This is a genomic window from Corallococcus sicarius (assembly GCF_003611735.1).
In the GTDB taxonomy this organism is placed as follows: Bacteria; Myxococcota; Myxococcia; order Myxococcales; family Myxococcaceae; genus Corallococcus; species Corallococcus sicarius.
Genome location: NZ_RAWG01000054.1, coordinates 1 through 42,214 on the forward strand (window position 1 = coordinate 1; position 42,214 = coordinate 42,214).

General features: G+C 72.1%; 16 protein-coding genes and 1 pseudogene. 9 read left to right on the plus strand and 8 right to left on the minus strand.

The window, feature by feature from the left end:
• Positions 1-112: 112 nt before the first annotated feature.
• On the plus strand, positions 113-1,186 hold the full coding sequence (locus D7X12_RS11170) for a helix-turn-helix transcriptional regulator (protein ID WP_120625256.1): 1,074 nt from the start codon (positions 113-115) through the stop codon (positions 1,184-1,186).
• Here the strand turns inward: D7X12_RS11170 and D7X12_RS11175 are convergent.
• Together D7X12_RS11175 and D7X12_RS11180 are read right to left on the minus strand one after the other, a co-directional pair.
• The gene (locus D7X12_RS11175) at positions 1,181-2,062 is read right to left on the minus strand and encodes an alpha/beta hydrolase (RefSeq protein WP_120625257.1); all 882 of its coding nucleotides are present in this window, start codon (positions 2,060-2,062) and stop codon (positions 1,181-1,183) included. The genes D7X12_RS11170 and D7X12_RS11175 overlap by 6 nt on opposite strands.
• Before the next feature lie 3 nt (positions 2,063-2,065).
• Complete coding sequence (locus tag D7X12_RS11180) at positions 2,066-3,025, minus strand: epimerase (RefSeq protein ID WP_120625258.1); 960 nt, start codon at positions 3,023-3,025, stop codon at positions 2,066-2,068.
• 196 nt (positions 3,026-3,221) lie between these two features.
• Between D7X12_RS11180 and D7X12_RS11185 the strand changes: the two genes are divergently transcribed.
• Both D7X12_RS11185 and D7X12_RS11190 read left to right on the plus strand, forming a co-directional pair.
• Complete coding sequence (locus D7X12_RS11185) at positions 3,222-3,983, plus strand: endonuclease I family protein (RefSeq protein ID WP_120625259.1); 762 nt, start codon at positions 3,222-3,224, stop codon at positions 3,981-3,983.
• A gap of 9 nt (positions 3,984-3,992) precedes the next feature.
• On the plus strand, positions 3,993-4,643 hold the full coding sequence (locus D7X12_RS11190; RefSeq protein ID WP_120625260.1) for a hypothetical protein: 651 nt from the start codon (positions 3,993-3,995) through the stop codon (positions 4,641-4,643).
• A 1-nt stretch (position 4,644) separates the two neighbouring features.
• Here the strand turns inward: D7X12_RS11190 and D7X12_RS11195 are convergent, their stop codons facing one another.
• Positions 4,645-5,448, minus strand: a complete 804-nt coding sequence (locus D7X12_RS11195; RefSeq protein WP_244224488.1) for a YqjF family protein — start codon at positions 5,446-5,448, stop codon at positions 4,645-4,647.
• Between the two features lie 23 nt (positions 5,449-5,471).
• On the opposite strand from D7X12_RS11195, the gene D7X12_RS44975 reads away from it, so the two are divergent.
• From D7X12_RS44975 to D7X12_RS11210, 3 genes are read left to right on the plus strand one after another with little or no spacing between them, the layout of a single operon-like run.
• Positions 5,472-6,281, plus strand: coding sequence for a hypothetical protein (locus D7X12_RS44975; RefSeq protein WP_120625261.1), 810 nt, complete (start codon positions 5,472-5,474; stop codon positions 6,279-6,281).
• Complete coding sequence (locus tag D7X12_RS44980) at positions 6,241-7,047, plus strand: hypothetical protein (protein WP_120625262.1); 807 nt, start codon at positions 6,241-6,243, stop codon at positions 7,045-7,047. Before D7X12_RS44975 ends, D7X12_RS44980 begins: the two co-directional genes overlap by 41 nt.
• Positions 7,044-7,421: a DUF2019 domain-containing protein gene (locus D7X12_RS11210; protein WP_120625263.1), complete on the plus strand. Its 378-nt coding sequence runs from the start codon at positions 7,044-7,046 to the stop codon at positions 7,419-7,421. The genes D7X12_RS44980 and D7X12_RS11210 overlap by 4 nt, the downstream gene beginning before the upstream one ends.
• Here the strand turns inward: D7X12_RS11210 and D7X12_RS11215 are convergent.
• The 4 genes from D7X12_RS11215 to D7X12_RS11230 all read right to left on the minus strand — a co-directional run bounded on the left by D7X12_RS11215 (position 7,408) and on the right by D7X12_RS11230 (position 39,026).
• Positions 7,408-8,547 (minus strand): acyltransferase family protein, encoded by a 1,140-nt coding sequence (locus D7X12_RS11215; RefSeq protein WP_341868215.1) that lies wholly within the window; start codon positions 8,545-8,547, stop codon positions 7,408-7,410. The genes D7X12_RS11210 and D7X12_RS11215 overlap by 14 nt on opposite strands.
• Positions 8,548-8,559: 12 nt before the next feature.
• Positions 8,560-9,366 carry a Gabija anti-defense Gad2 family protein gene (locus D7X12_RS43690; RefSeq protein ID WP_208718951.1) on the minus strand — a complete coding sequence of 269 codons (807 nt, stop codon included), beginning with the start codon at positions 9,364-9,366 and terminating at the stop codon, positions 8,560-8,562.
• Positions 9,367-9,371: 5 nt separating this feature from the next.
• Complete coding sequence (locus tag D7X12_RS11225; RefSeq protein WP_120625265.1) at positions 9,372-38,306, minus strand: non-ribosomal peptide synthase/polyketide synthase; 28,935 nt, start codon at positions 38,304-38,306, stop codon at positions 9,372-9,374.
• A gap of 102 nt (positions 38,307-38,408) precedes the next feature.
• Entirely contained in the window at positions 38,409-39,026 is a 618-nt protein-coding gene (locus tag D7X12_RS11230; protein ID WP_120625266.1) for an outer membrane beta-barrel protein, read from the minus strand.
• Between the two features lie 245 nt (positions 39,027-39,271).
• Here D7X12_RS11230 and D7X12_RS11235 point away from each other — a divergent pair, with 245 nt between their 5' ends.
• Entirely contained in the window at positions 39,272-40,621 is a 1,350-nt protein-coding gene (locus tag D7X12_RS11235; RefSeq protein ID WP_120625267.1) for an amidohydrolase, read from the plus strand.
• Positions 40,622-40,741: 120 nt separating this feature from the next.
• On the plus strand, positions 40,742-41,284 hold the full coding sequence (locus tag D7X12_RS11240) for a hypothetical protein (RefSeq protein ID WP_147443610.1): 543 nt from the start codon (positions 40,742-40,744) through the stop codon (positions 41,282-41,284).
• Positions 41,285-41,293: 9 nt separating this feature from the next.
• Here D7X12_RS11240 and D7X12_RS11245 read toward each other — a convergent pair whose 3' ends face one another.
• The gene (locus D7X12_RS11245) at positions 41,294-41,752 is read right to left on the minus strand and encodes a YaiI/YqxD family protein (protein ID WP_120625270.1); all 459 of its coding nucleotides are present in this window, start codon (positions 41,750-41,752) and stop codon (positions 41,294-41,296) included.
• Between the two features lie 187 nt (positions 41,753-41,939).
• Here D7X12_RS11245 and D7X12_RS11250 point away from each other — a divergent pair.
• A pseudogene (locus tag D7X12_RS11250) lies at positions 41,940-42,214 on the plus strand (UTP--glucose-1-phosphate uridylyltransferase); the annotation flags it as partial.

The following is a 42,214-nucleotide window of genomic DNA, read 5'->3' on the forward strand; positions in this document are numbered from 1 at the left end:
GCCGGTGGGCGGGCGAGGGTGTCATCGCGGACATACCTTTTCGGAGGGATGGGCATCGCTCCCAGGGCTGCCATCCTTGAGAGGTATCGAAACACCGGGGGAGGTACCCACCATGGGCAGGGCACTCAAGTTCGCGTCACGTGAGCAGGGATTGATCAGTGAGATGCGCAGCGGCCTCATTGACGTCCAGAGCTACGAAGACATCCACACGGTCATCGCGGACGTGCTGGTCCAGCTCTGTGGCGCGGACCACGTCGCGCTGGGCTTCGCCAACCTGGATGGCTCCGCCGGGCTGGAGTGGATGACGCGCACGGCGATGCCCCTGCTCAAGGACTATCCGGAGTGGGCGCTGCGCTGCTTCGTGTTCCAGGCCACCATGGCCCAGCCGAACATCGTGCTCAGCGGGCCGCAGATGCTGCGAGGCCAGGCGCTGGAAGACACGGAGACCTATCAGCGCAGTCGCGCGGTGGACCTGAACCTGCGGCACGTGCTGGCGGCGTTGCTCATGCAGGGACAGCAGGGGCTCAAGGGGGGCATCGCGGTGTACCGCGAAACCCAGCGGCCGTTTCCGCTCCAGGCCCAGCGGCTCCTCCAGGAGCTGACGCCGGACATCAAGGGCGCGGTGAGCAGCGTCCAGCGCTTCCATTCGGTGCGGATGGAGAACGACCTGCTCAAGGCCGTGTCCGTCGAACCGGGTGCCACGCTGTTCCTGTTGCCCCACCGGCGGGACATCGTGCGCACGCACACGGCCACGGCCCTGCTGGAGAAGTGGTTCGCGCCCCATGAGCTCCACCACGGCGTCCCCAGCGAGTGGATGGCCCTGGTGAATCACCTGTCGACCCAGGAGCGCACCCCGGACTCCGAGAAGGCCTCCCTGGTGAAGAGCCAGGATGGCAGGAAGTTGCAGGCGACGTTCACCCGGTCCCCGGTGCGGTGGGCCGGCCGGCTGTTGTGGGAGGTGCGCATCGTCGAGCAGTCCCACTGGATGAAGGACGAATGGCTCCAGGTGCTCACCGACAAGGAGATCGAGTTGGCGGACTGCCTGAACCAGGGCGCGGCCAACAAGGACATCGCCAAGACGCTCCACAACTCCGTGGAGACGGTGAAGGTGCACCTGAAATCGATGTACAGGAAGGTCGGGGTCCACTCCCGCACGGAGTTCCTCGCCAAGGTCCGCCGCTCATAGCGCGCGGTCGAAGAAGTCGCGCAGGTGGCGTGCGTAGCCTTCGGGGGCCTTCTGGGCGTACTCGCCGTGGGCCGCCTCCGGCACCTCCCACAGCTGCTTGGGCTCGCACGCCGCGCGGTAGAGACGGCCCCCCAGCTTCTGGGGCCCGTCCGGGTCGCTGCCCCCGTTGATGAGCAGCAGCGGCCGGCCCTCCAGCCGGCACATCCCGTCCAGCGGTCGCACGGCCTCCACGTCGATGCCCGCCCGGCGCAGCCCCCACAGCACGGCCCAGGTGCTCGCGCCGTAGTGCGAGCCCATGTCCCCCGCGAGGTCCGGGAACGCGCCCGCCACCGCCACCGCCTTCACGCGCGGGTCGTCCTGCGCCACCAGCAGGGCCGTCGTGCCCCCCAGGGAGAAGCCGAAGAGGCCCACCCGCCCCGGAGTCACGTCGGGCCGCGCCCGGACGAAGGCCAGGGCCGCGCGCACGTCCTCGCGCTCGGTGTCGCCCCAGCCAATCGCGTCGCCGTCGCTCTCCCCCTGGCCGTGCAGGTCGAACAGCAGCACCCCGTGGCCCGAGCGCGTGAGGACACCCGCCTCGAAGAGCAGCTGCGTGCGGTTGGCCGCGAAGCCGTGCACCAGCACCACCGCCGTGCCGTCGCGCGACGGCACGTACCAGCCGCGCAGGACGTGCCCGGCCGCCGGGAAGGACACCTCCTCCAGACCCGCCAGCGCGTCCGGCCCGGAGGGACGCGTCACCGGGATGCGCGCCGGGTGCACCAGGGCGCTCGCCGTGCGCAGGCCCCGCACCGCAGTGAACACGCCGAAGCCCACCGCACCCAGGGCCAGCACCGCCGCGAGGACCCGGAACCACCGCACGCGAACCTGCTTCGAGGACACGCGTCAGCTCCGCACGGACGCGGCGTCGCGCCAGCGCTCGACGAGGTCTCGTGCGGCGACTCCCCATTCGGGGTACTCGAAGGTGAAGCCCGCGTCCAACAGGCGCCCGGGCACCACGCGGCGGCTCTTGAGCAGCAGCTCCGTGTCCGTGCGCATGAAGAACGCGCCCACCTCCAGCATCCACTTCGTCGCGGGCAGCCCCACGCGCACGTTCGCCGCCTCGCGCAGCTTCGCCATGAACTCCCGATGGGGCAGGGGATGGGGGGCCGCGAGGTTCACCGGCCCGTCCAGGTCCTCGCGCTCCAGCAGCAACTGCACCGCGCGCACGAAGTCCTGGTCGTGGATCCACGACACGAACTGCTCCCCGCTGCCCGCGGTGCCACCCAGGCCCCGGCGCGTCAGGCCCAGGAGCACGTCGAAGATGCCCTCGCGGTCCGGAGCCATCACCATCGCGGCGCGCAGCGCCACCTTGCGCGTGCGCGGCGTGTTCGCCTCCGCGAGCGTGCGCTCCCACGCCCGGGCGATGTCGATGCTGCGCTTCCAGTACGCGGGCACCCCTGGCTCGTCCCCGCCAATGCGCCCCGTGGCCTCGTCGTTGGGCGCGTCCAGCCGGTGCGCGTACACCGTTGCGGTGCTCATCTGCAGCCACACGCGCGGCGGCCGCGCGGCCTGCTCGATGGCCTGTCCCACCGCGCGCGTGGAGTCCACCCGCGAGTCCATCATCTGGCGCAGGTTCTCCTCCGTGTAGCGGCAGTTCACGCTGCGGCCCGCCAGGTTGATGACCGCGTCGGCGCCGTCCACCTCTCGCGCCCAATCCCCCACGGTGCGTCCGTCCCAGTTCACCGTGCGTGCCACGCCCCCGCCACCCCGGCTCACGAGGACCACGTCGTCACCCCGCGCGAGGAACGCCCGCGCCAGCAGTGCGCCCACCTGCCCCGTGCCACCCGGCATCACGATCTTCACGGTCGACCCCCTTCGCGTGCCCTGCGATCCCAGGAATAACGTGCCGGGCCCGGCTCCTGCCCGTCCATTTCCCGGGATGTCGCGGGTTGGGCGGGAAAAAACCAACTGGAGCGGAGGGAAAATGCAGGGGGTGACGCAACCGGGCGGGGCCTGGGGCGAGAATGGCTCATCCCCCACCTCGAAGCCGAGGACCGTCATGCTCATCTCGTCCCGCCCGCTCTCCGCGCCCCGCACCTCGACGGTGTCCACGTCGGCTTCCAGCTTCGAGGCCCGCGCGCCGAAGAAGACCCCCGCCAAGCCCACGGCGCCGGTGGATGACTTCACGCCGGCCGGTCCGGATCCCCGCTACGACGGGATGAAGGACCAGGTCCTCATCAAGGCCCTGCGCGACGCGGTCTCCCAGCACAAGGACCTGGGCTACAACGGCGCGCGGAAGATCATCTTCACGACCCTGGACAACCACGACGGCATCGTCACGTGCGTCTACACGGGCAAGGAACTGAAGACGAACAAGATTCCCAGCAGCAACGTGATGAACACCGAGCACACCTGGCCCCAGTCCAAGGGCGCCACGGGCGCGGCGAAGTCGGACCTGCACCACCTGTTCCCCACCGACAGCAAGGCCAACTCCATCCGGGGCAACTACCCGTTCGGCACGGTGAAGACGGTGAAGTGGACGGAGAACGGCGCCAAGTTCGGCACGGACGACAAGGGCCGGATGGTCTTCGAGCCGCCCGAGGCCCACAAGGGCAACGTGGCGCGCGCGCTGTTCTACTTCTCCACCGTGTACAACAAGCGCATCCCGCCCGAGGAGGAGACGGTCCTCAAGCAGTGGAACACGCTGGACAAGGTCGACGCCGCCGAGGTCAAGCGCAACGACGCCATCCAGACCCACCAGCAGAACCGCAACCCCTTCGTGGACGACCCGACGTTGTCGGAGCGCATCGCGGACTTCTAGAGTCCCCGCATGTCCCGTCCTCTCGCGCCCTTGTGGGCGCTCGTTCCCAGCCGTACCGGCGTGCCCCTTCTGAAGGTGGGAGGCACGCCCGAAGCGCCCGGTCCCCTGGACTGGCCCGCCTGCGAGATGTGCAGCGGGCCGCTGCGCTTCCTCTTCCAGCTCCCGCACGTGGAGGGAAAGCTGGACCTGGCGCCGTACGCGTCGGTCCACGTCTTCCAGTGCGAGAACCCCGACTCCGTCTGCTTCCGGTGGGACCCCGAGGAGGGCGCCAACGCCGTGGTGGCGGTGAAGGCCGGCGCGCCTGCCGTCAGCGAGCCGCCGGGCCCGGTGAAGCCGTACGCGGAGTGGACGCTCGGCTTCGAGCCCGCCACCGAGGACACCGAGGCCCTGTCGGTGGACGTCAACGAGGCCACGGACGAGCAGCTGGCCGCGTTGGACCGCGCGCAGGAGACGGCGCCGGAGAGCAAGGTGGGCGGCGTGCCCGGCTGGCTCAACGGCGAGGCGACGCCGGAGTGCTGTGACGCGCCCATGCGCTTCGTCGCGCAGCTCTCCGCGATGCCGTACGGCCTGGAGTTCGGCGACAACGGCCGGGGCTACCTCTTCCGGTGCACGCGGGACGACTGCCCGCGGCCCTTCCGCTTCCTCACGCAGGGCGCCTGAGCTACGGCCCCGGCGGGGGGAGTCCACTGCCCGGCAAGACGGACACCTCCGAGCCGGTGGCGACGAAGGCGGAGTAGGGCGTGCCCTGGAGGGCTTCGGAGAAGGCGGGGCCATAGAAGCGGGGCACGTCGCAGTCGAAGGCCGTGTCCCGGGCGCGCCAGACGCTCCAGCGCGGGTGTTCCACGCGGTACTCGGCGCAGCCGCCGTCGCGTTGGGCGGTGTAGCCCCAGTAGTGCTCGGTGATGAATTCCTCCTGGGAGCCGGGGGTGCTCTCCGCCGGAGCGCCGGACGTCCGGGCGGACAGCTGGTGCCAGCGGCCGTGGGACTTCCACGCGTATTCGACGTGTCCGGGCGAGCCCGTGTCGGCGCCGTCCATGTTCACGGTGTGGCGCATGGGGAGCGCGACATAGGGCTCGTTGTAGAGGACGCGCGCCACGGTGGCGATGGCGAGCCGGGGGACGATCTCCCGCACGAACACCACGCCGCGCCGCCAGCCTTCAGGACCCTGGCGGCGCACGTAGAAGCGCAGGTTCACTTCATCGAAGTCCCGGTGGAACGGCACCGCGATGCCTCGCACGCGTGTGTCGAGGAAGCGGAAGCCGACCATGCTCGCGAAGGTGTGGCCCTGCCACGCGTCGAGTTCCGTGCCCTGGGGCACGAGGGGCCGCAGCACCGCCGGATCCACCTCGTAGTTGAGCATCAGGAGGTACCGCCACGTCGCCGTCAGGAAGGGGCGCATGGTGAGGGTGTAGCGCGCGCGGGGCGCGTGAGACCAGGGCAGTGGGTCGTTCGCAGAAGTCGTCATGTCGGATGGGAACGGAAGGATTCATGGCGCCCTCCTTGATGGGTGGGGCCTCCAGCCCGAGGTGGATGATGCGCGCGAACGTCGTGGTGTTGTGCGTGGCCCTTCTCCTCACGGGCTGCACCGGAGTGGAGACGTCCTCGCGGAGGGGTGGCTCGCGAGTCCTCCGGCAACGAGCGGCCTCCGTGTCGGACGGCTTCGGTGAGACGCGGTCAGGCACCGATGCGGAGGACGAAGACCCCGAGGAGGTGGAAGGCGGACAGCGGCTGCACCGCCGCCCTCCGGAGCGGATGCCGAGGGGGACGGTCATCATTCCACCGGGCCCTGGGAAGCTGTCACGGCAGGCCGTGGAGATGGGCCTGCTGGACGTGGACGCCTTCGAGAAGCTGCTGGTGCGTGCCGGACTGGAGGAATTGGACGAGCTGCCCATTCGCCACAATCCCTTCACGCCGGAGGACGCTGTCGAGGTGCTGGGACGGCTGATGCAGAAGCCGGTGACGTTGGGCACCTTCCCGACGCGCATGGCGGCGGGCTTCCTGCTGCGCGAGGTGCTGGAGCGAGGGGACGTCTCCCGCGAGGAGTTGGTGCGCCGGGTGAGGCGCTTCGCCCGCGAGCAGGTGGCGGTGCTGCGGCCGGACGGCTACCTCGCGTGGGCCCTCGACGGAAGCACGCAGCAGAAGGTGGCACCGGTGGAGTGGAAGGGGGGGGGCGTTTCGCGCGGGGCACTTCGAATTGGGGCGCTTCTACAGCGGGCGAGGCGGTGTCTTCCGCACGGTGGATGCGCGGCTGCGAAGCGTGGAGGGGCCGCCACTGGCCGAGGTGTACGACGACGCTGACGTCATCAACCGCTCGCTGGACGGCGCCGAGGATGCCTTCGTGGAGCTGTACCACGCGCTGGGGCAACTGCTCTCGCACCCCGCGGACAGCATCGCGGGACTGGGACATCTGCCTTCCGCCGTGGTGGCCCTCATCGGCTCGTCCCCCGCGTACTGGGAGCGCTTCCAGTCCATGACGGAGGGGGAGCAGATTCGCGAGGTGGCCCGGCTGACGACGGGGCTCCTCGTCACCTGCGGTGCGGCCTCTGCCACGACGCGAACGCTGACGGGGATGATGGCGGGCGCGGAGGCCTCCGTGCCGGTGCTCTCGTTGTCCGTCGAAGGCGCGCTGGCGGTGGAGCGCATCGCGGTGCCGGTGGGACGCGCGGCGGCGGTGTTGAGCGGTGGGCCGGGCGCGGCCATCATCCTGCAGCGGGTCGATGACGCTGCGGGCTCGGGAGGTGAGAGCGGTGGCGGGCCGAAGGCATATGCATCCTTCAAGTCCTTCAAGCGGGCCATGGGGCCCGCAGGGGAGGGCAAGGAGTGGCACCACATCGTGGAGCAGACGGACGGGAACGTGGCTCGCTTCGGGCCACAGGCGATTCACAACGTGGAGAACGTGATCCCGGTCGACGAGGCAGTCCACCGGCAGATCAGCGGGCTCTACTCCTCGATTCGGTCATATTCTCAAGGCAAGACCGTGCGTACCTGGCTGAGCACTCAATCCCTGGAGGCGCAGCGGGCGTTCGGGCTGAAGGTCCTTCGTGATGTTGGGGTCACTCCGTGAAGCGTGAGTCGTTGAAGCAAGCTTCTGTTCCTGAACTGGCGGCCGCCTATGCGCAGGCGGCGGCACTGCACGGGCAGGCCTCCATTGAGGGTGCGCACCGCGTTGCCAACGCCCAGTACAAGAAGCTCATGGCTGCATGGAGAGCGCTGCGGAACGGGGGGGCGGACGGACGTGCTGCCTTGACCGTGCTCCTGCAAGACAGCAACCCTCATGTCCGGCTGTGGGCTGCATCCCATGTCCTGGAGTTCGCCCCCGGGGTTGCTGAAGCCGAGCTGGAGCAACTGGCCCACGGTCCTCCCAGCGTGGTGAGGCTCGACGCCGAAATGACCCTCCGTGAGTGGAGAGCCGGGAACCTGAAGTTCACCGAAGATTGAGCGGCGCCTTCTTGAAGTAAGCCCGTCGCTCCAGCCGCTCGCGCCACCGCAGCGCGGGTCGCTCCACCCCGTGGTGCAGGAGCAGCGAGGCAATCAACACCGCCACGGCGCCACCCACCAGCGTGAGGACGTGGAACGTGCCCAGGCCGTGGGGCTCCAGGGCGACTCGCACCGCGTGCTGCACGGCCTTGTGCGTGAGGTAGACGGTGAAGCTCAGCGCCGCGAAGGTCCGCACCCCCGGGATGCGGGCACAGAGGCTTGAGACCGCAGGGCCCGCCATCGACAGCAGCAGCGCCGCGTAGCCGATGGAGATCAGGGGGAACGCCAGCACTGCGTAGGGCAGCTCCCGGTCGTATTGCTGATTCACGAAGAACGCACCTCCGATACCCAGCAGCGCCACTGCCGGCAGGAGCAGGCCCGGCCTGTGCGTCCAGCGCTCCCACGCCGCGGGCCGGAAGACGCGCACCAGCGCGAGCATCACGCCGCACAGCAGTCCGTCGAGCCGCGCATACGTCGGGTAGTAGAGGACCGTGTCATAGGTGCGCCACGCCTCGTCGTCCGGGCCCAGGCCCCCGAAGAGGTGCAGCCACAGGCCGCCGCGCAGGAGCATTCCGGCCACCATCACGGCCACCGCGCCCGCGACGACATGGAGCGCCCGCACCCGCCCGCGCAGCGCGAGCACCGTGAGCGGGAGCACCAGGTAGAAGTGCTCCTCCACGCACAGCGACCACGCGTGGGAGAAACCGCTGATCCGCAGGCCGAAGTTCTGCGTGAAGGTGAGGAAGCGCCACGCGGGCACGGTGAACGGGCGCTCGGTCCAGGCCGGGACGAACACGTACAGCCCCAGCACGACGAGGAACGACGGCAGGATGCGCAGCGCGCGCCGCAGGTAGAAGCGTGGCAGCGACGGTGTCTCGCCCTTCGCCACCGGCTCCAGGAACTGCGAGCCGATGAGGAACCCGCTCAGCACGAAGAACAGCTCCACGCCCGTCCAACCGAAGTGGGCGAGCATCCGGTAGGTCTCGTGACCCTCGGGACGTGGGTGGTGGTAGAGGACGACGAGGACGATGGCCAGGCCCCGGAGCAGGTCCAGGCCGGCGAAGTGACGCGGTTCGGTGGCGTTCAGCGGAAGCGGCTTTCAGCGGGGGGGAGGGCGCGATGCTAACAGGGCCTGCGTCACCGTCCGCAACGTCGCTGTTTCAGGCCAGAAGCCCCGGCCGGCGTACTTCACCAGCCGCTCGGCGGTGATGCGCGGGCGGACCATCTGCACCACCCGGACCCTGCGTCGGAAGAGGTCCGCCCAGGCGTGTGGGCCCGCGTGGAGCCTCCGGCCGTCCAGCAGGAACTGGCAGATGCTCAGGTCCGTGAAGGCCAGCTGGTTTCGCACCGGTTCGCCTCCCCCCGTGAAGAGGGCCGGGATGTGGACGAGCTGGAGCAGGTGGCCCTCCGGTGAATGCAGCTCCAGCGCGTACATCTCCCGGCCGTCCGGGAACCGCCGCAGGCGCAGCCGCTCCTGGAGCGCGCCGTCCCCTTCGAACACCGCCCCGGCGCAGGGCGCGTGGTCGCTGCGGCCCAGGGCCCGGTCCCTCAACCACGGACCCCAGCGCGTGGCCCCCTTCCTCCGGCAGGGCGTGTAGCCCGTGGCCAGCATCCGCCGCGCGGTCCGCTCCAGCGCCTCGAGCGAACCGCAGAACAGGTCGTAGTCACCCGTGTCCCCACCGTCGCGCATCTCGCCGGTGAGCCAGCGCAGGAGGCGGCCTCCCAAGAGCCACGTGTCGTCGCCCAGCAGGTGCCGGTGCGGCAGCTCCGGCAGGCCGAGGATGCGCTGGACCTCCTGGAAGGACACCGGCGGCCGGTCCTCCAGCGCCGCCGGGTCCTTGCTGCCGTCCGCGCCCAGGAGCGCTCGCAGCTGCGCGGCCTCGGCCTGTGTGAAGCGTCGGGGCATGGCGGCTACCCGTCCCTTCCGGCGGACGTGGGCGCCGCGAGCAGGGTCCTCAGACGCTCGGCCAGCGCGTCCACGTGGGGCGGACGGATGAGGGTGAAGTGATCACCCGGCACCGCGTGCACCGTCACCCCGCCCTGAACGTGCTGCCTCCAGCCCAGGTCTTCCGCTGCCTCCGGACCCGCTTCGGCCCGCAGCAGCACCAGCGCTCTGTCGTACGGCCCGGGGACGTAGGCCCGCGAGGCCGCCTGGTTCGCGCCGAAGTGATGCCACAACTCCCGCAACTCCTCGCACGCGTCCTCCTCCAGGCCCATGGCCACACCCACGTCGGGCGGCCCTTCCAGGACCCGGCGCAGCTCCACCGGATCCACCAGCCCCAGCACCTCCACCGCGCGCGGATGCACGTCCGCCAGCCGTGAGAGGTGATCCGCGAACTCCAGCACCCGCTGGCCCATCGCCTCATCCGGCGTGAGCGTCTGCGCGGAGGCCGGCTCCTCGCCCATCGCGTCGATGACGACGAGCAGCTCCACCGCTTCGCCCTGGAGGCGGAGCTGACGCGCCATCTCGTACGCCACGCGTCCTCCCATGGACCAGCCACCCAGGCGGTACGGCCCTGTCGGCTGCACCCCTCGCACGGCATCCAGGTAGCGCGTGGCCATGGCCTCCACCGTCGGGCCCGCGCCGTCCTTCGGCACCTGGAGGCCGTAGAAGGGCTGCTCCGGATCCATCCGCCGCGCCAGCTCCAGGTAGCCCAGCACACTGCCTCCCACCGGGTGTACGCAGAAGAAGGGCGTCCGTGCGCCTCCCTTGCGCAGCATCACCAGTGGCGAGTCCGAGGACGTGCCCGCGTCGATGCGCGCCGCCAGCCCTTCCAACGTGGGCGCCTCGAAGAGGTCGATGACCGCGAGCCTCGCGCCGAACAGCGTCCCCGCCCGCGCCACCACCTGCGTGGCCAGCAGCGAGTGGCCGCCCAGGTCGAAGAAGCTGTCGTGTACACCCACGCGCGGCACCCCCAGCAGCTCCTGCCACAGCGCGGCCAGCCGCTGCTCGGTGGGCGTGCCCGGCGCGACGTGCCCCGTGTCTTCGGAGGACCGCGACGGTTCCGGCAGGGCCTTGCGGTCCACCTTGCCGTTGGACGTGCGCGGCAGGGCGCCCAGCACCACGAACGTCGTGGGCACCATGTAGTCCGGCAGCCGCGCCGTCAGGTGGGACCGCAACGCGGACTCTTCCAGGGCCTGCTCGAAGCGGCCCACCGCGTAGGCGATGAGCTGACGGCCCTGCGAGGCGTCGTCGCGGGCCACCACCACGCACTCGCTCACGCCGGGATGGCGCGCGAGCACGGCCTCTACTTCACCCAGCTCCACGCGGTAGCCACGGATCTTGAGCTGGTGGTCCACGCGGCCCAGGAACTCGATGCGGCCGTCGCGCAGCCACCGCACCCGGTCGCCCGTCCGGTACATCCGGGCTCCTGGCTCCGTCGCGAAGCCGTCCGGCACGAAGCGCTCGGCCGTCAAGTCCGACCGGCCCAGGTAGCCCCGGCCCACGCTCGCACCGCCGATGAACAGCTCGCCCGGCACTCCCGTGGGCACCGGCTGCCCGTACGCATCCAGCACGTACACGCGCACGTTGCCCAGCGGCCGTCCCAGCGGCACCGACCGCGTCCCGGCCACGCGCACGCCGCGCTCCACCCGCTGCGCGAGCACGCCCACCGTCGTCTCCGTGGGGCCGTAGTGATTGAACACCTCGCAGTCAGGTGACAGCGCGTGGACCTTCTCCACCAGCGTCCACGACACCGTGTCCCCGCCCAGCACCAACCGACGGCGCGGCAGCAGCCGCTTCGCGTCGTCTCCCGCGAGCAGCGCCTCCAGGTGCGTGGGGACGATCTTCAGGCCGTGCACGTCGTGCGCGCGGCCGTACGTCACGAGCTTCCCCGCATCCGACGCCGTGTCCCGGTCCACCAGGTGCACCGCGCCTCCCGCGCACAGCGTGGGGAACACGGCCGTGTGGCCCAGGTCCGCGGCCAGCGTGGACACCGTCGCGAAGGACATGCCCTGGGGCAGCTCCAGCCGCTCGCTGACGCCCGCCACGTAGCAGGCGAGCTGCCGGTGCTCGATGACCACGCCCTTGGGCTGGCCGGTACTTCCCGACGTGTAGATGACGTAGGCCGCGTTGCCCGGCAGGACGCCCGTGTCGGGGGCTTCCTTCGGTTGCGCGTCCAGCAGCCCGTCCTCCGCGTCCAGCGCCACCAGCAGCTCGCCCTGAGAGGGCAGCTCGTCCGCCAGCGCCTCCTCGGTGACGATGATCTGCACGCCCGCGCCCATCAGCACGTGGCGCATGCGCTCTGGGGCGCTCGCCGCGCCTGGATCCAACGGCACGTAGGCCCCGCCCGCCTTGAGGATGCCCAGCAGGCCCACGAGCGCGTGCGCCCGTCGCTCCACGAACAGGCCCACGCGCGTCTCCGGCGCGACGCCGTATTGTTGGAGCAGGTGCGCCAGCTGGTTCGCCCGCCGCTCCAGCGCCGCGTACGTGAGCGTCCCGTCCGGAGCCACCACCGCCAGCGCGTCCGGTGTCCGTGCCGCCTGTTCGGAGATGAGGGTGTGGATGCAGCGCTCCGCGTACGGCAGCGCCGTGTCGTTGAACGTCGCGAGCAGCCGCTGACGCTCCGGCTCCGGCAGCAGCGGGAAGTCCGACAGGCGCAGCGCTCCCCCCTGCGCGACGATGCTCTGGAGCAGCGCCTGGAAGCGCTCGGCCATGTGTTCAATCGTGGCCTCGTCGAAGAGGTCGCGGTCGTAGCTCCAGGCGCAGAACAAGCCCTCGGGCGTGGGGCTCATGGACACGGTCAGGTCCAGCTTCGCGGCGGCAGTGTGGCTCGCCCCGTCCACGCTCAGCGTCAGGCCGGGCAGCTCCAGTGCCGTGTGCGGCGTGTTCTGGAGGATGAGCTTCACCTGGAACAGCGGCGCGTGCGCGCGGCTGCGCTCCGGGTTCACCGCGCGCACGACCTCCTCGAAGGGCAGGTCCTGGTGCGCGAAGGCCCCCAGCGACACGCGCCGCGTCTGCTCCAACAGCTCCAGGAAGGTGGGGTTGCCGCCCATGCGCAGCCGCACCACGAGCTGGTTGATGAAGAAGCCGATGAGCGACTCGGTCTCCGCGGTGTCGCGGTTGGCCACGTCTGTGCCCACCACCACGTCCGTCTGCCCGCTGTAGCGGTGCAGCAGGCCCTGGAAGGCCGCCATCAGCGCCATGAAGAGGGTCGCGCGACCACGCTGGGCCAGCGCCTCCAGGGCCGTGGTGATGGCCGGCTCCGTCATCCGCATCACCGTGCCGCCCCGGTGGGCTCGCACCGCGGGACGCGGACGGTCCAACGGCAGCTCCAGCACGGCGGGGGCACCCGCGAGCTGATTGCGCCAGTAATCCAGTTGCTTCTCCAGCAGGTCGCCGCGCAGCCACTGGCGCTGCCACACGGCGTAGTCCGCGTACTGGATGGTCAGCGGAGGCAGCGGCGAAGGCCGGCCCTGCTGATGGGCGACGTACAGCGCGCCGACCTCCCGCACCAACACGTCCATGGACCAGCCGTCCGACGCGATGTGGTGCATGGTCAGGAGCACCCGGTACGCGTCCTCCCGCAGCCGCAGGAGCCGGGCCCGCAGCAACGGGCCTCGCGCGAGGTCGAAGGGCTTCAGCGCCTCTTCCACCTCCAGCCGGTGCGCCTCCGCGTCGCGCGCGTCCTGGGGCCAATCGCGCAGGTCCACCTGTTCGAGCGGCAGCGCGAGCGCGGGCAGGACGACCTGGGACGGGCCCTCGGGGCCTTCCTGGAAGACGGTGCGCAGGGACTCGTGCCGGCGCATCACTTCCTGGAAGCAGTGCTCCAGCGCGCGCACGTCCAGGGCTCCCTCCACTCGCAGGGCGATGGGGATGTTGAACGTGGACGTGCCCGGTTCGAGCTGATCCAGGAACCACAGCCGCTGCTGCGCGAACGACAGCGGCATGCGTGCCTCGCGGGGCACGGGCCGCAGCGGCGGCGCCTGGAGCGCAATCCCTCCCTGGAGTTGCTCCTCCACGCGCTGCGCTTGTTCCTCCAGCGTGCGCGCCTCGAAGAGGACCTGGAGCGGCAGCTCCACCTGGAAGGCCGTGCGGATGCGCGACAACAACTGCGTCGCGAGCAGCGAGTGTCCGCCGCGCGCGAAGAAGTCGTCCGTCGCGCCCACCGCCTCCTGCTTGAGCACTTCACGCCAGAGCATGGCGAGGCGGGTCTCGGTGTCCGTGCGCGGGGCGATGAAGGCCTCGCGGGCGCGCTCGGCTTCGGGGGCGGGGAGGGCGCGGCGGTCCACCTTGCCGCTGGCGGTGCGTGGCAGGGCTTCCACGGACACGAAGGTCGAAGGCACCAGGGCCTCCGGCAGCGTGCGCCGCAGGAAGGTGCGCAGCGCTTCGGTTTCCACGGGACGCGCGGAGCGGGAGGCGACGTAGGCCACCAGCGCGACGCCCTGGGCTCCGTCGTCACGCGCCACCACCGCGGCTTCGCGCACGTCGGGGTGCTGCGTGAGCGCGGCTTCGACCTCACCGGGCTCCACGCGCAGGCCGCGCAGCTTCACCTGGTAGTCGAGCCGCCCGAGGAACAGGAGGCGACCATCGGGCAGCCAGCGGGCCCGGTCTCCGGAGCGATACAGCCGCGCGCCGGGCTCGGTGGTGAAGGGGTGGGGGATGAAGCGCTCGGCGGTGAGGGCGGAGCGGCCCAGGTAGCCCTGCGCCAGGGGCACGCCGCCCAGGTGCAGCTCTCCCGGCACGCCGATGGGCACCGGGCGCAGCGCGGCGTCCAGCACGTAGGCCTCGCCGTTGGTCACCGGCCGGCCGATGGGCAGCGGGGTGCGGGCCTCGTCGTCCGTGATGGGCGCCCAGGTGGCGTCGATGGTCGTCTCGGTGGGGCCGTAGGCGTTGACGAGTCGCACCGTGGGCAGCACCGCGCGCAGCCGCGTGGCCAGGTCCGGCGTCAGGGCCTCGCCGCCGCAGAAGAGCCAGCGCAGGTGCGTGGCCTTCGCGAAGGCGGGCTCCGTCGCCAGGAAGCGCAGCACGGTGGGCACGGCCTGGAGGACGGTGATGCGCTGCTTCGACAGCGTGTCCGCGAGGAGCGAGGCGTCACGCTGGGCCTCGGGCGGCGCGAGCACGAGCGTGGCGCCGGACAGCAGGGTGGAGAAGACCTCCGCGACGGAGACGTCGAACCCGAGGGCCGCGAGCTGGAGCTGACGGTCGCCCGCGCCCAACCCGAACGTGGTTCCCATCCACGTCGCGTGGTTCGCGAGCGAGCGGTGCGAGATGAGCGCGCCCTTGGACTTCCCGGTGCTGCCGGACGTGTAGAGGACGTAGGCAGGCAGCTCCACGGGCACGTCAGGGAGCAGGGATGCGGCGGTGGGCGGCTCGAAGGGCACATCCACTTCGACGATGCGGCCCTGGAAGGCGGGCAGCGCGGGACGCAGCCGCTGCTCGGTGAGGAGCACCGTGACGGCCGCATCCTCCAGTTGGAAGGCGAGCCGCTCCGGCGGTGAGCTGACATCGAGCGGCACGTAGGTCGCGCCTGCCTTGAGCGTGCCCAGCAGCGCCACGGGCAGGGCATGCGAGCGTTCCAGGTACAGCGCCACCCGTGCTCCGGTGGTGACACCCTGCGTGCGCAGGTGCCGGGCGAGCGCATCGGCGCGGGCGTCCAGCTCCTGGTAGGTGACGGGCCTTGCGTCGTGCTCCACGGCCACGGCGTCGGGGGTGGCGCGGGCCTGGGCTTCGAACAGCGCGTGGACCGGCGTGTCGTTCGGGAAGTCGGCGCGCGAACGGGTCCACTCGCCCAGCACCTGCTGCCGCTCCGCGTCCGTGAGGAGGGCCAGGTCCGCCAGCCGGCGCTCAGGGTGGGCGGCGGCGTCCTCCAGGAGCACGCGCAGGTGCTCGATGAGGCGCTCGACCGTGCTCCGGTCGTAGAGGTCGGTGCGGTACTCCACGCCGCCCTCGAGCCCTTCAGGCTTCTCGTTGAGCGTGAGGGAGAGGTCGAACATGGCGGTGCCCGCGTCCACCGGCTGGGGCTCGATGCGCATGCCGGGCAGCGACAGCTCCGCGCTCGGCGTGTTGAGCATCACCAGCGACACCTGGAAGAACGGCGTGCGTTCGGCCTGACGCTTCGGCTGGAGGACCTCCACCAGCTTCTCGAACGGCACGTCCTGGTGGTCGTAGGCATCCAGCGTGACGCGCTTCACCCGGCCCAGCAGCTCGCGGAAGGTCGGGTTGCCGTCCAACCGCGTGCGCATCACCAGCGTGTTGACGAAGAAGCCGATGAGGCCTTCGGTCTCCTCGCGCGTGCGGCCCGCGATGGGGGTGCCCACGCTGACGTCGTCCTGATCCGCCCAGCGGGAGAGCACGGCCTGGAAGCCCGCGAGCAGGCCCATGAACAGCGTGGCCCCTTCGTGCTGGCACAGCGCCGTCAGGTCCTGCGTCAGCTTCCGGGGCAGCATCAGGTGGAAGCTCGCGCCCGGCTGACGCGAATCCGCGGTGCGCGGCCGGTCCGTGGGCAGCTCCAACGCGGAAGCGGCTCCGGCAAGCTGGTGACGCCAGTAATCGAGCTGCGCCTTCAGCACGTCGCCCTGGAGCCAGTCGCGCTGCCAGACGGCGTAGTCCGCGTACTGCACGGGCAGCGGTGGCAGCGCCAGGGGCTGTCCCGTCATGAAGGCGGCGTAACGCGCGACCATCTCCCGGATGAGGATGGCGATGGACCAGCCGTCGGAGACGATGTGGTGCATCGTCACGAGCAGCAGGTGCTCGCGCTCCGACAGCCAGAGCAGGCGTGCCCGCAGCAGCGGGCCCCGGGCGAGGTCGAAGGGCTGACGGGCCTCTTCCTGAGCGAGGTGCTCCGCGGCCTCCTCGCGCACCTCCACGGCCAGCGCCCGCAGGTCCTCCACGGACAGGGGGAAGGGCGCCTTGGGGGCAATCACCTGCACGGGCGTGCCCGCGTGGGTGGCGAACGTGGTGCGCAGGGATTCGTGACGGCGCACCAGCTCCGTGAAGGCGCGCTCCAGGGCCGCCACGTCCAGCGCGCCGTGCAGCCGCAGCGCGACCGGCATGTTGTAGATGGGCAGGCCCGGCTGGAACTGATCCAGGAACCACAGGCGCTGCTGCGCGAACGACAGCGGCAGGTCTCCCTGACGCGGCACGGGGCGCAGCGGCGGCGCCTGGAGCCGCACGGCGCGAGCGAGGGTGGCATCCAGCAGCGCCGCCTGGGCCTCCAGCGTGCGCGCTTCGAAGAGGTCCTGCAGCCGGGGCTCCACCGCGAACGTGGCGCGGATCCGCGACAGCAGCTGCGTCGCGAGCAGGGAGTGGCCGCCACGGTCGAAGAAGTCGTCGTGCGCGCCCGTGCCCTTCGTGCCCAGTAGCTCGTTCCACAGCGTGGCGAGCCGGGCCTCCGTGTCCGTGCGCGGCTGGAGGCTCGTGTCGTTCGCGCCCACGGCTTCCGGTGCGGGCAGCGCACGGCGGTCCACCTTGCCGTTGCGCGTGACGGGCAGTGAGCCCCGCATGACGATGGCGGAGGGCACCAGGTACTCCGGCAGCCGCTCGCGCAGCCAGGTCTTCAGGGCCTGGACGTCCAGCAGCGGCGCTGTCGAAGCGGCTCCGGCGCGGGGCACCACGTAGGCCACCAGGGCACGTCCCCCCGGCATGTCGTCGCGCGCCAGCACCACCGCCTCGCGCACGGAGGCGTGTCCGAGGAGCACGGCCTCGATTTCACCCGGCTCCACGCGGAAGCCGCGCAGCTTCACCTGGGTGTCGCGGCGGCCGAGGAACTGGAGCGTGCCGTCCGCCTTCCAGCGGACCTGATCTCCGGAGCGGTACATCCGCGCTCCCGGCACGGTGCTGAAGGGGTCCGCCAGGAACCGCTCCGCGGTGAGCGCGGGCTGCTGGAGGTAGCCCCCGGCGAGCCCGTCTCCGGACAGGTACAGCTCTCCGGGCACGCCAGCCGGCACGGGCCGCAGGGATGCGTCGAGCACGTACACGCGCGTGTTGGCGAGGGGCCGGCCGATGGACACCGGTGACTCCACCGCGCTCGCGTCGGTCATGACGTGGCAGGTGGTGAAGGTGGTGCCCTCGGTGGGGCCGTACCCGTTCACCAGCCGGCCCGCGCGGGCCACGTGCTCGCGCACCCGTGTCGGTGACAGCACGTCGCCCCCGGCGAGCACCTGACGCACCCGCGCCAGGGCTTCCGGCTGCGTGGCCACCATCTGTTCGAACAGCGCGGACGTCAGCCACAGCGTGGTGACGTGGTGCGCGTCCAACGCGCGGCCCAGCGCCTCCAGCGACATCGCACCGGGCTCCGCCAGCACCAGCCGGCCGCCGTGCAGCAGGCAGCCCCACAGCTCGAACGTCGAAGCGTCGAAGGCGAGCGGGGCCAGTTGCAGGAAGACCTCGTCCGGACCGAGCCGCGCGAAGTCCGTCCCCATCACCAGCCGGACGATGCCCCGGTGCGGGACGCAGACGCCCTTGGGCCGGCCCGTGGTGCCGGAAGTGTAGAGGACATAGGCCAGCGCATCGCCTCCCAGCGTCGGCTCCGGCGCCGTGTCCGGCTCCGCGTCCAGGCGTGCGGCCTCCGTGTCGAGCACCAGCGGCCAGGGCGCGGTGGGGGGCAGGTGCTGCTGCATCGCCGTCGAGGTGAGGACCCGCACCGCGCCGGTGTCCTGGAGGAGGAAGGACTGCCGCTCCAGGGGCGCCTCGGGGTCGAGCGGGACGTAGGCCGCTCCCGCCTTGAGGATGCCGAGCACGGCCACCACCAGCTCCAGCGAGCGCTCCAGGCACAGGGCCACCCGCGCGCCCGGCTTCACGCCGGTCTTGCGCAGGTGCCACGCGAGTTGGTTCGCCCGGTGGTCCAGCGCCGCATACGTCAGCGTCCGTCCCTGGAACTCCAGCGCCACCGCGTCCGGCGTGCGCGCGGCCTGGGCTTCGAACAGCGCGTGCACGGCCGTGTCGCGCGGGTACGGCACGGCGGTCGCGTTCCACTCCACCAACACGCGGTGCCGTTCGGCGTCGGAGAGCAGCGACAGCTTGGACAGGCGCCGCGTGGGCTGCGCCACCGCTGATTCCAGCAGCAGGCGCAGGTGCTCCATCAGTCGGGAGACGGTCTCCGCGTCGTAGAGGTCCGTCCGGTACTCCAATGCGCCGTGCAGGCCCGTGGGTGCTTCGGACAACGTGAGCGACAGGTCGAAGCGGGACGTGCCGGTGTCCGTCTCCATGGGTTGGAAGGTGACGCCGGGCAGCGCCAGCGCGGCGGTGGGCGCGTTCTGGAGCGTGAGCGCCACCTGGAAGAACGGCGGCACGCCACGCAGCCGGGGCGGCTGGAGGACCTCCACCAGCTTCTCGAACGGCACGTCCTGGTGCGCGAAGGCGCCCAGCGTGACGTCCTTCACCCGGCCGAGCAGCTCGCGGAAGGTGGGGTCGCCTTCCAGCCGCGTGCGCATCACCAGTGTGTTGATGAAGAAGCCGATGATGCCTTCGGTCTCCGCCTGGGTGCGGCCCGCGATGGGGGCTCCCACGCAGACGTCGTCCTGGCCCGCGTGACGCGCGAGCACGGCCTGGAGGCCCGCGAGCAGGCCCATGTACAGCGTGGCCCCTTCGCGCTGGCACAGGGCCAGCAGGTCCTTCGTCAGCTTCGGGGACAGCACCACCGGCAGCGAGGCTCCAGGCTGGTTCGTGTCCGCGCTCCTCGGCCGATCCGTGGGCAGCTCCGAGAGGGGCGGTGCGTCTTCCAACTGGCCGCGCCAGTACGCGAGCTGTTCCTCCAGGACCTCGCCCTGGAGTCCATCGCGCTGCCACGTCGCATAGTCCGCGTACTGGAGCGGCAGCTCCGGCAGGGGGGACGGGCGACCGGCGACGAGGGCCTCGTAGAGCGCGCCCATCTCCCGGATGAGCACGGCCATGGACCAGCCGTCGGACACGATGTGATGCATCGTCACGAGCAGCAGGTGCTCACGCTCGCCGAGGCGCAGGATGCCGGCGCGCAGGAGCGGCCCCTGGGCCAGGTTGAACGGGGCGCGGGCCTCCTCCTGGATTCTCCGCCGGGTCTCCTCCTCGCGGAGGTTCGCGTCCAGCGAGCGCAGGTCCTCCACGGCAAGCGGGAACGCCGTGGCGGGACCGATGATCTGCACGGGCCGACCGTCGCGAGCGCGGAAGGTGGTGCGCAGCGACTGGTGCCGGCGCACCAGCTCCGTGAAGGCCTGCTGGAGCGCGGACGCGTTCAGCTGCCCCTCCACGCGCAGCGCGGCGGGCATGTTGTAGAGCGGGAGGTTCGGCTGGAGCTGATCCAGGAACCACAGCCGCTGCTGCGCGAAGGACACCGGCGCTTCGATGGCGCGCGGCGCGATGGTCGTGGCCGCGCCCCGGCGCGTCGTCGCGGACAGGCGGCCCTGGAGCCGCAGTGCCAGCCCCTCCACGGTGGGGGATTCGAACAGCTCGCGCAGCGGCACCTCCAGCCGCAGGGCGGTGCGCAGGCGCGACGTCACCTGCGTGGCCAACAGCGAGTGGCCCCCCAGCGCGAAGAAGTTGTCCGTCACGCCCAGACGCGGCACGCCGAGCACCTGCGCGAACACGTCCGCCAGCGTCTGCTCCAGCGGCGTGCGGGGCGCGATGAAGGGCGCGTCACCCCGCAGGCTGTCCGCGTCCGGCGCGGGCAACATGCGGCGGGCGAGCTTGCCGCTGGGCGTGAGCGGCAGGGCCTCCAGGCGCAGCAGCGCGGAGGGCACCAGGTACTCTGGCAGGCGGCTCGCGAGCACATGTCGCAGGGCCTGCGGATCCCACGCCGCGTCGGCGGGGAGGACCACGTAGCCCACGAGGCGCTTGTCGCCCGCCACGTCCTCGCGCACCACGGCGGCCGCGTCGCGCACGCCGGGCAGACTGCGCAGGACGGCCTCCACCTCTCCGGGCTCCACGCGGAAGCCGCGCACCTTGGCCTGGTGGTCGACGCGGCCCAGGAAGTCGAGCGTGCCGTCCACGCGCCAGCGCGCGCGGTCGCCCGTGCGGTACAGCCTCGCGCCCGGGACGGAGGAGAACGGATCCGGCATCAGCTTGTCGGCCGTCAGCTCCGGACGCCCGTGGTAGCCGGGCGTCACCTGGAGGCCACCGATGAGCAGCTCTCCCTGCACGCCCACCGGGCAGGGCTGGCCGCTTGAGTCCACGACGTACAGCTGCGTGTCCGGCAGCGGGGCTCCGATGGACGGCAGCCGCTCCCATGAGGACGGCGCCCCGGGCAGGCGGTGCGCGCTGACGGCGTGCGTCTCCGTGGGGCCGTACTGGTTCTCCAGCACGCAGCCCGGCAGGCGCTCGAAGAAGGACACCAGCGCGGGCGTCACCTGCAACTGCTCACCGGCCGTCACCACCTCGCGCAGGCGCTCCGGCAGCGGGGCGCCGTGCTCCACGGCATCCGCGAGGGACTGGAGCGCGACGAACGGAAGGAACAGCCGCTCCACGCCCTCGGTCGCCATGAGGCGCAGGAGCGCGGGCATGTCCCGGCGCACCGCGGCTGTGGGCACCACCAGCGTGCCGCCCGCGCTCCAGGTGGACAGCATCTCCTGGAAGGAGACGTCGAAGCTCAGCGACGCGAACTGCAACGTCGTGGCGTCAGCCTTCACCGAGCGCTGGCACTGCCACGCCAGCAGGTGCGACAGCGCGTGGTGCGACATCGCCACGCCCTTGGGCCTGCCCGTGCTGCCCGACGTGTAGATGAGGTAGCAGGGCGACTCCCACGGCACGTCCACGTCGGGGGCGTGCGTCGGCAGGAGCGACAGCGCGGAGGCCTCCGCGTCCAGCAGCACCACGGCGACGCCGGGTTCCTTCGGCAGCGTGGCGTCCAGGCTCGCCTGCGTCAGCACCGCGCGGATGCCGGCGTCCTCGCGCATCAGGGCCAGCCGCTCGGCGGGGTAGGTGGGGTCGAGCGGCACGTAGGCCGCGCCCGCCTTGAGGATGGCGAGCACGCCCACCGTCATCTCCAGCGAGCGCTCCACGCAGAGGCCCACGCGGTCTCCGGTGCGCACGCCCAGTCCCCGCAGCCGGTGGGCGAGCTGGTTGGCCCGCTGCTCCAGCTGCGCATACGTGAGGCGCTGGCCTTCGAACGTCACCGCCACGGCGTCCGGTGTGCGCGCGGCCTGCGCCTCGGCGCGACCGTGGACCGTCGTGGACACGGGGAGGCCGGGGCGGGTGTTCCAGTCCACCAGGACCTGGTGCCGCTCCGCTCGCGACAGGAGCGACAGCGTGGACAGGCGCTGCTCGGGATGCGCGACCGCGTCCTTCAGGAGCGTGTGCAGGTGGGCGACGAGCCGTTCCGCGGTGGCCGCTTCGTACAGGTCGGTGCGGTACTCCAGCGCGCCTCGGATGCCCTGCGGCACCTCGCTCAGCGTGAAGGTGAAGTCGAACTTCGCGGTGCCGCTGTCCAGCTCCAGGAGCTTCAGCTGGAGGCCCGGCACGGTCAGCTCCGCCGAGGGCGTGTTGAGCATCACCAGCGCCACCTGGAAGAACGGCGTGCGCTCCGGCATGCGCGGAGGCTGGAGGGCCTCCACCAGCTTCTCGAACGGCACGTCCTGGTGCGCGAAGGCGCCCAGCGTGACGTCCTTCACCCGGCCGAGCAGCTCGCGGAAGGTGGGGTCCCCCTCCAGCCGCGTGCGCATCACCAGGGTGTTGACGAAGAAGCCGACCAGCCCCTCCATCTCCGCCTGGGTGCGGCCCGCGACGGGCGCTCCCACGCAGATGTCATCCTGACCGGAGTAGCGCGCGAGCAGCGCCTGGAGGCCCGCGAGCAGGCCCATGAACAACGTGGCGCCCTCGCGCTGGCAGAGCGTGCGCAGGGACTGCACCAGCTCCAGCGGCAGCTCCACCTCCAGCCAGGTGCCGGGGCTCTGGGTGTCCGCCGTGCGCGGGTGGTCCGTGGGGAAGTCCAGCGCGGGCGGGGCGTCCTCCAACTGCTTGCGCCAGTAATCGACCTGAGCGTCCAGCACGTCGCCGCGCAGCCACTCGCGCTGCCAGGCCGAGTAGTCCGCGTACTGGATGGGCAGCTCCGGCAGCGGCGAGGGCCGGCCCGCGAGCCGCGCCTCGTACAGCGCGACCATCTCGTGGATGAGCACGGCGATGGACCAGCCGTCGGAGATGATGTGGTGCATCGTCACGAGCAGCAGGTGCTCGCGCTCCGACAGCCGCAGCAGGCGCGTGCGCAGCAGCGGCCCCCGGGACAGGTCGAAGGGCTGACGCGCTTCCTCACGCGCGCGCTGTCCCGCCTCGTCCTCTCGTTCAGCGAGCGGCAGGTGCTCCAGGGATTCGACCGGCAGCGGCCAGGGCGCGGGGGGCGCGAAGACCTGGGCGGCGGTGCCGTCGACGACCTGGAACGTGGTGCGCAACACCTGGTGCCGGCGCACCAGCTCCGTGAAGGCATCGGTGAGCGAGGCGACGTCCAGCATGCCCTCCAGGCTCAGCGCGGCGGGCATGTTGTAGAGCGCGCTGCCCGGTTGGTACTGATCCAGGAACCACAGCCGCTGCTGCGCGAAGGACAGCTCCGCGGACGTGACGCCGGGCCGCGCGGTGATGGCGGGAGGCCGGGGCGCGCGGTCCGCTTCGGGCACGCGGCCCTCGATGCGGCGGGCGAGCGCCTCCACCGTGGGGGCGTCGAACACCTCGCGCAGCCGCACCTCCACGCCCAGGCCGGTGCGCAGGCGCGACGTCACCTGCGTGGCCAGCAGCGAGTGGCCGCCCAGGTCGAAGAAGCTGTCGGTGACGCCGACGTGCGGCAGTCCCAGCACCTGCGCGAACACCTCCGCCAGCGTCTCTTCCAGCTTCGTGCGCGGGGTGATGAGGGGCGCCGCGCCGCGCAGGCTGTCCACGTCCGGCGCGGGCAGCAGGCGCCGCACCAGCTTGCCCGTGGGCATCACCGGCAGCGCGTCCAGCCGCATCAGCGCCGTGGGCAGCATGTACTCCGGCAGGCGCCGGCCCAGCGCCTGACGCAGGGCCTCCGGCTCCCACGCGGTGTCCGGCTGGAGCACCACGTAGCCCACGAGCCGCTTGTCGCCCGGGACGTCCTCGCGCACGAGCGCCGCGGCGGCGCGCACGCCCGGGATGTCGCGCAGCGCCGCTTCCACCTCTCCCAGCTCGATGCGGAAGCCGCGCACCTTCACCTGGCCGTCGAGCCGTCCGAAGAACTCGATGGCGCCGTCCGCGCGCCAGCGGGCGCGGTCTCCGGTGCGGTACACGCGGGCGCCGGACTCGCCGGACAGCGCGTCGGGGACGAACTTCTCCGCCGTGAGCTCCGGACGCGCGTGGTAGCCGAGCGCCACCTGGCCGCCGCCGACGAGCACCTCGCCGGGCACCCCGATGGGGCAGGGGCGGCCCCGCGGATCCACGATGAACAGCCGCGTGCCGGGCACGGGCATGCCCACCGGGGGCAGGCGCTCCCAGGTGTGCGGCGGGCCGCTCAGTCGGTAGGCGCTGACGACGTGTGCCTCGGAGGGGCCGTACTGGTTCTCCAGCGTGCTCGCGGGCAGCCGCTCGAAGAGGGCCACGAGCGCGGGCGTCACCTGGAGCTGCTCACCGGCCGTCACCACCTCCACCAGCCGTTCTGGCACGGTCGCGCCGTGGGCCACGGCGTCCGCCATCGTCTGGAGCGCGATGAAGGGGAGGAACAGCCGCTCCACGCCATGGCGGGCCATGAACTGGAGGAGCGCGGGCATGTCCTGGCGCACCTCGGACGTGGGCACCGCGACGGAGGAGCCCACGGACCAGGACGTGAACATCTCCTGGTACGAGATGTCGAAGTTCAGCGACGCGAACTGCAGCGTGATGGCGTCCACCTTGGGTGAGCGCTGGCGCGTCCACGCCACGACCCAGGACAGCGTGCGGTGCGCCACCGCGATGCCCTTGGGGCGGCCCGTGCTGCCGGACGTGTAGATGATGTAGCAGAGCGAGTCTGGCCACACCGCGCGCGGCGGCGCGTGAGCCGGCAGGGCCGCGAAGGTCGCCTCCTCCGTGTCCACGCACACCACGCGCGCGTCCGTCGGCGGCAGCAGCGGGACGAGCCGGGCCTGCGTGAGCACGACGTTCGCTCCCGCGTCCTCCAACATGAAGGCCAGGCGTTCGGCGGGGTAGGCCGGATCCATGGGGACGAAGGCCGCGCCCGACTTGAGGACGCCCAGCACGCTCACCACCATCTCCAGCGAGCGCTCCAGGCAGAGCGCGAGCCGGTCTCCGGGGCGCACGCCGCTGTTGAGCAGGTGCCACGCGAGCTGGTTCGAGCGGCGCTCCAGCTCCGCGTAGCTGAGCGTCTGTCCCTCGAAGAGGGCTGCCACTGCGTCGGGTGTGCGACGGGCCTGGGCCTCGAAGGACTCGTGGACCAGCGGTTCGATGGGGCCTTCGAACGGGGTGGTGCTCCAGTCCACGAGGACGCGCTGGCGTTCGGCGTCGGTGAGGAGTTCGAGTCGGGACAGGCGGCGGTCGGGGTGCGCGACCGCGTCCTCCAGGAGCACGCGCAGGTGCTCCATCATCCGCGTGGCGGTGGAGGCTTCGAAGAGGTCGCTGCGGTACTCGAAGGCGGCCTGGAGCCCGCGCGGCGTCTCGGTGAAGACGAGGGTGAAGTCGAACTTGGATGTGCCGCTGTCCACGTCCACGGGGCGGAAGGTGAGGCCCGGGCCCGTGAGCTCCGCCGAGGGCGTGTTGAGCAGCACCAGCGTCACCTGGAAGAAGGGGGTGTGGCCCGCCTGCCGGGGTGGTTGCAGCGCTTCCACCAGCTTCTCGAAGGGCACGTCCTGGTGTGCGTAGGCGCCCAGCGTGACGTCCTTCACGCGGCGCAGCAGCTCCAGGAAGGTGGGGTCGCCGTCGAGTTGCGTGCGCAGCACCATCGTGTTGACGAAGAAGCCGATGAGGCCTTCGGTCTGCGGCTGGTTGCGGCCGGCGATGGGCGCGCCGACGCAGAGGTCGTCCTGGCCGGTGTAGCGGGACAGCAGCGCCTGGAGGCCCGCGAGCAGACCCATGAAGAGGGTGCCCTTCTCGCGGCGGCACAGCGCGCGCAGACCCTGCATCAGGGCGTGCGGGAACATCACCCGGTGCGTGGCGCCGGGGTTGCTGGTGTCCGCGGTGCGCGGATGGTCGGTGAGCAGCTCCAGCGCGGGCGGGGCGCCGTCCAGTTGCTTGCGCCAGTACGCGAGCTGCTTGTCGAGCAGCGCGCCCTGGAGCCAGTCGCGCTGCCACACGGCGTAGTCGGCGTACTGGATGGGCAGCTCCGGCAGCGGCGAGGGCCGGCCGGAGGTGAAGGCTTCATAGAGGGTGACGGCTTCGCGGATGAGCACGCCGATGGACCAGCCGTCGGACACGATGTGGTGCATCGTGACGAGCAGCAGGTGTTCGCGTTCGGCGAGGCGCAGGAGGCGCGTGCGCAGGAGCGGTCCGCGCGACAGGTCGAACGGGGCGCGGGCTTCCTCGCGGGCGCGGAGGAGGGCTTCGGCTTCGCTCTCCCCGTTGGGCCAGTCGCGCAGGTCCTCGACTTCGAGCGTGGAGTTGGCGGCGGGGGCGATGACCTGGATGGGTTCGCCGTCGCGGACCTCGAAGGCGGTGTGCAGGGCTTCGTGGCGGTGCATCACCTCCGCGAAGGCGCGGCCCAGCGCGGACACGTCCAGCGTGCCCACCAGCCGCATCGCGGACGGGATGTTGTAGAGCGCGCTGCCGGGTTCGTACTGGTCCAGGAACCACAGCCGCTGCTGCGCGAACGACAGCGGCAGGAGCCCCGTGCGCGGCACGCGCTGGATGGCCTGGGTGCCGGAGGAGGCTGGCGCGGTGCGGGCAGCCGTGCCGGGCAGTGGTGTCGAGGCTCCCGGTGGTGTCGCAGCGCGCGTCGCGGCACCCGGCAGCGTTGACGTGCGTGCAAGCGCACCGGGCAGCGTTGCGGAAGTCGTTGCGTCGGATTCCAGCGGCGTTGCCGGTCGAGCCATCGCGCCCGGCAGCGATGCCGAGGACCGGTGCGGTGCACGCCGGGCGGGCGTGATCAGCTCCACGTCTCCGTCCGCGCGATAGCGGGCCTGCGTGCCGGTACCGTACAGCCGTGCACCCGTCCCTTCCGGCGAAGCGGGCAGACGCGCGTGGGTCAGCTCCGGCGCATTCCAGAAGCCGAGCGGTACGGCATCCCCACCCAGGAACAACTCACCCACCACGCCCACGGGTGCGCGGCGGCCGGAGGCGTCCAGCACGAAGCGGGCCCCCGGGGCCGTGGCTTCTCCTGCGCCGGGCAGCAGCGACACGGGCGACACGACCCGCGCGGAGGTGGCGCGCTGGAGCGCACGCGCAAGCTCCGACGACAGGCCCTCCGCATCATCCAGCACCAGCGTGCGCACCGGGCCCAGTACAGTCACCGCATCCGGAAGCTCCGCGAGCGTCCGCGCGAGCGCGAAGGAACCCCGCAAGTGGACCGGCGGGCTCGTGCGCAGCAGCCGCGCGAGCATCCCGGCGCTGTCGAACTCGACAGGCATGGAGTCCACATGGGGCGTGGTGTGCTCCTGGCTCTGGCGCCGCAGCACGTCCAGGTGCCGCAGTCCTTCCAGGGTGATGTCTGGGGCGATGCCGAAGTCGATGAGGCACGCCACTTCGTCCACGTCGGCCTGGCGCAGTTGCTCCACGCGGGCCGCCAGCGACTCCGGCGTGCCGAACAGGCCCCCCGACTCCAGGTAGCGCGACACGCCCTGCTCCAGGAGGACGTCCAGGTCCTGGGGCGTGAGCGAGCGAACGTCGAAGCCCGGGCCCTGGCTGGCGACGAGGCCGTTCACCAGCTCCACGGAGCTTCGGAAGTAGCGCAGCAGTGGCTCGCGCGCCTGTCGCTTCACGTCCTCGCGGCTGGAGGACACGAAGGTGTGGAGCATGAGCACGACATGGCCGCGCCCGGGGTGCCCCGCCTTGCGCCGGGCCTCGCGGTAGAGGGCGACCTTGCGCTCCAGCTCCACGAAGTCCTGACCCAGGCCCAGCACGTTGGTGAGCAGGCCCGCGCCCAGTTCGCCCGCGAGCCGGAAGGTCTCCGGGTTGAACGCGGCGGTGATCCACAGGGGCAGCTCCGCCTGCACGGGGCGAGGGCGGATGGAGACGTCCACCTCCACGCCCGCGCCGTTGGTGCGGCGCACCGTGCCGCCCCTCCACAGCGTGCGCACCTCCTCCACTCCGCGCCGCACGGCTTCCGGACGCTGGTGGAAGTTCCCCGGAGCGAAGACGAAGTCGTTCGCGTTCCAGCCCGTGGCGAATGACACGCCCGCGCGGCCGTTGGAGAGGTTGTCGATGACGGACCACTCCTCCGCGACGCGCAGCGGATCATGGAGCGGCAGCACCACGCTGCCCGCGCGGATGGACACCCGTTCGGTGACCATGGCCAGCGCGGCGCTGGTGGCGGTGGGGCTGGGATAGGGGCCACCGAAGTCGTGGAAGTGGCGCTCGGGCGTCCAGATGGCACTGAAGCCGTGGGCGTCCGCGAACTTCGCGCCGTCGATGAGCAGTTGGTACTTCTTCCGCCCGGAGCCCTCCGCGTCGGTGGCGAAGTAGAAGAGGCTGAAGTCCAGGGGCCGCTTCGCGACAGTGCCTGCCCGGCGCGGTTCCTCACGGAGGGCCGCACGCGTCGGCAGCACCACCGCAAGTCCCCGAGCCAGAGCCCAGAGCGTCTCAAGGTCCGCCGGGTCGGAGGCCGCGTCCGACGTGCTCAGCCACAGCTCCCCCGCCCGAGCCTCCACGCGAGCATCCAGCGCGGCAAGGCGGTGCACGAGGTTGCGGTGGCTCAACATCACGCGGGGACGGGACGCGTCGGTCCCTTCCCGCACAAGGCATGCGAGGCCGTCCACGTCCACGGTCGGAACCGGAGCACGCCCGGAGGCTTCGAGCCGCGCGTCCCCAGCCGCGAAGGCGCCCGTGCCATCAAGCCGGAGCACGGGCGACGACACACCGGGCGGAAGACGAAGCGCTTCGGTGGTGATGAGCAGCGGCGGGGTGCCATCGCGGCCGAGCGACGACAACTCCCCGAGCCCCTCACGCGACACCAACGCATACGCACCCCCGGCAGCGAGCACACCCCACAGCGCGATGGCGCGCTCGGCGGAAGGCTCCAGGCACACGGCGACGGGCACGCCGGGTCCCACGCCGCGCGCACGCAGGTGGGCCGCGAGCGATTGCGCCTTCTCCCGCAGCGTCCGCCACGTCAGGGTTTCATCGTCCTGGCGCAGGGCCACCGCCTCCGGCGTCTGCTCCGCGCGAGCCATCATCAGGGCGGGCAGTGACGCGGCTTCGGCGGACCGGGGCTCGGGGCTTCGTGCGCGCGCGGGCGCCATGTCCAACGACAGCCGCGACAGCGACTTCTGGGGCGAGGCGACGGCGTCCGCGAGCAGCGCCTCCAACTGGGACAGCAGCCGCGCGATGGTGGCCGCGTCGAACAGGTCGACGGCGTACTCAAGCGTCCCGGAGAAGCCCCGGTCGTCCTCGCGCATCAGCAGCGTGAGGTCCGCGAGCGACGTGCCGTACTGCGCGGGCAGGTCGGTGACGTCGTAGTAGCCCAGCCGCAGGCCGGGGAACTCCACGATGGGCGCGGACACCCCCTGCGCATGCAGGAGGAAGATGGCGTCGAACAGGCGGCCCAGCCGGGCCTCCTCCCCGGGCTCCAACTCTCCCAGGAGCTGCTCGTAGGGCACGTCCGGATTCGCGAACGCGGTGAGCGTCGTGTCACGCACGCGCAGGGCGAGCGTGCGGAAGTCCGGGTCGCCCTCCACGTTCGTGCGCAGGGCCAGCGCGTGGGCCACGTAGCCGATCTGCGCTTCCAACTCCGGCCGCGTCCGGTTGCCGATGGACGTGCCCACGACGATGTCCTCCTGTCCCGAGCACCGGGCCAGGAGCGCCGTGAAGCCGGCGAGCAGCGTCATGTACGCGGTGAGTCCTTCCCGCTGACTGAACGCGTTCAACGCGACGCCCAGCTCCGACGAGAAGGCGAACGAGTGCCGCGCCCCGCGCCGACGGGCACCGGGGACACGAGGCCTGTCCAGGGGCAGGGGCAGCGCACCCGGACGCGCGGCGAGCTGCTGCCGCCAATACGCCTGCTGTGCCGCGAGCGTGCCGTCGGCGAGCGCCTGCCGCTGCCAGAGCGCGAAGTCGAGGTACTGGATGGACAGCTCCGGCAGGGGCACGGGCACGCCGTGCACGAAGCCGGTGTAGAGGGCCATCGCCTCGCGGATGAGGTTCACCAGGGACAGCGTGTCCGCGACGATGTGGTGGATGGTCACGAGCAGCACGTGCTCGGTGTCCGCGAGCCGCAGCAGGCGCACGCGCACGAGTGGGCCCCGGTCGAGCGCGAACGGCTCCGCGGGCTCCAGGCGCGCGAGCCGGAGGGCCTCCGCGTCGCGGTCCCCGGCGAAGGCGCGCAGGTCCACCACGGGCAGCGACACGCGCACCTCGGGCAACAGGCGCGGCACGCCCTGGCCGTCCACCTGGACGAAGACGGTGCGCAGCGATTCGTGGCGACGGATGACCTCGTTGACGCCGCGCTCCAGCAGGTCCGGGCGCAGCGCACCGGAGATGCGGACCGCGAGCGGCTCGTTGAACAGCGAGCTGCCGGGCTCCCGCGCCTCCATCTCCCAGACGCGCTCCTGCACGTACGACAGCGGCAGCACGCCGGTGCGGGGCCACGGCTGGATGGACGCCTCGGGGGCCTCGCCTCCACCCGTGAGGCCCTCAGCCTGGAGCCGGGCCTCGATGCGCTCGGCGAGCCCCGCGATGGTGGGGGCCTCGAACAGGTCGCTCAGCGGCACCTGCGTGCGGAACGTCTCGCGCAGCCGCGTGAGGAGCTGCGCCGCCATGAGCGAGTTGCCGCCCAGGTCGAGGAAGTTGTCGTCGGGTCCGATGTCCGCGATGCCCAGCCGTTCGCGCCACAGCTCCGTCAGCCGTTGTTCGATGTCGCTCAGGCCCGAAGGCTCTGGTGCGGGCGAGGGCGCGGCGGCCACGGGCGCCACGCGCTCCACCGGCGCGGACTGCGCGGCCACGGAGGTGACTACCGGCAGCGGTAGCGCGGGCTGGACGTCCAACGTGATGCGCGTGGTCTCGAACGGGTAGCCGGGCAGCGAGATGCGACGGCGGGAACCGTGGGCGTGCAGGGCCTCCCAGTCCACGCTCGCGCCCAGGCGCCACAGCGTGCCCACGGACTCCAGCAGCGTCTGGAGGTCGGAGGTGGACGTGCCCGCGCGGCGCAGCGAGGCCACGGCCACGGTGTCCGGCGTCGTGCGCAGCCGCAGCCGGGCCAGCGCGGTGAGGCCCTGATCCGGCCCCGCCTCGATGAGCAGGCCGTGGCCTGATTGGAGCAGGGTGTCCAGGCCGGCGGCGAAGCGCACCGGCTCGCGCATCTGGCGTGCCCAGTAGCGCGGCGAGGTGGCCTCCTCCGGACGGATCCACGTGCCGGTGAGGCTGGACACGTAGGGCAGGGCCGGGGCCTTCAGCGGGATGCCCGCGACGGCCCGCTCCAGCTCGGGCATCAGCAGCTCCACGGCACGCGAATGGAACGCATGCGAGGCAGCGAGGCGCACCACGCCCACGCGCCGCCCCACGAGCGTGCGCTCCAGCGCGGCCAGCGGCTCCAACGGTCCGGACACCGTGCAGCGGTCCGCGCCGTTGAGGGCGGCCACCTCCAGCGTGTCGGGAAGCAGCGGGCCCACGTCGTCCGCGGAGAGCCCCACCGCGAGCATTCCGCCCGGCGGTAGCCGCGACATCAGCTCACCGCGCACCACGGCCAGCCGCAGCGCGTCCTCCCGCGACAGCACTCCGGCGAGGCACGCCGCCGCGTACTCACCGAAGCTGTGACCCAGCAATGCGGTGGGCTTGAACCCCAGCCCCATCCACCACCGCGCGAGTGACAGCTCCACGGACAGCAGCGCGGGCAGCGCGAACCGGGGCTCGGCGAGGGCCGCCTCCGCGGAGGCCTCCGCTCCGGACGCGGGGAACAGCACGGGGCGCAGGTCCTGCGTCATCCCCACGGACGGCAGCAGGGCGAGGCACGACTCCAGCTCCTGCCGGAAGCGGGGCTCGGCGTCGAACAGCTCGCGGGCCATGCCCACGGCCTGGGCTCCCTGGCCCGGGAAGAGGAAGGCCACCCGGTGCGCGGGCGGAGCGTCCAGGTCGCGCACGGTGGACGTCGGGCCCGGCTTGCGCAGCGCCTCCACGAGTCCGGTGACGTCCTCCGCCACCACGGTGCGACGCACCTCGAAGGCCTTGCGGCCCGCGTTGCGCGTGAAGGCCACCTCCGCGAGGTCCACGTCCGCGCGGGCCTCCACCGCGTCGGCCAGCTCGCGCGCCACCGTCTCCAGCGCGGCGGGCGTGCGAGCGGACAGCGTGACGAGCTGCCGCGTGCGACGGCCTCCCGTCACGGGCTCGCGCGACGGTGCCTCCTCCAGCACGACGTGCGCGTTGGTGCCACCGATGCCGAACGAGCTGACGCCAGCGCGGCGCGGGCCTCCGGTGCGCTCCCACGGGCGCAGGGTGGTGTTCACGAAGAAGGGGCTGCGCGCGAAGTCGATCTCCGGGTTGGGCTGCTCGAAGTGGAGGCTGGGCGGCACCTCTGCGTGGTGCAGCGCGAGCGCGGCCTTGATGAGGCCGGCGATGCCCGCCGCGGTGTCCAGGTGTCCGATGTTCGTCTTCACCGAACCCAGCGCGCAGAAGCCCGTGCGCTGCGTCTGCGCGCGGTACGCCCGGGTGAGTGCGGCGACTTCGATGGGGTCGCCCAGCGAGGTGCCGGTGCCGTGCGCCTCCACGTACTCCACGCTGTCCGCGTCCACGCCCGCCGCGGCGAGCGCACGGGCAATCACTTCACTCTGCCCGTGGATGCTGGGCGCGGTGTAGCTGACCTTGGCCGCCGCGTCGTTGTTGAGCGCGGAGCCCTTGATGACCGCGTACACGCGGTCCCCGTCACGCACGGCGTCCGCCAGCCGCTTGAGCACCACCACGCCCAGGCCGCTGCCCAGCACGGTGCCCCGGGCCTTCGCGTCGAACGCGCGGCAGTGGCCGTCCGGCGAGAGGATCATCCCCTCCTGGAACAGGTAGCCCGTGCGCTGGGGCAGGGACACCTTCACCGCGCCCGCCAGCGCCAGGTCGGACTGCCCGGTGCGCAGGCTCTGACAGGCCAGGTGCACGGTGACGAGGCCGGTGGAGCAGGCGGTGTAGACGTTGAGGCTCTCGCCGCCGAGCTTCAGCTTGTAGGCCGTCTTGGTGGCGACGTTCTCGCCCGTGGTCGTTCCCAGCGCCTCGAACAGCGAAGCCGGGTCCTTGCGCGTCTGCCCCAGGATCGACAGCAGGTGCACGCCGGAGCTGCCCGCGCCCGCGTACAGCGAGACAGGCGCCGCGATGCGCTCCGCGTCGTAGCCGGCGTCCTCCAGGGCGTTCCACGCGCACTGGAGGAACAGGCGCTGCTGCGGATCCATCCACTGCGCTTCGCGCGGGGACAGGCCGAAGAAGGCTGCATCGAAGCCGTCCGCCTCCTCCAGCACGCCGCCGGCCGGCACGAAGTCAGGGTGGTCGCGCAGCGCGTCCGGGAACAGCGGTGACGGCTCCAGCTCGTCCTTCGCGAAGCGGGTGATGGACTCCACGCCCTCGCGCAGGTTGCGCCAGAAGGCGTGCACGTCCGGAGCACCGGGGAAGCGTCCGGCCATGCCGATGATGGCGATGTCGCCAGAGGCATTCCCGGCCGTTACACGCGGCGCTTCGGGACGGGGCGCGGGGACTTCGCGCTCCAGCCTCGCGGCGAGCCGGGCGACCGTCGGGTGTTCGAAGAGGTGGGTGACGGGGACGTCCTGGCCCAGGGCCTCGCGCAGCTGCGTGCTGGCCTTCACCACCAGGAGCGAGCCTCCGCCCAGGTCCTCGAAGAAGTGCGCGTGCAGCCCCACGCGCGGCACGTCGAGCACGCGCGCCCAGACCTCGGCGATGCGCTGCTCCAGCGCGGTGACGGGCGCGGCGAACGGCGCGTCGGACGCGGGCTGCTGGGACTCGGGCGCGGGCAGGGCGGCGCGGTCGAGCTTGCCGCCCGGAGTGAGAGGCAGCGCGTCCAGCCGCACGAAGGTGGCTGGGATGAAGGCGTCGGGCAGGCGCTCCTTGAGGAAGCGCCGCACGGCGGGGACCTCCAGGGCTTCGTCGGCCACGAGCCACGCCGCGAGCCGCGTCTCGCCCGCGACCTCGCGTGGGAGCACCACCGCCTGACGCACGCCGGGGACCTGCGCGAGCGCGGCTTCCACCTCACCCAATTCGACGCGGATGCCGTGCACCTTCACCTGGGCATCGCGGCGGCCCAGGAACTCCAGCCGTCCGTCGGACAGCGTGCGCACGCGGTCGCCCGTGCGGTACAGGCGCGCGCCGGGTTCGGGCGAGAACGGGTCGGGCACGAAGCGCTCGGCGGTGAGCGAGGGTCGCTCCAGGTAGCCGCGCGCCACGCCCACGCCGCCCACGTACAGCTCGCCGGGCACGCCGACGGGCACGGGCTCACCCCGTGCATCGAGCACCGCCACGCGAGCGCCCGGGATGGCGCGGCCGATGGACGGACGCGCGGGGTCGACGTCCAGGTCCATCGTCGCGCAGACGGTGGTCTCGGTGGGGCCGTAGGCATTGAGGAAGCGGCGGCCCGGCTTCCAGCGCGCCGCCAGCTCCGGCGTACACGCCTCGCCCACGGAGGCCACCACTTCCAGGAGGGGCAGCGCGGACGGATCCATGGGCGCCAGCGACGTGGGCGTGGCGGTGAGCGCGGTGATGCGCTCGGAGGCGAGCACCTGCTGCAACGGCGGCCCCGGTAGCAGGGACTCCGGGGGTGCGAGCACCAGCGTCGCGCCGGACAGGAGCGTGGAGAAGATCTCGCTCACGGACGCATCGAAGCCGATGGACGCCAGTTGCAGCAGCCGGCTTTCCGGGCGCAGTCCCAGCGCGTCGCGCGTGGCGAGGGCCGTGTTGCACAGACCGTGGTGCGCCAGCAGCGTGCCCTTGGGCGTGCCGGTGGAGCCGGAGGTGAAGATGACGTAGGCGAGGTGCGCGGGCGTGACGGTCGGCGCGGGCTCCAGCGGCAGGGCCGGTCGTGCCTCCAGCGCGGCGCGCTCCGCGTCCAGGAGCACCAGCAGCTCCCCTTGCGGTGCGAGCCTGTCCGCGAGGGCCTCGTCGCTCAGGAGCACGGAGACGCGCGCCTCGCGCAGCATGGCCTCCAGGCGCGCCGGCGGCTGACCCGGATCCAACGGCAGGAAGGCGCCGCCTGCCTTGAGCACGCCGAGCAACGCCACCGCGAGGTCCGGGGTGCGCTCCAGGTACACGCCCACGAGCTGCTCGGGGCGCACGCCTGCGCCGACGAGGTGTCGGGCGAGCTGGTTGGCTCGGGCATCGAGGCTCTCGTACGTCAGCGTTGCTCCCCCCAGCGCGACGGCGATGGCCTCCGGCGTGGCCCGGGCCTGTGCCTCGAAGAGACGGTGCGCGAGGTCGGGCGCCACTGCGGGCGCGGTGGGGCGCCACGACTCCAGCACCTGTCCACGGGCCTCCGGGGTCAGCAGGGGCAGGGCGTTGATGGCGTGTTCGGGGTGCGCCGTCGCGCCGGCCAGCAGCGAGTCCAGATGCCCGAGCATCCGCGCGAGGGTGTCCGCGTCGAAGAGGTCGGTGGCGTACTCGCACAGCAGCTCCAGCCCGTCGCCGGAGTCGGTGACGGAGAGCGTGAGGTCGAGCTTGGTGGCGCCCGTGTCTCCGAGCGTGCTGCTCAGGGTGAGGCCGGGCAGGTGCACCGGTCCGGACGCGGCGTCCTGGAGGACCAGCTTCACCTGGAAGAGGGGCGCGTGCGCGAGGCTGCGCTCCGGGTTGAGCCCTCGCACCATCGCGTCGAAGGGCAGGTCCTGGTGCGCCCAGGCCGCGAGCGCCGCGCGGTGGCTCCGGTGCAGCAGCTCACGGAAGGACGGCGCGCCGGAGAGGTCGCCGCGCAGCGGGAGCTGGTTGACGAACAGGCCGACGATCCCCGCCGTCTCCGGCCGGACACGGTGCGCGGTGTCCACGCCCACCACCAGATCCTCCTGGCCGGTGTAGCGGTGCAGCAGCACCTGGAAGCCCGCGAGCAGCGCGACGAACGGAGTCGTGCCTTCGCGCAGGGCCAGGGTCTTCACCCGCTCCCACGCGGCCTTCTCCAGCCTGTGGGTCCGCTGGGCGCCCCGGTAGGACTGCACGCGGGGCCGACGGCGATCCCCAGGGAGGTCAAGGACGGGAGGTGCGCCGGCCAGGTGCTCCCGCCACCAGCCGAGCAACTCCTCCTGGCGCTCACCGCGAAGCCACGAGCGCTGCCACGCCGCGTGGTCGGCGTACTGGAGGGACAGCTCGGGCAGGGCAGGGGCGCGTCCGGCGGACAGCGCCGCGTAGGCCTCCGACAGCTCCCGCACCAGCACGCGCATGGACCAGCCATCCGCGACCAGGTGATGCACCGTGAGCAGCAGCCAGTGGCGCGACGGCTCCAGGCGCAGCAGGGTCACCCGGAGCAGCGGGCCCCGGGCGAGGTCGAAGGGCCGCCGGGCCTCTTCGCGCGAGAGCCTCAGCGCCTCGGCCTCGCGCGTCGCGGAAGGGAGCGACGAGAGGTCCATGACGGGGAGCGACAGCGCCAGGTCCGGGAGGATGCGCTGGCCGGGTTCACCGCGCGTCTCCACGAACACGGTGCGCAGGGACTCATGGCGCCGCACGAGGAGCTGGAGGCTCCGCTCCAGCGCGGACACGTCCAGCGCGCCGTCCAGCCGCGACACGACGGGGACGTTGTAGAACGCGCTGCCCGGCTCCAGCCGGTCCAGGAACCACAGGCGCTCCTGCGCGAAGGACAGCGGCATCGACTCCGTGCGCGGCACGCGGCGCAGCTCCGGACGCGAAGCGGTTCCCGCCGCCGCCTCGCGCACCAGCTCCGCCACGCTCGCACCTCGCAGCAGCGCCTCCATGGGCACGGGCATGCCCAGGGCCTGCTCCAGCGAATGCGCCAGCTCCACCGCCGCCAGGGAATCCAGCCCGTAGTGGGTCAGCGGTGCATGGACATCCAGGTCCTCCACGCGGGCGCCCACGCGCGCGGCCACCCGCGCGAGCACGCGGGACTCCAGCTCCGAAGCCTGCGCTTCGGGCTGCTCCACCAGCGCGAGCACCTGCGACTCCAGCTCTGAAGCCGGACCGCCTGGGTCGAACGCGTCCACCCGGGCCCGCGCACCGTCACGCGACTCCAGCGCCGGATCCGGAGCGCGCCACACATGCAGCTCGCGCAGCCCTCCCGCGAGGAACGCCGCGCGCGTGGCCCTGCGCTGCACCTTGCCGCTGGACGTCTTCGGCAGGCTCCCGGGCTCGATGAGCACCACCGCGTGCGGCATCACCTCATGTGTCTCCGCCAGCCGTCGCCGGAGGGCACCCAGCAGCGGCGCCGCGTCTCCGTCCCACTTGCGCGGATCCACCTCCTGCACCACGACGAGTCGCTCCTCGCCGGCCACCTCGACGCCGAACGCCACGCCGCACCCGGGACGCAGCGCGGGGTGGCTCTCCTCCACCACGCTCTCCAGGTCCTGCGGATACAGGTTCCGGCCGCGCAGGATGATCAAGTCCTTGGCGCGCCCCGTGACGTACAGCTCCCCCGCGTCCAGGAACCCCAGGTCCCCGGTGCGCAGGAACGGCCCCTCTCCCGCGGCCGTGCGCGCGCCGAAGACCCGCGCGGACTCCTCCGGCTGCCGCCAGTAGCCCTGCGCCACGCTGGGCCCCTTCACCCAGACCTCCCCCACCTCGCCCGGCGCCAGCACCCGCCCGGACTCCCCGTCCACGACGAGCAGGTGCTGCTCCGGCAGCGTCGCGCCGCAGCCCACCAGCGTCCGCCACTGCCGCTCGGGCGCCCGGACCCGGCCCGCCTCCAGCGCCGCCGCGTCCACGGCGCGCAGCACGGGCGCGGCCTCCTTCGCGCCTCCAGAGACGATGAGCGTCGCCTCCGCCAGCCCGTAGCACGGGTAGAACGCTTCACGCCGGAACCCCTGCGGCGCGAACGCCTCCGTGAAGCGCGCCAGCGTGTCCGGCCGGATGGGCTCCGCGCCGCAGAACGCCACCTCCCAAGAGCCCAGGTCCAGGCCCTGCCGCTCGGCCGGCGGGATGCGCCGCACGCACAACTCGAACGCGAAGTTCGGCCCGCCGCTGATGGTGCCGCCAAAGCGCGTCACCGCCTCCAGCCACGCGCGGGGCCGCTTGAGGAACGACAGCGGCGACATCAGCGCGGTGTGGAAGCCCTGCGCCAGCGGCACCAGCACGCCGCCAATGAGCCCCATGTCGTGGTACGGCGGCAGCCAGATGACACCCACGCTGTCGTCGCGCGTCTGGAACGCGCGACGGATGGCGTCCAGGTTGTGCAGCAGGTTGCCGTGGCTGAGCATCACCCCCCGAGGCGTGCCCGTGCTGCCCGACGTGTACTGGAGGAACGCCAGCGTGTCCGCCGTCACGTCCGGCCGCTTCCACGCCGACCCGCCGCCCGGCGCCACCGCATCCGTCGCCACCCACTTCAGCGCGCGCAGCTCCGGCGCATCCGCGAAGAGGAACTCCGCCATCGACAGGATGACGGACGTGGTGAGCACCACCGTGGCCCCCGAGTCCGCGATGAGCGCACGCAGGCGGGGAAGGGTGCGCTCCAGCCGCGAGGGATCCGGCGGATACGCCGGCACCGCCACCAGCCCCGAGCACACGCACCCGAAGAAGCCCGCGAGGTAGTCCGCACCGGGCGGATAGAGCAGGACCGCCCGCTCCCCTTCGGACGCGAGCGCCTGGAGCGCGGCGGCGATACCGTGCGCACGCGCGGCGAGCTCACCGCGGGTGAGCGTCACCTCCGCGTCGTCCTCCAGGAACGTGTAGAGGCGTTGAGCCGGACCGCGCGAGCTGCGCTCTTCGAGGAGATCGATCAGGGTGACGGGCATGGGGAGCGGAGACGCGGGCACTTCGGGGGGAGCCCGCACCTGCCCGAACGATACCCCAAGACCTCCGGCCGCCCGCGAGCCCGCCCCCCGTCCAGGCGTCGCTCAGTAGCTGCCTCCAATCTGGAGCAGCCCCTGGTAGCGACCGTCCCCGGCGCCCGGGTCTTGCGCGCGAGCGAAGTCCTGGCTGAAGAGGAAGCTGTAGCTGCCGCGCACCTCCGCCGTGAGGCGGGGGCTGATCTGGAACCGCAGCCCCGCACCTACAGGCGCGTAGCCTCCCGTATCGTCGAAGAACTGGAAGAACATCCCCTCGCGCACCGAGTAGCGTTCAACCCCGATGCCCGCCAGCACGTAGGGCTGGAGCCGCAGCGAGGAGAGCCCCAGCGTGACCGCCGCCTGCGCGCCGTTGCGCACGAGGTCCGGGCTGCCGAGGGACTGACTCTCGGAGACGGCGAGGCTGCTGGTGCCGCCGCTGTAGCCCACCTCCACGCCCAGGTAGTCGTTGGGCCGGTACCCCACGATGACGCCGTAGGACGGCCCTGGATCCAGGTTGGGGGCGAGCTTGCCCGTATAGCCCTCCACGCCCAGACCCAGGAGGAAGTAGGGCCCCTTCCATTCCACCCGCCGCGCCCGCGTGGGCGCGTCGTCCGGAGGCGCCTGAGCCCCCGCGGCGCCACCCGTCAGCCCCACCAGGCAGAGCCCCAGTCCAATGCCTCGCCTCATCACCGCTCCCTTCTTCTGTTCCCTGCGCGTCCTTCAAGGTGCCCTCCCGGGGAGGAGCGGACAACGAACGGACGGGCGGTGCCCCGAAGGCCCACGGCACCCCGCGGGGACGGGCGTGCGCGGCCCCGACGCGGGCTCCCGCCCGCCTTCCTGCCCGGGCCCTGGGAAGTGCGCCCCGGGACTTCCACCTTGAGCGTTGGCCGACGCCCCCTCCCCCCGCGCGTTCCGGCCAGGAGACGCACGCCATGAACGACGTTGAATCCCAGCCTGGCTTCCAGCAGGAGCACCCGGGCAAGCCCCCGCGGCCGGACCTGAACGCACGCACCCGACGCGTCCTCACACACCTGGACGCGGTGCTGCCGGACCTGGACGCGCTCTACCGCGACCTGCACCAACACCCGGAGCTGTCCGCGCAGGAAGCGCACACCGCCGCCGAGGTGGCGCGGAGGCTGGAAGCCGAAGGCTACGAGGTGACCCGGGGCATGGGAGGCCACGGCGTGGTGGGCCTGCTGTGCAACGGGGATGGGCCCACCGTGATGCTGCGCGGGGACATGGACGCGCTGCCCATCGAGGAGAAGACGGGGCTGCCGTACGCAAGCCACGTGACGACGCCGGACGGCGAGCCGGTGATGCACGCGTGCGGCCACGACGTCCACACCGTGTGCCTGGCGGGCACCGCGGCGCTGCTGGCGCGCTCGCGCGACGCGTGGCGCGGCACCGTGATGGTGGTGGCCCAGCCGGCGGAGGAGACGCTCCAGGGCGCGCAAGCGATGCTGGAGGACGGGCTCTATGCGCGCTTCGGCACGCCGGACGTCGTGCTGGGCCAGCACACGGCGCCGCTGCCGGTGGGCGCGTTCATGCACCGCGAGGGCGTGACGATGATGGGCTCGGCGCACGTGCGCGTCCGCCTCTTCGGAAAGGGCGCGCACGGGGCCCTGCCCCACCTGTCGGTGGACCCGGTGGTGATGGGGGCCAGCGTGGTGATGCGCCTGCAGACCATCGTGTCGCGCGAGCTGTCACCGCTGGAGGCGGCGGGGGTGGTGACGGTGGGCATCTTCCACGCGGGCGCGCGCGCCAACGTGATTCCGGAGGAGGCGGTGCTGGAGTTGACGGTGCGCACCGTGGACGACGCGGTGCGCGCCCAGGTGCTCGCCGCCATCGAACGCATCGTGAAGGCGGAGGCCGAGGCCTCGGACGCGCCCCGGCCCCCCCGGGTGGAGGTGCTGTCGAGCACGCCGGTGAACCACAACGACCCGGCGCTGCTGCGGCGCATCCGCGACGCGCACGCGGGCTGGTTCGGAAGCAGCGCGATGGTGCCGGGCGTGCTCGTCACCGCGAGCGAGGACTTCCCCCGCTTCGCGCAGGGGCCCGAACAGCCGGTGCCCACCGCCTACTGGTTCATGGGCATCACGCCGCTGAAGGCCTGGAACGAGGCGCCGGGCAACACCCCGGAGGAGAAGATGTCGAACCTGCCCGGGCCGCATTCGCCCACCTACGCGCCGGACCGCGAGGGCTCGCTGCGCAAGGGCTGTGAGTCGCTCACCGTGGCGGCGCTGGCCTGCCTGCACCCGGGTGGAGCCTCCCGGGACGCGTGAGGCCCCGGCGCGCGGCTCCGTCCTGGAACGGGGCCGCCAGGCCGGCCGGCTCCTGTCGCTTGCCCCCGCCGCGAGTGCGTCCACCTTGAGAGGCAGACGACACTCGTGGAGGAACCCCCGATGAAACTTCCGCTCATGGCCATGCTGACCGCCCTCCTGCTCGGAGGCTGTGCCCACCAGGGCGCCTCAAGCACGGCGGACAACCCGAGCGGCACGGGCGGTTCGGGCACCCAGTCGCAGGACCCGGAATCCGGCGCGGGGACCCGCGATCCGTTCTCCAGCGATGAGTTCTCCTGGGACGTGGAGGAGTCCCCGCGCACGCAGGCGATGCTGCGCGCCCACGGCATGAACCCCTACGGCGACGCGGGTGCCCGGGCGGCCGCCGAGGCCGAGGACACCGGCACCGGGGGCTCCGGCTCCGCGAACCCGGACGACTACGAGTGCGTGGACGTCAACACGTTGGGGACTGGCGGTTCGGGCAGCATCGACCTGCGCGCGGTGGACGACCTGGCACCGTCGCCCGCCCCTTCGCAGAACCCGGGCGCGCGGTTGGACATCACCCCGGATGCGTGGAAGCGCAACAAGGGCATCGGGACGAGTCCGGTGGCGCCCACCACGGGCACGCCCCCGGTGGAGGGCAGTGGCGGCGCGAGCGGCCGGTAGCGAGGGCGCTCAGCCCTGCTGCTTCACCAGCCGGGTCAACTCGCGGTCCAGCGTGGCGGCGAACTGCTGACGGTCCTGCGGCGAGAAGCTGCTGGGACCGCCGGTGGTGACGCCGCTGTCGCGCAGGTCCTGCATGAAGTTCCGCACCGACAGCCGCTCGTCGATGTTCTCCGGGGTGAAGAGCTCCCCGCGCGGATCCATCACCACCACGCCCTTGGGCACGAGCAGCGCGGCCAGGGGAATGTCCTGCGTGACGGCCAGGTCCCCGGGCTGCGCGGAGGTGGCGATGTGCCGGTCCGCCACGTCCAGCCCCGCGCCCACCTGCACCGTGGAGACCCACGCCAGGCGCGGCAGCGACAGCGCCTTGTTCGCCACGAAGACGATGGGGACCTTCAGGCGCTGGACCGCGCGCAGGAGGATGTCCCGCACGGGTCCAGGACAGGCATCGGCGTCGACCCAGATTTGCACGGGGCGCATCCTCGCTGATTTCACCGGCCCCTGCTTTGAAGTTGCGCCCCAGGCGACTCCCCCCCGCCGGTGGGAACGCCGGGGAGATTCCCCGCCCGCCCGTGAAGCAGCCCGGCAGGGCAGGGCGGAAGTCTGGACGCCGACCCTGTCCCCAGGGACGATGCACCCATCGGACGGAGGTTCCATCATGGCCGGCGTGAACACCCAGAACCTGGACGCAGCGCTTGACGATCCCCAGCTCGCGCGTGACGGCTTTGACGCGACCAGCTTCCGTGCACTGCTCGCGCGCTACCAGCGCGGTGAGCTGGTGGAGTCGAGGCCCCTCGAGGGCTCCCTGGATCCCCTGCGGCCGGGGGACGTGCAGCCGCTCCCGCGAGAGAGTACGCCCGACTACGAGGTGTGCCGGGCCCGGGGCGAACAGGCGTTCCGTCAGGGGCAGGTGGCCGCCCTGGTGGTGGCCGG

Excerpts from the sequence above, each read along its gene's own strand:
- D7X12_RS11170 (WP_120625256.1), top strand. The coding sequence starts at position 113 with ATGGGCAGGGCACTCAAGTTCGCGTCACGTGAGCAGGGATTGATCAGT.
- D7X12_RS11185 (WP_120625259.1), top strand. The coding sequence starts at position 3,222 with ATGCTCATCTCGTCCCGCCCGCTCTCCGCGCCCCGCACCTCGACGGTG.
- D7X12_RS11190 (WP_120625260.1), top strand. The coding sequence starts at position 3,993 with ATGTCCCGTCCTCTCGCGCCCTTGTGGGCGCTCGTTCCCAGCCGTACC.
- D7X12_RS11195 (WP_244224488.1), bottom strand. The coding sequence starts at position 5,448 with ATGACGACTTCTGCGAACGACCCACTGCCCTGGTCTCACGCGCCCCGC.
- D7X12_RS44975 (WP_120625261.1), top strand. The coding sequence starts at position 5,472 with ATGGCGCCCTCCTTGATGGGTGGGGCCTCCAGCCCGAGGTGGATGATG.
- D7X12_RS43690 (WP_208718951.1), bottom strand. The coding sequence starts at position 9,366 with ATGCCCCGACGCTTCACACAGGCCGAGGCCGCGCAGCTGCGAGCGCTC.
- D7X12_RS11225 (WP_120625265.1), bottom strand. The coding sequence starts at position 38,306 with ATGCCCGTCACCCTGATCGATCTCCTCGAAGAGCGCAGCTCGCGCGGT.
- D7X12_RS11230 (WP_120625266.1), bottom strand. The coding sequence starts at position 39,026 with ATGAGGCGAGGCATTGGACTGGGGCTCTGCCTGGTGGGGCTGACGGGT.
- D7X12_RS11235 (WP_120625267.1), top strand. The coding sequence starts at position 39,272 with ATGAACGACGTTGAATCCCAGCCTGGCTTCCAGCAGGAGCACCCGGGC.
- D7X12_RS11240 (WP_147443610.1), top strand. The coding sequence starts at position 40,742 with ATGAAACTTCCGCTCATGGCCATGCTGACCGCCCTCCTGCTCGGAGGC.